The organism is Pseudomonas protegens (assembly GCF_013407925.2).
Classification (GTDB): Bacteria; Pseudomonadota; Gammaproteobacteria; order Pseudomonadales; family Pseudomonadaceae; genus Aquipseudomonas; species Aquipseudomonas fluorescens_AP.
This window is the reverse complement of the sequence record NZ_CP060201.1, coordinates 57,672-115,342: the sequence shown is the minus strand read 5'-3', so window position 1 is coordinate 115,342 and position 57,671 is coordinate 57,672. Positions and strand designations below refer to the sequence as shown.

The 57,671-nt window shown below is 60.9% G+C and carries 45 protein-coding genes and 1 pseudogene (2 of these 46 cut by a window edge); 29 read left to right on the top strand and 17 right to left on the bottom strand.

Annotated elements, in window-relative coordinates:
• The 5 genes from GGI48_RS00460 to GGI48_RS00440 all read left to right on the top strand — a co-directional run.
• Positions 1-585: the end of a response regulator gene (locus GGI48_RS00460; RefSeq protein WP_179596238.1), read on the top strand. The gene continues 2,910 nt to the left of window position 1, outside the view; the window shows 585 of its 3,495 coding nt (coding positions 2,911-3,495); its start codon lies off the left edge, out of view; the stop codon is at positions 583-585.
• Entirely contained in the window at positions 585-1,400 is an 816-nt protein-coding gene (locus GGI48_RS00455; protein WP_016964143.1) for a CheR family methyltransferase, read from the top strand. Before GGI48_RS00460 ends, GGI48_RS00455 begins: the two co-directional genes overlap by 1 nt.
• Positions 1,397-2,002: a chemotaxis protein CheB gene (locus GGI48_RS00450; protein ID WP_016964142.1), complete on the top strand. Its 606-nt coding sequence runs from the start codon at positions 1,397-1,399 to the stop codon at positions 2,000-2,002. Before GGI48_RS00455 ends, GGI48_RS00450 begins: the two co-directional genes overlap by 4 nt.
• Entirely contained in the window at positions 1,996-3,204 is a 1,209-nt protein-coding gene (locus tag GGI48_RS00445) for a hybrid sensor histidine kinase/response regulator (RefSeq protein WP_016964141.1), read from the top strand. Before GGI48_RS00450 ends, GGI48_RS00445 begins: the two co-directional genes overlap by 7 nt.
• 74 nt (positions 3,205-3,278) lie before the next feature.
• Positions 3,279-3,656, top strand: a complete 378-nt coding sequence (locus GGI48_RS00440; protein ID WP_016964140.1) for a response regulator — start codon at positions 3,279-3,281, stop codon at positions 3,654-3,656.
• An 8-nt stretch (positions 3,657-3,664) separates the two neighbouring features.
• On the opposite strand, the gene GGI48_RS00435 is transcribed toward GGI48_RS00440, so the two are convergent.
• The 8 genes from GGI48_RS00435 to GGI48_RS00400 form a co-directional block, all read right to left on the bottom strand.
• Positions 3,665-5,335, bottom strand: a complete 1,671-nt coding sequence (locus GGI48_RS00435) for an ATP-binding protein (RefSeq protein WP_047304707.1) — start codon at positions 5,333-5,335, stop codon at positions 3,665-3,667.
• Positions 5,332-6,834, bottom strand: coding sequence for an ATPase domain-containing protein (locus tag GGI48_RS00430; protein ID WP_047304706.1), 1,503 nt, complete (start codon positions 6,832-6,834; stop codon positions 5,332-5,334). The genes GGI48_RS00435 and GGI48_RS00430 overlap by 4 nt, the downstream gene beginning before the upstream one ends.
• A gap of 246 nt (positions 6,835-7,080) precedes the next feature.
• A complete protein-coding gene (locus GGI48_RS00425; RefSeq protein ID WP_103740233.1) occupies positions 7,081-8,136 on the bottom strand; it encodes a tetratricopeptide repeat protein in 1,056 nt (351 codons plus the stop codon).
• A 74-nt stretch (positions 8,137-8,210) separates the two neighbouring features.
• Positions 8,211-9,110 (bottom strand): bestrophin family protein, encoded by a 900-nt coding sequence (locus tag GGI48_RS00420; protein ID WP_047304704.1) that lies wholly within the window; start codon positions 9,108-9,110, stop codon positions 8,211-8,213.
• Positions 9,111-9,471: 361 nt separating this feature from the next.
• The gene (locus GGI48_RS00415; protein WP_179596236.1) at positions 9,472-10,893 is read right to left on the bottom strand and encodes an efflux transporter outer membrane subunit; all 1,422 of its coding nucleotides are present in this window, start codon (positions 10,891-10,893) and stop codon (positions 9,472-9,474) included.
• On the bottom strand, positions 10,890-14,069 hold the full coding sequence (locus GGI48_RS00410; protein ID WP_179596234.1) for an efflux RND transporter permease subunit: 3,180 nt from the start codon (positions 14,067-14,069) through the stop codon (positions 10,890-10,892). The genes GGI48_RS00415 and GGI48_RS00410 overlap by 4 nt, the downstream gene beginning before the upstream one ends.
• A 15-nt stretch (positions 14,070-14,084) precedes the next feature.
• A complete protein-coding gene (gene mexE / locus GGI48_RS00405; RefSeq protein WP_016967581.1) occupies positions 14,085-15,332 on the bottom strand; it encodes a multidrug efflux RND transporter periplasmic adaptor subunit MexE in 1,248 nt (415 codons plus the stop codon).
• 222 nt (positions 15,333-15,554) lie between these two features.
• Entirely contained in the window at positions 15,555-17,168 is a 1,614-nt protein-coding gene (locus GGI48_RS00400; RefSeq protein ID WP_179596232.1) for a carbohydrate porin, read from the bottom strand.
• A 182-nt stretch (positions 17,169-17,350) separates the two neighbouring features.
• Here GGI48_RS00400 and GGI48_RS00395 point away from each other — a divergent pair, with 182 nt between their 5' ends.
• From GGI48_RS00395 to GGI48_RS00375, 5 genes are all read left to right on the top strand, one after another.
• Positions 17,351-18,640 carry an MFS transporter gene (locus GGI48_RS00395; RefSeq protein ID WP_179596230.1) on the top strand — a complete coding sequence of 430 codons (1,290 nt, stop codon included), beginning with the start codon at positions 17,351-17,353 and terminating at the stop codon, positions 18,638-18,640.
• A gap of 13 nt (positions 18,641-18,653) precedes the next feature.
• Positions 18,654-20,129 carry a glycoside hydrolase family 32 protein gene (locus GGI48_RS00390; RefSeq protein WP_179596228.1) on the top strand — a complete coding sequence of 492 codons (1,476 nt, stop codon included), beginning with the start codon at positions 18,654-18,656 and terminating at the stop codon, positions 20,127-20,129.
• A 100-nt stretch (positions 20,130-20,229) separates the two neighbouring features.
• On the top strand, positions 20,230-21,228 hold the full coding sequence (locus GGI48_RS00385; RefSeq protein ID WP_179596226.1) for a LacI family DNA-binding transcriptional regulator: 999 nt from the start codon (positions 20,230-20,232) through the stop codon (positions 21,226-21,228).
• Between the two features lie 235 nt (positions 21,229-21,463).
• On the top strand, positions 21,464-21,835 hold the full coding sequence (locus tag GGI48_RS00380) for a DUF4156 domain-containing protein (RefSeq protein ID WP_016967584.1): 372 nt from the start codon (positions 21,464-21,466) through the stop codon (positions 21,833-21,835).
• Positions 21,836-22,067: 232 nt separating this feature from the next.
• Positions 22,068-22,724 carry a VOC family protein gene (locus GGI48_RS00375; RefSeq protein WP_103740226.1) on the top strand — a complete coding sequence of 219 codons (657 nt, stop codon included), beginning with the start codon at positions 22,068-22,070 and terminating at the stop codon, positions 22,722-22,724.
• A 140-nt stretch (positions 22,725-22,864) separates the two neighbouring features.
• On the opposite strand, the gene GGI48_RS00370 is transcribed toward GGI48_RS00375, so the two are convergent.
• On the bottom strand, positions 22,865-23,758 hold the full coding sequence (locus tag GGI48_RS00370; protein ID WP_016967586.1) for a LysR substrate-binding domain-containing protein: 894 nt from the start codon (positions 23,756-23,758) through the stop codon (positions 22,865-22,867).
• Between the two features lie 159 nt (positions 23,759-23,917).
• Here GGI48_RS00370 and GGI48_RS00365 point away from each other — a divergent pair, with 159 nt between their 5' ends.
• Positions 23,918-26,977 (top strand): FAD-binding and (Fe-S)-binding domain-containing protein, encoded by a 3,060-nt coding sequence (locus tag GGI48_RS00365; protein WP_179596224.1) that lies wholly within the window; start codon positions 23,918-23,920, stop codon positions 26,975-26,977.
• Positions 26,978-27,079: 102 nt separating this feature from the next.
• Here the strand turns inward: GGI48_RS00365 and GGI48_RS00360 are convergent, their stop codons facing one another.
• From GGI48_RS00360 to GGI48_RS00350, 3 genes are all read right to left on the bottom strand, one after another.
• Complete coding sequence (locus GGI48_RS00360; RefSeq protein ID WP_179596222.1) at positions 27,080-28,690, bottom strand: amidohydrolase family protein; 1,611 nt, start codon at positions 28,688-28,690, stop codon at positions 27,080-27,082.
• A 98-nt stretch (positions 28,691-28,788) separates the two neighbouring features.
• Positions 28,789-30,018 (bottom strand): MFS transporter, encoded by a 1,230-nt coding sequence (locus tag GGI48_RS00355; RefSeq protein ID WP_179596220.1) that lies wholly within the window; start codon positions 30,016-30,018, stop codon positions 28,789-28,791.
• Between the two features lie 47 nt (positions 30,019-30,065).
• Positions 30,066-30,956 (bottom strand): amidohydrolase family protein, encoded by an 891-nt coding sequence (locus tag GGI48_RS00350; protein ID WP_179596218.1) that lies wholly within the window; start codon positions 30,954-30,956, stop codon positions 30,066-30,068.
• A 301-nt stretch (positions 30,957-31,257) separates the two neighbouring features.
• Between GGI48_RS00350 and GGI48_RS00345 the strand changes: the two genes are divergently transcribed.
• The 11 genes and pseudogenes from GGI48_RS00345 to GGI48_RS31075 all read left to right on the top strand — a co-directional run bounded on the left by GGI48_RS00345 (position 31,258) and on the right by GGI48_RS31075 (position 44,033).
• Positions 31,258-33,384 (top strand): TonB-dependent siderophore receptor, encoded by a 2,127-nt coding sequence (locus GGI48_RS00345; protein WP_179596216.1) that lies wholly within the window; start codon positions 31,258-31,260, stop codon positions 33,382-33,384.
• A gap of 121 nt (positions 33,385-33,505) precedes the next feature.
• The gene (locus GGI48_RS00340; RefSeq protein WP_179596214.1) at positions 33,506-34,255 is read left to right on the top strand and encodes a hypothetical protein; all 750 of its coding nucleotides are present in this window, start codon (positions 33,506-33,508) and stop codon (positions 34,253-34,255) included.
• A 775-nt stretch (positions 34,256-35,030) separates the two neighbouring features.
• A complete protein-coding gene (locus tag GGI48_RS00335) occupies positions 35,031-35,831 on the top strand; it encodes a hypothetical protein (protein ID WP_179596212.1) in 801 nt (266 codons plus the stop codon).
• A gap of 1 nt (position 35,832) precedes the next feature.
• On the top strand, positions 35,833-38,298 hold the full coding sequence (locus GGI48_RS00330; RefSeq protein ID WP_170045903.1) for a DEAD/DEAH box helicase: 2,466 nt from the start codon (positions 35,833-35,835) through the stop codon (positions 38,296-38,298).
• A gap of 236 nt (positions 38,299-38,534) precedes the next feature.
• Positions 38,535-39,671, top strand: coding sequence for a radical SAM protein (locus tag GGI48_RS00325; protein ID WP_170045904.1), 1,137 nt, complete (start codon positions 38,535-38,537; stop codon positions 39,669-39,671).
• On the top strand, positions 39,671-40,285 hold the full coding sequence (locus GGI48_RS00320; RefSeq protein ID WP_179596210.1) for a 3'-5' exonuclease: 615 nt from the start codon (positions 39,671-39,673) through the stop codon (positions 40,283-40,285). Before GGI48_RS00325 ends, GGI48_RS00320 begins: the two co-directional genes overlap by 1 nt.
• The gene (locus GGI48_RS00315) at positions 40,282-40,863 is read left to right on the top strand and encodes an AAA family ATPase (RefSeq protein WP_179596208.1); all 582 of its coding nucleotides are present in this window, start codon (positions 40,282-40,284) and stop codon (positions 40,861-40,863) included. The genes GGI48_RS00320 and GGI48_RS00315 overlap by 4 nt, the downstream gene beginning before the upstream one ends.
• The gene (locus GGI48_RS00310; RefSeq protein WP_170044894.1) at positions 40,860-41,645 is read left to right on the top strand and encodes an aldo/keto reductase; all 786 of its coding nucleotides are present in this window, start codon (positions 40,860-40,862) and stop codon (positions 41,643-41,645) included. Before GGI48_RS00315 ends, GGI48_RS00310 begins: the two co-directional genes overlap by 4 nt.
• A gap of 95 nt (positions 41,646-41,740) precedes the next feature.
• Positions 41,741-42,031 carry a hypothetical protein gene (locus GGI48_RS00305; RefSeq protein ID WP_260620589.1) on the top strand — a complete coding sequence of 97 codons (291 nt, stop codon included), beginning with the start codon at positions 41,741-41,743 and terminating at the stop codon, positions 42,029-42,031.
• A 169-nt stretch (positions 42,032-42,200) separates the two neighbouring features.
• Positions 42,201-43,619 carry a hypothetical protein gene (locus GGI48_RS00300; protein WP_179596206.1) on the top strand — a complete coding sequence of 473 codons (1,419 nt, stop codon included), beginning with the start codon at positions 42,201-42,203 and terminating at the stop codon, positions 43,617-43,619.
• Between the two features lie 62 nt (positions 43,620-43,681).
• Positions 43,682-44,033 (top strand): annotated as a pseudogene (locus tag GGI48_RS31075) (histone-like nucleoid-structuring protein, MvaT/MvaU family).
• A 174-nt stretch (positions 44,034-44,207) separates the two neighbouring features.
• Here the strand turns inward: GGI48_RS31075 and hxsD are convergent.
• Entirely contained in the window at positions 44,208-44,507 is a 300-nt protein-coding gene (gene hxsD, locus GGI48_RS00295; protein WP_179596204.1) for a His-Xaa-Ser system protein HxsD, read from the bottom strand.
• Between the two features lie 347 nt (positions 44,508-44,854).
• Positions 44,855-45,769, bottom strand: coding sequence for a LysR family transcriptional regulator (locus tag GGI48_RS00290; RefSeq protein ID WP_260620588.1), 915 nt, complete (start codon positions 45,767-45,769; stop codon positions 44,855-44,857).
• Between the two features lie 269 nt (positions 45,770-46,038).
• Between GGI48_RS00290 and GGI48_RS00285 the strand changes: the two genes are divergently transcribed.
• Both GGI48_RS00285 and pgm read left to right on the top strand, forming a co-directional pair.
• Entirely contained in the window at positions 46,039-47,061 is a 1,023-nt protein-coding gene (locus GGI48_RS00285) for a zinc-dependent alcohol dehydrogenase family protein (protein WP_047304667.1), read from the top strand.
• A gap of 226 nt (positions 47,062-47,287) precedes the next feature.
• On the top strand, positions 47,288-48,934 hold the full coding sequence (gene pgm / locus GGI48_RS00280; protein WP_179596202.1) for a phosphoglucomutase (alpha-D-glucose-1,6-bisphosphate-dependent): 1,647 nt from the start codon (positions 47,288-47,290) through the stop codon (positions 48,932-48,934).
• A gap of 76 nt (positions 48,935-49,010) precedes the next feature.
• Here the strand turns inward: pgm and GGI48_RS00275 are convergent, their stop codons facing one another.
• The gene (locus GGI48_RS00275; RefSeq protein WP_179596200.1) at positions 49,011-49,706 is read right to left on the bottom strand and encodes a pirin family protein; all 696 of its coding nucleotides are present in this window, start codon (positions 49,704-49,706) and stop codon (positions 49,011-49,013) included.
• Positions 49,707-49,980: 274 nt separating this feature from the next.
• Here GGI48_RS00275 and GGI48_RS00270 point away from each other — a divergent pair, with 274 nt between their 5' ends.
• Positions 49,981-52,440 (top strand): UvrD-helicase domain-containing protein, encoded by a 2,460-nt coding sequence (locus tag GGI48_RS00270; RefSeq protein ID WP_179596198.1) that lies wholly within the window; start codon positions 49,981-49,983, stop codon positions 52,438-52,440.
• 51 nt (positions 52,441-52,491) lie between these two features.
• Here the strand turns inward: GGI48_RS00270 and GGI48_RS00265 are convergent, their stop codons facing one another.
• Positions 52,492-52,761: a DUF1652 domain-containing protein gene (locus GGI48_RS00265; RefSeq protein WP_042941150.1), complete on the bottom strand. Its 270-nt coding sequence runs from the start codon at positions 52,759-52,761 to the stop codon at positions 52,492-52,494.
• Between the two features lie 278 nt (positions 52,762-53,039).
• Between GGI48_RS00265 and GGI48_RS00260 the strand changes: the two genes are divergently transcribed.
• From GGI48_RS00260 to GGI48_RS00245, 4 genes are read left to right on the top strand one after another with little or no spacing between them, the layout of a single operon-like run.
• Positions 53,040-53,855, top strand: coding sequence for a helix-turn-helix domain-containing protein (locus GGI48_RS00260; RefSeq protein WP_103740235.1), 816 nt, complete (start codon positions 53,040-53,042; stop codon positions 53,853-53,855).
• A gap of 51 nt (positions 53,856-53,906) precedes the next feature.
• Positions 53,907-55,313, top strand: a complete 1,407-nt coding sequence (locus tag GGI48_RS00255; RefSeq protein WP_179596196.1) for an FAD-binding oxidoreductase — start codon at positions 53,907-53,909, stop codon at positions 55,311-55,313.
• A gap of 56 nt (positions 55,314-55,369) precedes the next feature.
• Complete coding sequence (locus GGI48_RS00250) at positions 55,370-55,711, top strand: cupin domain-containing protein (protein WP_179596194.1); 342 nt, start codon at positions 55,370-55,372, stop codon at positions 55,709-55,711.
• 48 nt (positions 55,712-55,759) lie between these two features.
• Positions 55,760-56,854 carry a polyamine ABC transporter substrate-binding protein gene (locus GGI48_RS00245; RefSeq protein WP_047304231.1) on the top strand — a complete coding sequence of 365 codons (1,095 nt, stop codon included), beginning with the start codon at positions 55,760-55,762 and terminating at the stop codon, positions 56,852-56,854.
• An 87-nt stretch (positions 56,855-56,941) separates the two neighbouring features.
• Here the strand turns inward: GGI48_RS00245 and GGI48_RS00240 are convergent, their stop codons facing one another.
• Positions 56,942-57,671, bottom strand: the 3' portion of a protein-coding gene (locus GGI48_RS00240; protein ID WP_179596192.1) for an SDR family oxidoreductase. It continues 32 nt past the right edge of the window; only the last 730 of its 762 coding nucleotides appear in the window; its start codon lies beyond the right edge, outside the window — the gene reads right to left on this strand; the stop codon is at positions 56,942-56,944.

The window sequence follows — 57,671 nt, the reverse complement described above, 5'->3', positions numbered from 1 at the left end:
ATCGTCTACACCGGGCGCAACCTGACCCGGGACGAAGAGGCCGAGCTGCGCAAGTATTCGCGCTCGATCATCATCAAGGGCGCGCGCTCGCCGGAGCGCCTGCTGGATGAAGTGACGCTTTTTCTGCACAAAGTCGAATCCCAGTTGTCCCATGAGCGGCAGAAGATGCTCAAGACCGCCCGCAGCCGCGACAAGGTGTTCGAGGGGCGCAAGATTCTTCTGGTGGATGACGATGTGCGCAACATCTTTGCCCTGACCAGCGCCCTGGAACACAAGGGCGCGGTGGTGGTGATCGGGCGCAATGGCCATGAAGCCATTGCCCGCCTCAATGAAGTGGAGGATATCGACCTGGTGCTGATGGACGTGATGATGCCGGAGATGGACGGGTTCGAAGCCACGGTGCAGATCCGCAAGGACCCGCGCTGGCGCAAGCTGCCGATCATCGCCGTGACCGCCAAGGCCATGAAGGACGATCAGGAGCGCTGCCTGCAGGCCGGTTCCAACGACTACCTGGCCAAGCCCATCGACCTTGACCGGCTGTTTTCCCTTATCCGCGTGTGGCTACCGAAAATGGAAAGAATTTAGTGGAGCGTAATACCGAGATCGAACTGCGTTTGCTGATCGAAGCGATCTACCTCAAATACAGCTACGACTTCCGCGACTATTCCGGCGCTTCGATCAAGCGCCGGGTCAACCATGCCCTGCGTCAGTTCGAATGCAAGACCATTTCCGCGTTGCAGGAAAGGGTGCTGCACGACCCGACCGCGTTCATGCAACTGCTGCAGTTCCTGACCATTCCGGTGAGCGAGATGTTTCGCGATCCTTCGCACTTCCTGGCGATCCGCCAGGAGGTGGTGCCGCTGCTCAAGACCTATCCGTCGATCAAGATCTGGATCGCCGGCTGCAGCACGGGCGAGGAGGTCTACTCCATGGCCATCCTGCTGCGCGAAGAGGGGCTGCTGGAACGCACCATCATCTACGCCACCGACATCAACCCCAGCTCCCTGGAAAAGGCCAAGCAGGGCATCTTCTCCCTGGAGAACGTGCGGGCCTACACCCACAACTACCAGCAGGCCGGCGGCCAGCGCTCGTTTGCCGACTACTACACCGCCGCCTACGACTACGCGATCTTCGACAAGACCCTGCGCGAGAACGTGACCTTTGCCGATCACAGCCTGGCGACCGACAGCGTCTTCTCCGAAACTCAGTTAATTTCGTGTCGTAACGTATTGATTTATTTCAATAAAAAATTGCAGGATCGAGCCTTTGGGCTGTTCCATGAGTCGCTCTGCCACCGAGGCTTCCTGGTGCTGGGCAGCAAGGAAACCCTGGAATTTTCCGCCTATGGCAAGCATTTCGAACCCTTGGTCAAACAAGAACGGATCTACCGCAAGACATGAGCCAGGAACCTGTCGCGCCGCCGCAGCGGCCTCGGGTCGAGGCCATTGTGGTGGGCGCCTCCGCCGGGGGCGTCGAGGCCTTGCTGAGCCTGTTCAATGAGTTGCGCGCCGGTTTCAGCCTGCCGCTGATCGTGGTCCTGCACCTGCCCGACGAGCGTCGTAGCCAATTGGCCGAGGTCTTCGACCGGCGCCTGGCGCTGACGGTGAAGGAGGCCGACGACAAGGAGTCGATCGTTCCGGGCACCCTGTACTTCGCCGCCCCCGGTTATCACCTGTCGGTGGAACAGGACCGTACCTTGTCCCTGAGCCAGGAGGAGCGCCTGCATCACTCGCGGCCGGCCATCGATTACCTGTTCGAGTCCGCCGCCGATGCCTACGGCGAGCGCCTCGCGGCGGTACTGCTGACCGGGGCCAATCAGGACGGCGCCCAAGGCCTGCTCGAAGTCAAGCGCCAGGGCGGCCTGACCATTGTCCAGGACCCCGGCGAAGCCCGTGTCTCCACCATGCCGGAAGCGGCCCTGGCCCTGCAGCAACCGGACTACATCCTCCCTTTGCGCGGCATCAGCCGTCTGCTCGCCGAGCTGGAACGAATCGCATGTTAAGTACTATTCAAGCCAAGCTGCTGATCGTCGACGATCTGCCGGAGAACCTGCTGGCCCTGGAAGCGCTGATCAAGCGCGAGGACCGCACGGTGTACAAGGCACTGTCGGCCGACGAAGCCTTGTCGCTGCTGCTCCAGCACGAATTCGCCATGGCCATCCTCGATGTGCAGATGCCCGGCATGAACGGCTTCGAGCTGGCCGAACTGATGCGCGGCACCGAGAAGACCAAGAACATTCCCATCGTTTTCGTCAGCGCCGCCGGGCGTGAACTCAACTACGCCTTCAAGGGGTACGAGAGCGGGGCGGTGGACTTTCTGTACAAGCCCCTGGACATCCATGCGGTCAAGAGCAAGGTCAATGTGTTCGTCGATCTGTACCGCCAGAGCAAGGCCATGAAGCAGCAGGTCGAGGCCCTGGAGCAGAGCCGGCGCGAGCAACAGGCGCTGCTCAACCAGCTCCAGGCCACCCAGAACGAGCTGGAGCAGGCGGTGCGCATGCGCGATGACTTCATGTCCATCGTCGCCCACGAGGTGCGCACGCCCCTCAATGGCCTGATCCTGGAAACCCAGCTGCGCAAGATGCACCTGGCCCGGGAGAACGCCGCCGCCTTCAGCCTGGACAAGATGCACGCCATGGTCGACCGCGATGAGCGGCAGATCAAAAGCCTGATCCGCCTGATCGAGGACATGCTGGACATTTCGCGGATCCGCACCGGCAAGCTGTCGATCCGCCCGTCGCGCTTCGACCTGGCGCAGCTGGTGCGCGGGCTGGTGGAGAATTTCGCGCCCCAGGTGGAGGCCGCGCAGTCGTCCCTGACGCTGCAGGCCGAGCAACCCCTGGAAGGCCAGTGGGATGAGTTCCGCATCGAGCAGGTGATTTCCAACCTGCTGACCAATGCCCTGCGTTACGGGGCCAAGAGCCCGATCGAGGTGAGGGTCTATGCCGAGGGCGGCGAGGCCCGGGTCGAGGTGCGGGACCATGGCATCGGCATCAGCGAAGAGAACCAGAAACGCATTTTTCAGCAGTTCGAGCGGGTCAGCGCCAGCCACGTGGCGGCGGGCCTCGGGCTTGGGCTGTTTATTTCCGAACAGATCGTCACTGCCCACGGCGGCACCATCAGTGTCGACAGTCGGATCGGCGAGGGCGCGCTGTTTCGCGTGAGCCTGCCCTTGTCGATGACCGTGGGACCGGCGAATGACTAAAAGCGTAATGCGCACGCAACCTCTGCGTGACCCAATGGTCGTAACAGCAGCAATTGACCCAGCAAAGGTTTTCCATGAGTGAAGATGCACAAGACGTCGTACTGATCGTCGAAGATGAACCGGTGATCCTGATGCTTCTGGCCGACTACCTGTCGGGCCTGGGCTACCGGGTGTTGCAGGCCGAGAATGGCGAGCAGGCGTTCGAGATTCTCGCCAGCAAGCCGCACCTGGACGTGATGATCACCGATTACCGGCTGCCCGGCGGGATCACCGGGGTGATGATCGCTGAGCCTGCGGTGAAGCTGCGCCCGGACCTCAAGGTGATTTTCATCAGCGGCTACCCCAACGAAATCCTTGAGTGCGCCAGCCCCATCACCCGCAAGGCGCCGATCCTGGCCAAGCCTTTCGACCTCAGCAGCCTGCAGGAACAGATCCAGCAACTGCTGGCCTGAGTCGGGCCTCAGTCGCGGATCATTTCCCGCACCTTGGCGGTCAGCAGGTCGAAGGTGAAGGGCTTGGTGATCAGTTGCATGCCGGGGTCGAGGAAGCCGCCACGGGCGGCGGCGTGCTCGGCGTAGCCGGTGATGAACAGCACTTTCAATTGCGGGCGGATCTGCCGCCCGATCTCCGCCAGTTGCCGGCCGTTCATGCCCGGCAAGCCCACGTCGCTGATCAACAGGTCGATACGCTGCGCCGAATCGAGAATCGGCATGGCGCTGCGGGCGTCGCCGGCTTCCAGGTAGGCGTAGCCCAGTTCGCCAAGCACCGCGCTGACCAGCACGCGCACCGCCGGATCATCCTCGACGATCAGCACGGTTTCGCCCTGTTGCGCGGCCCCCGATTGTTGCGCCTGGGGCGGTTCATCCTGCTTCAGGTCACCGCGCAGGCGCGGCAGGTACAGGCTGACCTCGGTGCCGCGTCCCAGGGTGCTGTCGAGGGTGACGTGGCCACCGGACTGCTTGCTGAAGCCATAGATCATCGACAGCCCGAGCCCGGTGCCCTGGCCGATGGGCTTGGTGGTGAAGAAGGGGTCGAACACCCGGTTGATGATGGCCTCGGGCATGCCGCAGCCATTGTCGCTGACCCGCAGCAGCACATATTCGCCGGGCGCCAGGTTGTCGTGGGCCTGGGTAAAGTCCGCGTCCAGGCGCTGGTTGAGGGTTTCCACCAGCAGCCGGCCGCCGTTGGGCATGGCGTCGCGGGCATTGAGCACCAGGTTGAGCAGGGCGCTTTCCAGCTGATTGGGATCGGCCTCGGCCACCCACAACTGCGGGTCCAGGCGCATCTCCAGCTGGATGCTTTCGCTCAGGCTGCGGTGCAGCAGTTCGCCCATGGACGTCACCAGGGCGTTCATCTCCACCGGCTTGGAATCCAGCGACTGGCGCCGGGAAAAGGCCAACAGGCGATGGGTCAGGCCGGCCGCGCGGTTGGCCGAAGTCACCCCGAGGTCGATCAGGCTGTCCAGGTCCTCGGTCCGGCCCCGGGCCAGGCGCCGGCGCAGCAGCTCCAGGCTGCCGATGATGCCGGTGAGCATGTTGTTGAAGTCATGGGCGATGCCGCCGGTGAGCTGGCCCACGGCTTCCATCTTTTGTGACTGGCGCAGGGCCTCCTCGTTGTGCCGCAGTTGCGCGGTGCGTTCTTGCACCTGCTGCTCCAGGGTTTCCAGGGTGCGTTGCAGGCGCAGTTCGCTCTGGCTCAGGTCGATCAGCCGGTCCCGGGCTTCGTATTGCCGGCGGCGTCCGCGCAGGGCGGCGCTGACCAGGCTGATCAGGGTCGCCGGATGGAAGGGCCGTTCGAGAAAGCTGACGTTGCCCAGGGGCGCGCCAAAGCGCGAGGCCGGGTTCTGCTCCGGGCCACCGTGCTGGGTCAGCAGCACGATGGGCAGGTCGGACCAGGCCGGTTGCTGCTCCAGATAACGCAACAAGGGCTGCAGATCGGCCCCGCGCAAGGCTTCGGCGGCGATGATCGCCAGCCCGGCGCCCTGTTCCAGCTCGTCGCACAGCGCCGCCAGGTGCGGGGTGATCAGGCTGCTGAAACCGGCTTCATTGAGCATCATCTGCGCCAGCTGGCTGTCGCGGCCGTAGGGCGTCAGCACCAGGGCGCGTTCGGAAAATGCCGAGGGCCGGCTCATGTGCCCTCATCCTGCAGCAGCGGTTTGCTTTCGCCCTGGTAGCTGGGCACGCCGCGCAACACGCCCTGGAAGGCTTCCAGCGGGGCGCCGATGGTCAGGCCGCGGCCACTGATGCGGTATTCGCGGATGGTCGATTCGTGGCGGCCGGTGCGTTTCTTGATGATGGAGATGGCCCGGCGCACCTGGCCCAGGGCCTCGAAGTAGCGCAGCAGGACCACGGTATCGGCCAGGTAGGTGATCTCCACCGGGGTCTGCATGTCGCCCACCAGGCCGTGCTGGGCCACGGTCATGAAGGTCGCCGCGCCCTGGCGGTTGAGGTACAGCAGCAGTTCGTGCATGTGCAGCACCAGGGCGTTTTCCTCGGGCATGGCCGCCTGATAGCCGTTGATGCTGTCGATTACCACGGTCTTGATCCGTTGCTGATCGACGCAGCGCCGGACCCGGTGCGACAGTTCGCCCGGCGACAGCTCGGCGGCGTCCACCTGCTCGATCACCAGGTCGCCACCGGCCTGCAGGGCTTGCAGGTCGATGCCCATCTTGCGCATGCGCTCCAACAGCAGCCCCAGTTCTTCGTCGAAGATGAACAGCGCGGCCTTTTCCCCCCGGGCCACCGCCGCGGCGGCGAAGATCAGCGCGATCAGCGATTTGCCGGTGCCGGCCGGACCGAGGATCAGGGTGCTGGAGCCGGTTTCGATGCCGCCTCCCAACAGTGCGTCCATTTCATCGATGCCGCTGGACAGGGTCCGGCGCTGGTAGCGACCGCGGTGTTCGGCGGCCACCAGGCGCGGGAACACATGCACGCCGTCGCCCATGATGGTGAAGTCGTGGAAGCCGCCGCGGTACTTCTGGCCGCGGTATTTCACCACTCGGATGCGCCGCCGTTCCGCGCCGTAGCTGGGGGTCAGTTCCTCCAGGCGGACCACCCCATGGGCCACGCTGTGCACGGTCTTGTCCAGGGCTTCGGTGGTCAGGTCGTCCAGCAACAGCACGGTGGCGTCGTAGCGCACGAAGTAGTGCTTGATCGCCAGGATCTGCCGCCGGTAGCGCAATGAGCTCTGGGCCAGCAGGCGGATTTCCGAGAGGCTGTCGAGCACCACCCGGGTCGGCTTGACCCGTTCCACCACCTCGAAGATCTGGCGCGTGGCTTCCCCCAGCTCCAGGTCCGAGGCGTACAGCAGGCTTTGCTGGTGCTCGGCATTGAGCAGGCTTTCCGGCGGGATCAGCTCGAAGATGTGGATCTGCTCGTCGAGCTGCCAGCCGTGGGAGGCTGCGCCCTGGCGCAATTCGCGTTCGGTTTCCGAGAGGGTGATGTACAGGCAGCGCTCGCCGGCTTCGGCGCCGGCGCGCAGAAAATGCAAGGCCATGGTGGTCTTGCCGGTGCCGGGTTGGCCTTCCAGGAGAAACACATGGCCGCGGGACAATCCGCCGTTGAGGATGTCATCCAGGCCTTCGATGCCGGTGGCGGCTTTTTCGCTGAGCAACGCAGTTGATGTCGACAAACAATGCCCTCGCACAATGGGTTCAGGTGATGGGCGATGGCGTCGAGCGCCTTGATCTCGCCGATAAATCACTTGACCGCCGGCCATTGGCACGGTTCAACCTTTTGTCGCCGATGAGCGGTAGTGCGCGCCTCCGGGCGCTGGCCGAGCGGGGGTACTGCCGCTGCCACAGGCGGCGAAAGCCTGGCCGGCAAAGCCACGCAGCAGACGCGGCGATTTGCCGGCAAGACCACGGCAGGGAGGGGGTTACAGGCCTTGTTGCAGGGCCGGGTCGTCGGGGTTCTGCTGCTCCAGCTGGGCCAGCAGCACCTGGACGTTCTGCAACTGGCCGCTTTCTTTCCAGTAGTTGATCAGCAGCACCCGCGCCTTGCGGTTGTAGGGCTGGCGCTGGACGATTTCCTCCAGTTGCTTCTGCGCTGCCTCCAGTTCCTGCTGGCCGTGCAGGGTGGTGGCCAGGTCGTAGCGATAGGCGGCGTTGTTGGGCTCCAGCTCCACCGCCCGGGACAGGCCCAGCAGGGCGAATTCGCCCTGGCCGTGGTGCAGCAGCCAGAGGCCCAGGGCGTGCTGCAGGTAGGCCGAGTCCTGCTGGGCCTGCAGTTGCTTGGCCAGCAACTGGCGGGCGGCGTCGCTCTGGCCTTGCTTGTCCAGCACCTCGATCTGCAGCACCACCGCCTGCAGGTTGTCCGGCGCCAGGCGCAGGGCCTGTTCCAGGGTCTGCTGAGCCTTGGGCAGATCGGCGTTGTGCAGGTACAGGCGCGCCAGCTGGTACTGGGCTTCGACATTCTCGCCCTGGGTCTTGAGCACCTGGGTGTATTCGTCGATCACCTGCTGCAACGGACCGAAGTACAGGCCCTGATCATCCGGCGACAGGCCCAGCAGAGCGTCCACCGCGGCAAAGCGCACGCTTTGTTCGTGATCGTCGAGCAGCGGCCCCAGCAGCAGGCTGCGCTGGCCGCTGGGCACCAGGCCCAGCACGCTGTCGATCGCCGCTTTGCGCACAGCCGGCGAGGCGTGGTGCAGATCGGCGTCGGCCAGTTTCAGGGCTTGCGGGCTGGGGTAGTTGGGCAGCACCGCCAGCAGACGGATGCGCTGCGCGTCGCTGAGGTCGGGGCGCGCCAGTTGCTGGTACAGCACCCGTGCCGCGCCGGGCTGGCCGTTGCGGGCTTTTTCCAGGGCCGGGCCATAGCCGTGCTTGATGGCCTCGGGGATCACCGGCGGGCTGCTGCGCAGGAAGTTCCAGGCCAGGGCCAGGGCAATGACGAGCGACAGGCTGATCAGCAGGTAGCGACGGGGCAGGGACATGGGGGAATCCGGAAGCTGGCGACTTTTGCAAGGCGCAAGCTTCGGTCAGGACTCGGCCCGAGTCAAACCCGCAATCAGCTGAGCACGTATTCCACCGGCTGCAGTGGCGGCGGCAGCTCGCGCTGCCCCAGGGCCGCCAGGACTTCACGCTCCAGGCCGCGCAATAGAGCGTTGCAGGGCAGGTCGTTGTCGTCGTAGCCGAAGGGGTCTTCGAGGTCGTTGCCGATCTCGTCGAGGCCCAGGAAGGTGTAGCTGACGATGGCGGTGAAGATCGGTGTCAGCCAGCCCAGGGGCTCGGCCATGGCGAATGGCAGGAGGATGCAGAACAGGTAGATGGTGCGGTGCAGCAGCAGGGTATAGGGGAAGGGCAGCGGGGTGTTCTGGATCCGCTCGCAGGCGGCTTGCACCAGGCTCAGGCTGACCAGCCGGGTTTCCAGCTGGGTGTAGCGCCATTCGCTGATCAATCCCTGTTGCGCCCATTGCGAGCAGCGCTGGCCGATGCGTTGCAACTGCGCGTCGGTGAGGTTCGGATGCCTTGAGTCGATACCCGCTTGGGCCCAGGGGCGCAGGGCGGCGGCCTCGTCTTCATGGCGCAGGCGAGCGATCAGGCTGTGGGCGAAGCCGCACAGATCGCGCAGCAGGCCCTCGCGTTCGGGATGGCCGTCGATGACCAGGCTTTCACGGATCAGCGAGCGCACTTCGATGATCAACTGGCCCAACTGCTTGCGGCCTTCCCACCAGCGGTCGTAGCAGGCGTTGTTGCGAAAGCTCATGAAGATCGACAGCGACAGCCCCAGCAGGGTGAAGGGCGTGGCGTTGACCTTGGAGAAAAAGGTGGGCTGCAGGGTTTCCACCAGCACGATGACCGACGCCAGCAGGGTAATCAGCACACAGCGCAAGGCAATGCGCTTGGCGATCGAGCCCTTGAGGGCGAAGAGGATGCTGATCAGGTTCGGCTTGGGGCGGACAATCATGAGGGCTGAGGCCAGGGCGACTACGCGGCGTAGTGAAGAGTAGGAGCGCGCTGCAAGGCTGTCCAATCGCAACGATCGACCGAATGATCGACTGCCTCTATCGGCCGCCGGCCCTTGCCTGACGATTGCCCGCGGAGCCTTAAGCGGCCCTGCGGTCCTGGCGTCCCTTCGGGCCGTTCGCAGCCTGCGGCAGCGGCTACAGGGAATTGTGTAGCCGCTGTCGAGCCTGCGGCGAGGCTGCGCGAAGGTCCGCAGGACCTTGCTTGGCGATGTCGTGGCGAAAAAAAGCCCCGCGACCGAATGATCCACGGGGCCAAACATTGGTTGGTTGCGGCCAACCAAAGGAGCTCGTTGCAAATCCTTAGTTGCTGGCCACCGTCTCCGGTTGCCAGCCACCGCCCAGCGCCTTGTAGATGGCGACGATGCCGCGATACAGGTCGACTTCGGCCTGGGCCTGGGCGTCTTCGGCGGCCAGGCGTTCACGCTGGGCGTCCAGCAGCACCAGGAAGTCCACGGTGCCTTCGCGGTAGCGGATCTCGGCCAGGTCCGCCGCGGCGCGGCTGGACTCGCTCTGGCGAATCAGCGAGATCAGCCGTTGCTGGCGCTTGCCGTAGTCGCTGAAGGCGTTCTCCGATTCTTCCAGGGCCAGCAGCACCTGTTGCTCGTAGTTGGCCAGGGCGCCGTCGGCGTTGGCGTCGGCGCCGCGCAGGCGGGCGCGCACGCTGCCCAGGTCGAAGGCGGCCCAGGTGATGCTCGGGCCCAGGGCCCAGGCATTGGCCGCCGAGGAGCCGATCTGTGAACCGCGTCCGGCAGTGAAACCGAGGAAGCCGCTGAGGCTGACCCGTGGGAACAGGTCGGCCTTGGCCACGCCGATGCGCGCGGTGGCGGCGGCCAGCTTGCGTTCGGCGCTGAGAATGTCCGGCCGGCGTTGCAGCAGCTGGCCCGGGTCGCCAATCGGCAGGGCCTTGGCAATCGCCGGCAGCTGCGCCGGCGACAGGTCGACGCTGAGCTGGTCCGGACGCTCACCCAGCAGGGTGGCGATGCGGTTGCGCTGGCGGGTCTGCTCGGCCTGCAGTTGCGGCACGCTGGCTTCCACCGAAGCCAGGCGAGCATCGGCGCGGACCACGTCGAGTTGGTCGCCGACGCCGGCGTCGCGCAGGCTTTCGGTGATCTTGCGCGAGGCCTGCTGGTTGTCCAGGTTGGCCAGGGCGATCTTTTCCCGCAGCTGTGCGCCGCGCAACTGGCCGTAGGCGTCCACCAGCTCGGCGATCATGGTCACCTGCAGTTGGTAGAGGTCGGCCTCGGCGGCCTGCTGGTCGGCGTCGGTGGCTTCCAGGTTGCGCTGGATGCGCCCGAACAGGTCCAGCTCCCAGGCCATGTCCAGGCCCAGGTCGTAGCGCTCGCTGTTGACCCGCTTGCTGGTCTGGCCGGGGATCTGCCCCTTGGCCAGGTCGCTGCTGGCGCGGCTGGTGATGGTCGGCATGGCGTCATTGCTGGCGTCATCGCGAATCGCTCGGGCGGCCCGCAGGCGGGCGAAGGCCACCCGCAGCTCACGGTTGCCCTGCAAGGATTTGCTCACCAGTTGGTTGAGGGTCGGGTCATCGAACTGCTGCCACCAGATGCCTTCGAAGCGTGCGCGGTCGAAGTTCTTCTGGCCCGCGGCGCCATCGGTGGCGGCGCTGATGTGCGCCGCCTCGGTGGTTGGGCTCTGGTAGTCCGGGCCGACGGCGCAGGCACTGAGGGCCAGCACCAGCAGGCTCGGCAGGAAGACTTTGGCACTCATTGTTGCGTCTCCAGTTGCAGGGCGCGGGCGGCCTTACGGGCCTCGCCGCGCTCCACATAATTGCGGATCAGGACATAGAACACTGGGGTCAGCAGCAGGCCGAAGAAGGTCACCCCGAGCATCCCGGAGAACACCGCGACCCCCATGGCATGACGCATTTCCGCACCGGCGCCGCTGGAGATCACCAGGGGCACCACGCCCATGATGAAGGCGAAGGAGGTCATCAGGATCGGCCGCAGACGCAGGCGGCAGGCTTCCAGTACCGCGGCCAGCGGGTCGAGGCCTTCCTCTTGCTTGTCCTTGGCGAACTCGACGATCAGGATCGCGTTCTTGCAGGCCAGGCCCACCAGTACGATCAGGCCGATCTGGGTGAAGATGTTGTTGTCGCCCCCGGAGACGATCACCCCGGTAATCGCCGACAGCAGGGTCATCGGCACGATCAGGATCACCGCCAGCGGCAGGCTCCAGCTCTCGTATTGCGCAGCCAGTACCAGGAAGGCCAGCAGCACGCAGAGCGGGAAGACGAACAGGGCAGTGTTACCGGCCAGGATCTGCTGGTAGGTCAGCTCGGTCCATTCGTAGGTCATGCCGTTGGGCAGTTCTTCCTTGAGCAGTTTCTCGATCGCCGCTTGCGCTTGCCCGGAGCTGTAGCCCGGGGCGGCCGCGCCGTTGATTTCCGCGGTGACGAAGCCGTTGTAGTGCATCACGCGGTCGGGACCTGCGGTGTCGCTGACCTTGATGAAGGTCGCCAGGGGAATCATCTCGCCCTTGTTGTTGCGCACTTTCAGCTGGCCGATCTGCTCGGGTTCGAGACGGAACTGCTGCTCGGCCTGGACGTTGACCTGATAGGTGCGGCCAAAGCGGTTGAAGTCGTTGGCATACAGCGAACCCAGGTAGATCTGCAGGGTGTCGAAGATGTCGGAAATCGCCACGCCGTGGGTCTTGGCCTTTTCCCGGTCGATGGCGGCATCGACCTGGGGCACGTTGACCTGGTAGCTGGTGAACAGCCCGGCCAGTTCCGGCACGCTGCGACTCTTGGTGATGACGTTCTGCACTTCCTTATACAGCTCGTCGTAGCCCAGGCCGCTGCGGTCCTCCACCTGCAGGCGGAAGCCACCAATGGTGCCCAGGCCCTGTACCGGCGGCGGTGGGAAGATCGCCATGTAGGCGTCCTGGATGTCCGCGTACTTGCCGTTCAGGGCACCGGCGATGGCACCGGCGGACATGCTCGGGTCCTTGCGCTCATCGAAGGGCTTCAAGGTGACGAAGACGATGCCGTTGTTCGGGCTGTTGGTGAAGCCGTTGATCGACAGGCCAGGGAAGGCCACCGCGCTTTCCACGCCGGGTTGCTTGAGGGCGATGTCGGACATGCGCTTGATCACGTCTTCGGTGCGGTCCAGGCTGGCGGCGTCCGGCAGTTGGGCGAAGGCCACCAGGTACTGCTTGTCCTGGGCCGGAACGAAGCCGGTCGGGGTGTGGGCGAAGCCGAACCAGGTCAGCACCATCAGGCCGGCATAGAGGAACAGGGCGATGCCGCTGCCGCGGATGACCCGGCGCACGGTGCCGACGTAGCCATGGCTGGCGCGATCGAAGAAGCGGTTGAAGGGTTTGAACAGCCAGCCCCCCAGCAGCTTGTCGAGGATCTTCGAGAAGCGGTCCTTGGGCGCATGGTGTTCCTTGAGCAGTACCGCGGCCAGGGCCGGCGACAGGGTCAGGGAGTTGAAGGCCGAGATCACGGTGGAGATGGCGATGGTCAGGGCGAACTGCTTGTAGAACTGCCCGGTCAGGCCACTGATGAAGGCCGCCGGTACGAACACCGCGCACAGCACCAGGGCGGTGGCGATGATCGGGCCGGTCACTTCACGCATGGCGCGCTTGGTGGCTTCCACCGGGCTCAGGCCCAGGCCGATGTTACGTTCGACGTTCTCCACCACCACGATGGCGTCGTCCACCACGATGCCGATGGCCAGCACCAGGCCGAACAGCGACAGGGCGTTGAGCGAGAAACCGAACAGGTGCATCACCGCGAAGGTGCCGATCAGCGACACCGGTACGGCCACCAGCGGGATGATCGAGGCGCGCCAGGTCTGCAGGAACAGGATCACCACCAGTACCACCAGGATCAGCGCTTCGAACAGGGTGTGCACCACGGCCTCGATGGAGCCGCGGACGAAGATGGTCGGGTCGTAGACGATGCTGAAGTCCATGCCCTGCGGGAAGCTCTGCTTGAGCTCGGCCATCTTGGCCCGCACTTCGTTGGAGATCTCGATGGCGTTGGAACCCGGGCGCTGGAAGATCGGGATCGCCACCGCCGGCTGGTTGTTGAGCAGCGAACGCAGGGCGTACTGGCTCGACCCCAGCTCGATGCGGGCGATGTCCTTCAGGCGGGTGATTTCACCGTCCTCGCCGGAACGGATGATGATGTTCTCGAACTCTTCTTCGGTGACCAGGCGGCCCTGGGTGTTGACCGACAGCTGGAAGCTGGTGGCGCTGGGCGCAGGCGGCGCGCCCAGGGCACCGGCGGCGACCTGGCGGTTCTGTTCACGGATCGCGGTGACCACGTCGGTGGCGGTCAGGTTGCGCGAGGCGGTCTTGTTCGGATCCAGCCACACCCGCAGCGAGTAGTCGCCCATGCCGAACAACTGCACATCGCCCACGCCGCCCAGGCGCGCCAGCTCATCCTTGATGTTGAGCAGGGCGTAGTTGGACAGGTAGAGCATGTCGTAGCGTTTGTCCGGCGAGGTCAGGTGGACCACCATGGTCAGGTCCGGAGAGGCCTTGTCCACGGTGATGCCGATGCGCGTCACTTCTTCCGGCAGCTTGGGCTGGGTGCGGGTCACGCGGTTCTGCACCTGGACCTGGGCGTTGTCCAGGTCGGTGCCCAGGGCGAAGGTGATGGTCAGGGTGATCTTGCCGTCGGCGGTGGATTGCGAGGACATGTAGAGCATGTTCTCGACCCCGGTGATCGCCTGTTCCAGCGGCGCGGCCACGGTTTCACCGATGACTTTCGGGTTGGCCCCGGGGAAGTTGGCGCGCACCACCACGGTGGGCGGCACCACTTCCGGGTATTCGCTGATGGGCAGCTGGAACAGCGAGATGGCGCCGGCGATCAGGATCAGCAGCGACAGCACCGCGGCGAAGATCGGCCTTGAAATGAAGAACTGGGAAAAATTCATCTTGAGAGTCGTCCCTTAACCGCGCGGAGTCGCAGCGGCGAGTTTCACAGCCGGAGCCGCCTTGGCAGGGGTGACCTGCGGCAGGTTGCTGGCTTCCAGTGCTTGGCGTTGTTGGGCCAGGGCGGCGAGGGTTTCCTGGCTGGCCATGGGGATCACTTCAGGCGTCACCGGGGCGCCCGGGCGTGCCCGCTGCAAGCCCTTGACGATGATGGTGTCGTCCTTGCTCAGGCCGCTGCGCACGATGCGCAGGCCTTCGATCTTCGGCCCCAGTTCCACGGCGCGGTAGGCCGGCTTGTTGTCGGCGTCCATCACCAGCACGAACTTCTTGCCCAGGTCGGTGCCCACGGCTTCGTCGTTGATCAGCATCGCCGAGTAGGTGCCGCTGCCCACCAGTTTCAGGCGCGCATACAGGCCCGGGGTGTAGCTGCCGTCGCGGTTGTCGAACACCGCGCGGCCCCGGATGGTGCCGGTCTTGGGGTTGACTTGGTTGTCGACGAAGTTCATCTGGCCCAGGTGTGGGTGGCCTTCTTCGTTGGACAGGCCCAGGTACACCGGGGTGGTCTGGCCGCGCTGGCCCTGGCGGGCAAGCTGGGTGTACTTGAGGTACACGCGCTCGTCGGCGTCGAAGTAGGCGTAGACCTTGTCGGTGGACACCAGGCTGGTGAGCGGGGTGACATCGGCGGTCACCAGGTTGCCGGCGGTGATCTGCGCGCGGCTGACCCGGCCGCTGATGGGCGCCACCACCCGGGTGAAGCTCAGGTTGAGCTTGGCCAGGTCCAGCTGGGCCTGGATCGCATCGACCCCGGCCCGGGCTTCCTGGGCGGCGCTGCTGCGGGTGTCGGCCAGCTCGGCGGAAATCGCGTTGCTGGTCAGCAGGCGCTGGCCGCGCTGGGCTTCGTTGGCGCTGCGGGTGGCGGTGGCCCGGGCTTGTTGCAGCTGGGCTTCGAGGCGACGCACTTCAGCCTGGAACGGACGCGGGTCGATCTGGAACAGCAGGTCGCCTTTCTTCACCAGGGCGCCCTCGGTGAAGGCCACCTGGTCGATCTGGCCCGAGACTCGTGGACGGATCTCCACGGTTTCCGGGGCTTCCAGGCGTCCGGTGAACTCGTCCCATTCGTTGACCGGTTGCTCCAGCACCTTGGCCACGCTGACTTTGGCGGCGGGTGGCGCGGAGGCGGTTTCCGGGGCTTTGCCGCAGGCACTCATGACCAGAACGGCGAGGGCGGCTAAGGGGTAACGCAAGAATTTGACTGACTGGTCCATGGTTCATCCGCCAAGGTAATTTGAGATGGGCGGATGATGCTCGGCAGGCTGGTATCTCACGAATCGAATGAAGCGAAGGTAACTATCATTCGGAATGATATAAGCCGCGAGCCAGCCCTCTAGCCTGCGCCTTTGGTTAGGCGGCTATCAATCCCCGGGCGCGCAATTGATTGTTGCTCGCCACGCAATATTGGGCGCTGTGGCAGGGGCCGGCGGCAGTCCTCAGAACCAGGTTTCCATCTGTACCCCCAGCTGCCAGTCGCCGCCGGACTTGAAGCCCTTTTGACCGAAGTCGTCTGTTGCACTGAAGTTATCCAGATCTCTGGACCAGTTCATGTAGGTGGCGAACAGGCGCAGTTCGGGGCGAACCAAGAAGTCGCCGGTCTGGGCCTTGAAGGTCGGGGCGAACGTCAGCTTCCAATAGTCGCCCTTGGCGGCCTGGCGGCCATCGTAGCCCCGGGCATCGAGGTCCATGGTCTGCCAGCTCAGTTCATATTGCATTTCGAAGTTGCTGCTCAGTTCATTGGCCAGGCGCAGGTTGAGGGTCAGGTAGCGATAGGCGTCGTCGGGAACGTAACGATGCTTGCTCTGCTCGGCGATCAGGGCCGGGGCGATGCGCCAGTCCTGAGTGAGGCGGGTATGGCCATAGAAGGCCAGGCGCAAGGTCCTGGCCTGGTCCAGCAGGCCGCCATCGGCACCGATGTTGTTGACCTCCGCCCCCAGGCCCTGGCCATACAGCAGCACCGCCTTGGCGTAGCCCTCACGGCCGAAGAAGTCGGGTCGATGGTAGGCGAACAGGCCATGGGCGCCGCCGGTGGCGGGGCTGAAGCCTGAGGTGTTGACTCGGCGCTTGTGCTCGGGGTCCGTTCGGTTGCCGGTGTCCAGGTCGGCATCGTTCTGGCCGGACGAGATGCCATTGAGCATGACCTGCCAGCGGCCCTGGTCGAAGAATTGATTCAGGGTCGCGACATAGCTGCGGATGTCCTTTTTCTCCTCGGTGCCGAAGTCTCCGTAGGAGCGACTCAGCAGCGACGCGTTGACGCGCCAGTCTGGCGTCAGTTGCAGGTCGTAGATGCCGCCGCCTGTGCCGGCCAGGAACACGATCCCTCTGTCGAGCCAATGCAGGTCGAAGTTGTCCCGATCAAAGCGCTTGCCCGCCCATAGCGTGGTGTCGCGCAGCAGGGGACTGTCCTTGAACGAGGCCAGGTGGCTGAGCTCGCTGTAGGCCTGGCGCACATTCAGCCGGCTCTGCGCGGCGGTCCAGTCGTTGGGCGTCTCCAGGCCGTCGGCGAGCATCAGCAGGTACTTGGAGCGTGTGCCGTTGTCGGCCTGGCTTTCCTTGGACAACTTGGCCTCCATGTAGGTGTCGACTTCATTGCCCAAGCGGCCGACCGCGCCTCCCACCGAACCGGCGGGGGTCAGGTAGGGGCCGCCACGGCCGGCGCCGGATCCGTTGCTCATGATGCCGGAGCGGGCATAGCCGCCGAAGGTGAAGCCGTCGCTCAAGTGTTCGCTGGCCTTGGCTGATGACGCGGTCGCCGGGGCGGCGCTGGCGAGGGCCTGTGGGTGGCCCTCTGTCCGCGCCACGGGTGGGTCGAGGGGGCTTGCCGCGGGCGTTGGCGGACGGCCGAGGATTTGCTGATTGAGCTGCTGGACTTCCCGGCGCAACCGCGCGGCGTCGGCTTCTGCCGCTGAGGCACGAGCTTCGGCGGATGTGGTTCGGGCTTCGAGCCTGGCCAGCCGCTCCTCGATGCTTGGCGCCGGCGCGGCGAACAGTTGAGTGGACAGCAGCAACAGAGAAAAGCCGGCCCAAGGCCGGCACCGCGCGGAACCCATAGATAACCCTCTTGTTTTTGTATTCGGGCATTGCCGGCGTCTTTTCAGCGGCTCGCGGGCGGCTCATGCAGGGCGCGCCGGGCACTTTTCGCAGCGCACTCCACTTGACAGCGAAGCGTTGGAAGACGCGTAATGTGTTGCGATGTTAACGTTAACCTAAATAAAAACAAGAGGGTCGTCACATGCAGCTTGCCGCCAAACGCGAGTACTGGCTTATCAGTGGTCTGTTGTTTTTCTTCTTCTTTTCGTGGTCATCCAGCTATTCGCTGTTCTCTATCTGGCTGCATCGGGTCATTGGCCTGAATGGCACGGAAACCGGCTTCATCTTCGCCGCCAACGCCATTGCGGCGTTGCTGGTTCAGCCTTTTTACGGCGCACTGCAAGACCGCCTCGGGCTGTCCAAGAAGCTCCTGGTGTGGATCGGCATCTTGCTGTGTGCCGCGGCGCCCTTTGCAATCTATGTCTATGCCGGTCTGCTGGCGCAGAACGTGGTGCTGGGCGCGCTGCTCGGTGCGGCGTTCCTGGCCCTGGCGATGCTCGCCGGTGTGGGGGTGATCGAGTCCTATACCGAGCGCCTGTCTCGCCATGCCGGTTTCGAGTTCGGGATCACCCGGATGTGGGGATCCCTGGGCTGGGCCAGTGCGACCGGCGCGGTCGGGGTGGTGTTCAATATCGATCCGAATATCGCGTTTTACATGAGCAGCGCCGCCGGTGCCCTGTTTCTGCTGACGCTGTCCCGCCTGGATCTGGACCGGCTGAGCAGGTCGACTGCCGGGGTCGGCGCGGTTGCCAGTCCCGCGCGTCTGCACGATCTGTGGCGGTTGCTGACACTGCCGCGATTCTGGGCCTTCAGCCTCTACCTGACCGGGGTGTGCGGGATCTACATGATCTACGAGCAACAGTTTCCGGTGTACTTCTCCTCGTTTTTCCCGACCCCGGAGCAGGGCACCCGCGCCTACGGCTACCTGAATTCGTCTCAGGTGCTGGTCGAGGCGGTACTGATGCTGTTTGCCCCCTGGGTGGTCAGTCGCACAGGCGCCAAATACGGGCTGATCCTGGCGGGCAGCATCATGTTCGTGCGGATCCTCGGCTCCGGGTTGGCGACCCAGGCCTGGGCCATCGCCGCCTGCAAGATGTTGCACGCGTTGGAAGTGCCCATCCTGCTGATCTCGGTATTCAAATACATCTCGCTCAACTTCGACTCTCGGTTGTCTGCCTCGATCTATCTGGTGGGATTCCAGTTCGCCCAGCAACTGACCGCCATGCTGCTGTCGCCGTTGGTGGGCTACGGCTACGACCATCTCGGGTTTGCCAGCGTGTACGTGCTGATGGCCGGGCTGGTCGGTGCCTGCCTGCTGCTGTCATGGACCTTGTTGCGCAAGGACCCGGCACGCCACACCTGTGAGGTCGCGCCTGGCGATTCGCCGCCGCTCCCCGCCATTGCTCAATCCGCCCCTCGTTATGAACCCTAGACAGGAACCAGCCATGCACGCTGCACTGTTGGACCAAGCGCATCGCGCTATTGAAAAGACCTTGGCTGAGCGGGGCGATGACTTTCGCCCCGCCTACCATCTTGCGCCGCCGGCGGGATGGATGAACGACCCCAACGGCCTGGTGTTTTTTCGCGGCGAGTATCACGTGTTCTACCAGCATCATCCCTATTCGGCGCACTGGGGGCCGATGCACTGGGGGCATGCCAGGAGCCGTGACCTGGTGCACTGGGAACATCTGCCCATAGCGCTGGCGCCCGGCGCTGCCTATGACCGCGACGGCTGCTTCTCGGGGTCTGCGGTGGTCGCGGACGACAGGCTGTACCTGATCTATACCGGGCATGTGTGGCTGGGCGCTCCGGGCGACGACCGGCACATCCGTCAGGTCCAGTGCCTGGCCAGCAGCACCGATGGCGTGTCGTTTGACAAGCACGGGGTGGTGATCGAGGCGGCGCCGGAGCCGGGCATCATGCATTTTCGCGATCCCAAGGTCTGGCGGCGAGCAGGGCAGTGGTGGATGGCCCTCGGCGCCCGTCGCGGCGACGACCCGCAGCTCCTGCTCTATCGTTCCGACGATCTGCGGCACTGGGAGTACCTGAGCTGCGCGCTGCAAGGGCAACGTCAGGCGGACGGCTACATGTGGGAGTGTCCGGACCTGTTCGAGCTCGATGGCAGCGATGTGTTTCTCTATTCGCCCCAGGGCCTCGCCCCCAGCGGCTATGACAACTGGAACAAGTTCCAGAACAGCTACCGAATGGGCCTGCTGGACGACCGGGGCTTTTTCAGCGAGTGCGGCAAGTTGCGCGAGCTGGATCACGGGCATGACTTTTATGCCGCGCAGACCCTGCTGGCGCCGGACGGGCGACGCTTGCTGTGGGCCTGGATGGACATGTGGGACAGCCCGATGCCGAGTCAGGCCCATCACTGGTGTGGTGCGCTGTCGCTGCCTCGGGAGTTGAGCCGCGACGGCGAACGGCTGCGCATGCGGCCGGCTCGCGAATTGACGGGGTTGCGCCAGTCGCTGCGGAGCTTGCCGATCGGCGCGGTGGAATCCGCCGATTGCCTGATCGATGAGCGAGGCACGTTGCTGGAGTTCGAGCTGACCCTGGACCTGGCTGGCAGCAGCGCCGAGCGCTTCGGCCTGGCCCTGCGTTGCAGTGAGGATCAGCAGGAGCGGACCCTGGTGTATTTCGATGCGATGGCGCGCCGTCTGGTGCTTGACCGGCAACACTCGGGAGTCGGTGTGAGCGGGGTGCGCAGCGTGCCGATAGCCTGGGGGCAAACGCAGGTCGCCCTGCGGATTTTCCTGGATCGCTCCTCTATCGAGGTGTTTGTCGATGATGGCGCCTACAGCTTGAGCAGCCGGATCTATCCTCGTCCCGACAGCCAGGCGCTCAGGGCTTTTGCCATCAATGGACGCGGTGCTTTCGGCGACGTTTCGCTCTGGCGCCTGGCCGATCTGCGCCTCTGATGCGTGGGTGGGCCGTGTCTGGCACGGCTCCGGCGCTGTGTTGTCATGCTTTTGCCAGGCATGACATGATGCCCGGCCATACAAGCATTGGCACCTGCGAATGGCCTCAGTTAAAGATGTCGCGCGCCTGGCAGGGGTTTCCTTCATGACGGTGTCCAGGGCGCTCAATACCCCGGAAAAAGTCAATCAGGAAACCCTGGCGAAAGTTCTGCAAGCGGTAGAGACCCTGGGGTATGTCCCCAGTCTTTCGGCGCGCAAGATCCGCGGCGGCTCCTCGCGCGGCAAGACCATCGGGGTCTTCGCCCTGGATACCGCCACCACGCCCTTCGCTGTGGAAATGCTCCTGTCCATGGAGCGCACCGCCCGTGAGAACGGCTGGAACCTGTTCATCCTCAACGTCTTCGAAGTGCCGCCGAACCAGCAGACCATCGATCTGATGTTGTCCCATCAGCCTGACGGGATCATCTTCAGCGCCATGCAACTGCGCACCGTCGAGATTCCCCCGGTGCTGCGCGGCCTGCCGCTGGTCCTGAGCAACTGCGTGAGCCTGGAGCCCGGCGTGGCCTGTTACGTGCCGGATGACGCAGACGGTCAGTATCAGGCGGTGCGATACGCCCTCAAGCGCGGCTACCGCAATCCGCTGTGCATCAACTTGCCGCAGACCAGTCTGGCCTGGGAGCAGCGTCAACTGGGCTTGGCCCGCGCCCTCGCCGAAGCCGGGATCCCCGCGGCCGATGTGGCGCAGTACAACCTGTCCCGGGATGACGCCTATCAGGAAACGATTGCCGTGCTGGAGAGCCGACTGCGCGACTTGCAGGGCAGGCCGGCGTTCGATCTTCTGGTGTGCGGTAACGATCGGATCGCCTTGGTCGCCTACCAGTACCTGCTCAGTCGCGGCTTGCGCATTCCGGATCAGGTAGCGGTTCTGGGGTACGACAATATGATCGGCGTGGCCGAGCTGTTCTATCCGCCGCTCAGTACCGTGCAATTGCCGTATTACGAGATGGGGCGGCGCTCTGCTCAGTACCTCATTGAACGCAGGGAACAACCGACGATTCACCGAGTTGCATGCCCGCTGGTGGAACGCCAATCCTGTTGAACACAAGGGCTGACGGGGCAAGCAACCACTCGGCGCGAGTGCATGAGGCTGGCGCTGGCCAATCATCGGCCACGCCCTGAGGTGGCGTTCGCGGGCCTCTCTTTACATTTTTTGACGGTAAATCAACGGATTAATACAACGGCGGCTCTGCCAACGTTTGATACTGCGCGCTCTACCGCCCCGCAGGATTATCCGCTTGGGGTATCGCTGCAAATGTACGAAAGGAATCATCCGGATGCATCGTTCTCATCGACTCACGGGAATCGGCCTGTGTGCCGTGTTGTCTGTCCTGGCGGGTTGCGCGCCCACTTCAATCGCCGGACCCGGGGCCAACAAGGTACGCATCACCCACAATGAACCGGGACGTGAATGCCAGTTTCTTGGCGATGTCACCGGCAGTCAGGGCGACTTTTTATTGGGCAGTATCACGGGCAACGCCAATCTCGAAACCGGCGCCCGCAACGACCTGAAAAACAAGGCCGCGGCGCTGGGGGGCAACCGGGTTTACCTGCTCACCCAGCGCGCAGGGCAGACCGGTTCGGACAATCGCCTGGAGCAAACCAACGTGACGCTTTCGGGCAATGTCTATCGCTGTCCTGACTCCTGAGCCGGCGGCCTGTCGCTGAGCGCCGAGCATCCTTCCCCCGCCAATGGCAGAGCTGTCAGCGCTATGGGTGCGGGCATCGATCGGGGAGCCAGCCCTGTACCTGATCGTCAGCAAAAACCCGTTCGAGCATTGTTCTGGATGGCCGCAATGGGCCATGTCAGACTGCTCGCCGGCTTTTTTGTCCCATGGCAAAAGTGCCGCTGCTCACGATCAGGATTAAAGGGAATTAACGATGGAAACAGACCACATTTTTATTGGCGTGAATGATCACGGGCAAGGCGCTGATGCATTGAAAGCCCTCGGGCTGGTTGAAGGGACGCCAAACACCCACCCGGGTCAAGGCACGGCCAACCGACGGTTCTTCTTGCGCAATGCCTTCATCGAGCTTTTGTACCTCACCGATGAGGCCGAGGCGCAAAGTCAGTTGACCGCGCCAACACGGCTCTATGAGCGCCTCAAGGGCAGCGATGGCGTCGCCGCGCCCTTCGGCGTTTGCTTCCGGCCTTCCAGCGTGGGCGAGGCGCCGCCGTTTCCGGTCTGGGAATATCGACCCGTTTATTTGCCCGCGGCCCTGAAAGTCGATGTGGGGCACGGGCCTGTCGGCGAACCGATGTGGTTTTTTCTTGGCTTTGCCAAACGACCCGATGAGGCTCCGATTGAGCGAGCCCAGCCGTTTGAACATCCCAACGGCTTTCGCGAGATGACCGCCGTGCGCATCACCACGCCCGGCCGCCAGGCTTTGTCAGCCGCTGCCGACTGCGCAAACCAGCTGCAGGGCTTTGCGATGGTCCAGGGGGATGAGCACCTGATCGAGGTGGAAATCGATCATGGAGCCAGCGGTCAGCGCCGGGATTTGCGTCCGCTGCTGCCGCTGATCATGCGCTGGTGAGGGGTTGAACGGAGCGCTCGGTCATTGATGCTGCAGAGCCCGCAGCCGTGGCATTGCGGCTGGGAAGGCAAAGGCGCTTTGCTTGCCAGCTGGACGCCGACCGCTGGATGAGTGGCGGCGGGCGCTTCAGCAGAGTCGCTTCAGGAGGGGAGGGACAGCAACCAGGCGCTGAAGGTCTTGAACGCCGGAAAGTGCTGATAGCGCGCGGCGCAGGTCAGGTAATAGTTGCGACCGCTTTGCATGGGGTCGAACAGCTTGACCACGGCGCCAGACTCGATTTCCTCCTGCACCAGGATATCGGGAACCAGCCCGATACCTATGCCTGCGGCCACCGCCTGGATCAGGTGGGCGGTGAGCTCGAAGCTGGGGCCCGTGCGCATTTTCTGGTGATCCAGGTTGTTGAAGTCGAACCAATCGGACCAGCCGTTGGGGCGAGACACCACATTGAGCAGCAAATGATGGGGGAGGTCGTCCAGCGCTAGCTCGGGGTTGTCTGCCAGGGCCTTGGGGCTGGCGATGACGATCAGTTTTTCCCGCAGCAGCAGGTGCGACACGTAGCCCGGCCAATCCCCTTTCCCCGCGCAGATGATGGCCTGCATGTCGCCCACGCTGGAGGGGTTGTCGGCGTGAATGATCCTTGAATGGATATGCACCAGGTTCCTGGGATGACGGGCATAGAACTCATGCATTTTCGGCAGCAGCCATTTTGAGCCGAACGTCGGAAGCACCGCCAGGTTCAACGGGCCATCTTCTTCCTTGAAGGCAATGGTCTGCAGGGTGGCGCTGCGAATGCGCCCCAATGCGGCGCTGAGCTCATGCTGGTACAGGGCGCCGGCGGCGGTGAGTTCGATTTTTCTGCCCTCGCGCTTGAACAGCGAGATCTCCAGCTGCGATTCCAGGGCCTGTACTTGCCGGCTGACCGCGCTTTGGGTCAGGGCCAGTTCGTCCGCGGCTTTGGTGAAGCTGCAATGGCGGGCGGCGGCCTCGAAGGCGACCAGCAGGGACATCGAAGGGGTCAGTCGGCGTGGGTTCATTCATAAAGCTCATGCAAAAGCTGCAGGTTTTACGTTTGTGTGAAACGTCTTGGCCCCACAAAATCGTGGGTGCGCCCCTTGCCATGCAGCAGCTGGCGGGGGGTAAGCATACATAACGAGAATGCTCAGATTAGCGGTATCGCCAGTAGGAATTCCAGCATGATTGCCCGGTTGTCTCCCCATGAAGTCAAAAACCCAGCCTGCGAGTTGTTCCTGGCGCGCCTGGAACAGGAAGGTTTCCAGGGAGAAATCGCTCGCGATCATGGGCTCAGGACCGTGCTGGCGACCGACAACTCGATCTATCAGCGCCTGCCGCAAGCCGCGGTGTTTCCGCGCAATGTGCAGGATGTTCAGCTGTTGGCCCGCCTCGTGGCGCTGGCGCCATTCAGCTCGGTGGTACTCACGCCGCGGGGCGGAGGAACCGGCACCAATGGTCAATCGTTGACCAGCGGGATCGTGGTCGACTTGTCGCGCCACATGAACGGCATCCTTGAGATCAACGTCGAGGAGCGCTGGGTGCGGGTGCAAAGCGGCGTGGTCAAAGACCAGCTCAACGCGGCGTTGAAAGCCCATGGCCTGTTTTTCGCGCCGGAGCTGTCGACGTCGAACCGCGCCACCATCGGCGGCATGATCAATACCGACGCAAGCGGCCAGGGCAGCTGCACCTATGGCAAGACCCGTGATCATGTCCTGGCGCTGTCGACCATTCTCATCGGTGGCGAGCGGCTCGACAGTGCGCCCCTGGAGCCTGAGCAGTGGCAGGCACAGGCCCGTCGCGAAGACAAGGTGGGCGCGATCCATCGCTGTGCATCGCAGATCGTGGAGCAATACGCCGAGCTGATCGAACACACCTTTCCCAAGCTGAACCGTTGCCTGACGGGCTACGACCTGGCGCATCTGCAGGAGCCCAACGCGCGACTCAATCTGAACAGTGTCCTGTGCGGCTCCGAAGGCTCGCTGGGTTTCATCGTGGAAGCCACGCTCAATGTGCTGCCGGTCCCCCGGTACTCGATCCTGGTCAATGTGCGGTATGCAGGCTTCATGGATGCGTTGCGCGACGCCAAGGCGTTGATGCAGCTCAAGCCGCTGTCCATCGAGACGGTGGACTCCAAGGTCCTCGGGCTGGCGATGAACGACATCGTCTGGCACGGCGTCGCCGAGTACTTTCCCCAAGACCCCGAGGTGCCGACCCTGGGCATCAACCTGGTTGAGTTCAGCGGCGACGACGAGGCGGCTTTGCTGCAACGCGTGGATGAATTTGTCCTGCACCTGCAGCGTGACACCCGCGTGGTGCGATTGGGGCACACCCTGGCCGTCGGCGCCCAGGCCGTGCAGCGGGTCTACGCGATGCGCAAGCGGGCCGTGGGGCTGCTGGGCAATGTCAAAGGCTCCGCCCGGCCCCAGCCGTTTGTGGAAGATACTGCCGTTCCTCCCGAGCACCTGGCTGATTTCATTGCGCAGTTCCGCGAGTTGCTCGATAGCCATGGCCTGGAATATGGCATGTTCGGTCACGTGGACGCCGGGGTCCTGCATGTGCGGCCGATCCTGGACATGAAAGACCCCGCCCAGGCGGCCCTGATCCGGCCCATTTCCGACGCCGTCGCCGAGCTCACGTACAAGCACGGCGGCTTGCTCTGGGGCGAGCACGGCAAAGGCTTGCGCTCGCAATACGTGCCCGATTACTTCGGCGAACTCTATCCGGCCCTGCAGGAACTCAAGGCGGCTTTTGACCCGCACAACCAACTCAACCCGGGCAAGATCGCCACGCCCAAGACGCTGCCCGAGGCCCGCTTGACCCGGGTGGATGAGGTCTTGTTGCGCGGCGAGCTTGATCGCACCATCGATGAGCGGGTCTGGTCGCACTACGACGCCGCCGTGCATTGCAACGGCAACGGCGCCTGCTACAACTTCGACCCCGATGACGCCATGTGTCCGTCCTGGAAAGGCACCCGCAATAGACTGCACTCGCCCAAGGGGCGCGCGTCGCTGGTGCGTGAGTGGCTGCGCTTGCAGGGCCAGCAAGGTATCGATGTACTGGAAGTGGCTCTCTCGTCCAGGTCCGCGCTGCTTGGCCTGCCCAGGCGTGCGGTCAATACGCTGGCACGGAAGCTGGGCCAGAAAGACTTTTCCCACGAGGTCTACGAGGCGATGGCCGGGTGCCTCGCCTGCAAATCCTGTGCGGGGCAGTGCCCGGTGAAAGTCAATGTGCCGGACTTTCGCTCGCGGTTCTTGCAGCTGTACCACAGCCGCTATCTGCGCCCGCTGAAGGATTACCTCATCGGTTCCCTGGAGTACACCATTCCCCATTTCGCCCGCGTGCCGCGCTTGTACAACGGGATCATCGGCTCGCGGATGGTGGGGGCGTTGCTGCGGCGAGTGGCCGGAATGATCGACAGCCCGCGGCTGAGCCTGCTGGATTTTGATGAGGTTTGCCGTCGGTGGAACGTGCGCGTGGCCTCGCCGGCGCTGCTTGAGGGGATGGACGAGGTGCAACGGGCTCGCAGCGTGATTCTGGTGCAGGACGCCTTTACCCGTTACTTCGAAACACCGCTGCTGGCCGATTGGATCGAATTGATTGCCAGGCTGGGATTTGAGGTGTACATCGCGCCGTTCGCGGCCAATGGCAAGCCGCTGCAGGTCCAGGGCTTTTTGAACGCCTTCGAAAAGGCTGCGCATTACAACGGCCGAACGCTGCGCGAGCTGCACCGCTATCAGATTCCATTGGTGGGGCTTGATCCGGCGATGACCCTGGTTTATCGGCAGGAGTACGCCAAGACCCTGGGGCAGGATCAGGCCCCGAGCGTGCTGCTGCCGCAGGAATGGCTGGCCCAGGTACTGGCGCCGTCAGCGCTGGGCGCGGGCCAGGAGACTTACCACTTTGTGCCGCACTGCACCGAGAGAACCAACGAGCCGGGCAGCGTGGCGCTGTGGCAGACGATTTTTGCGCGAGTCGGCCTGAAGTTGCAGGTGCCAGCCAGCGGCTGCTGTGGGATGTCTGGAACCTACGGCCACGAAGCCCAGAACGCCGGGACCTCGGAGGTTATTTATCGCCAGTCCTGGGGCCCCTTGGTGGCCCGTCTCAATGGAGACGGGCGCCTGCTGGCGGATGGCTACTCGTGCCGCAGCCAGGTCAAGCGCAAGGACGGACAGACCGTCCAGCACCCGCTCCAGGCCTTGCTGAAGTTGCTGCGCGGCGCCGACCAAGCCTCAGGCGCTTGAGCGGCGCGGATGTGGGGCGGTTTGACCGTCGCGGCTGGGGTCGGTGTGGACGGGTGCTGGCGGTTTCGTTGAGCACTGGCGCGGCCAGCTCGCCGGGCGTCTTCAGAAGCCGTAGAGCTGTGCCGGGTTGTCCACCAGGATCTGCTTGATCAGCGCGTCGTCGTTATCAACCCAGTCGAACAACATCTCCAGCAGGCTGGCGTCGTTGGGCATCGGCACCGGTATGCACGGATGTGGCCAATCGCTTGCCCACAGCAGCCGGTTCGGATTGGCCTCGATCAACGCCCGGGCGTAGGGCGTTACGTCGTCGTAAGGAAAGTCCTTCGACGCGGTAAAGCGATAGGCGCCGGAAAGCTTGACCCACACCCGGCCTTCTTGCAGCAGGCGCAGCAGGTCGGTGAATCCCGGGTGGTTCAGCCCGCAACTGGTGGGCATGTGCCCCATGTGGTCGATGACGACTGGCACCGGCAGGCTGGCCACGGTTTCGTACAAATCGGCGAATTCGGTGATATCGATCAGCAACTGAAGGTGCCAGCCAAGCGGTGCGACTTTTTCCGCCAGGGCCGCAACATCCGACACCTCGACGCCACTCTTGAAGATCAGGTTGACCCGCACGCCGCGAACCCCGAGGCGATGCATCGCCTGCAGGGTTTGGCTATCGGTGTCGGTATCGATCACCACAACCCCGCGCAATGCGCTGCCCCCTTGCTTCAGCGCCGCCAGGGTGGTGCTGTTGTCCGCCCCATAGACACTGGGTTGGACGATGACTGCGCGACTCAGCCCCAGGGTTTTCTGGACGTGCTCAAAGGCCTCCAGGGGAGCGGGGGGCGGGGTGTAGGAACGGTGAGGGGAGAACGGTTGCCCATGTTCGTCACCAAAGACGTGGAAGTGGCAGTCGCATGCCCCGTCCGGCAAGCTGCGTTGCAGTTTGCGCGGCTCGGGATCCGGGCCTGCGCATTGCGGGGCATAGGTTTCGCCCAGCGAACTCATGCGAGTGATTTCCCAGCCTTGCAATCCCCGCAACCCATTGCGCTCGGCGGAGTTGATGATCTGTTGCCAGGTGGCGCGCCTGGCGAGGTCGGGGTCGCCGAGCTTGATCGCGTCAAAGATCGCCTGATGTTCGGCCAGCAGGGTTTCGCCGAGGTCGCTCGAACGTACCAGGCGGTTCTCCAGCAAGGCCGCTTCGTAGACGTGGCTGCAGAGAAAGATGATGAAGTTGCGAAAGTAGTCATTGCCTGTGGCATCGGCAATGGCGCGCTTGAACTGCAGGCTGTGCTCCAGCATGTCCTCAGGGTTTTGCAGGCCGTCGCGCAGGGTGTCCAGCGCCGCCGCGATCTTGTTCAACTGATTGAGTGAGCGACGGCGGGCGGCCATGGCGGCGGCGGCGACTTCGAGGTCCAGGCGCAGTTCGTAGAGCTGGCGCAGCTTGGTGCTGTCTGTCAGTTCCTCTTGAGTGATGCGGAAGCTGCTCTGGTTGGCTTCAGTGGCAACAAACACCCCGAGCCCTTGGCGACTGATGACGAGGCCGGCGGAATTGAGCCGCGCCACGGCTTCACGCACGACATTTCGGCTGACGGCGAAGGCTTCGGCCAAGCGGCTTTCGGTGGGGATGCGATCACCGGGACGGAGTCGACCTTCACGTATCTCACTTTCCAGATAACGAAAGATCTCGACCGAGAAGTGATCACGTCGGCCAATTGCTTTTATAGTCATTTTTCTCAGTCATCGAATGTCGGTTTCAAAAGCTTGAAACGTAGAACGCCCGCGTAACGAACGATACGCGGGCGTTACTCTAACAAATGATGTCTGGTTCAGTGCAATTGCTTGCCCCTGGTTTCCGGAAGGAAGCAGGTCACCACCAGGACCAGGCAGTAGGCACCTCCGGCGAACATCGCAATCGCGGTGCCCAGGCTGTATTGGGCACTGATGAAACCGACGAGTCCCGGGAACAGTGCGCCCACCGCGCGCCCGAAGTTATAGGAGAACGCCTGGCCGTTGGCCCTCACTGCCGAAGGATAGAGTTCCGTCAGAAAGGCCCCCATGCCGCTGTAGATACCGGATGCGGCGAACCCCAGGGGGAAACCGAGAATCAGCATCTGGGTATTGGTCAGGTTCAGTTGCATGTAGCAGATCACGCTGATGGCCGACAGGACGGCGAAGAGGATGAAGTTGGCGCGGCGCCCCAGCCGGTCAGACAGGTAGGCACCGCAGACATAGCCGAAGAATGACCCCAGGATGACCACCAGCAGGTAGCTGCCGGTGCCGAACACTGACAGGCCCTTCTCCAGCTTCAGGTAGGCCGGCAACCAGGTGGTGATCGCGTAGTAGCCACCTTGTACCCCCATGCACAGCAGCGCGGACAACAGGGTGGTGCGCAGCAGCGAAGGGGAGAAGATGTGCCAGAAGGCCACCCTGTTGCCAGTTTCGCTCTGGTGCTTCTTGCTCTGCAGGAACACCTCGGGTTCTGGCACGTATTTGCGAATGTAGAGCACCAGCATTGCAGGTGCGATGCCGATCCAGAACAGTGAGCGCCAGGCAAGGTCTTCGGGAAGGTAGCTGAAGGCCACTGTGTAGAGCAGCGCGGCCGCGCCCCAGCCAATGGCCCATCCGCTCTGCACGATGCCCACGGCCTTGCCGCGATGTTCCGCTCGGACCATTTCGCCGATCAGCACCGAGCCCACCGCCCACTCGCCGCCGAACCCCAGGCCCTGCAGCGCGCGAAGCACAAACAGCTGCTCGAAGTTTTGCGCGAAGCCGATCAGTACGGTGCAGATCGAGAACCACAGAATGCTGATCTGCAGCAGCCGCACCCGACCGTAGCGGTCAGCCAGGATCCCCGCTCCCCATCCGCCAATGGACGAAAACAGCAAGGTCACGGTGCTCAGCAGTCCCACGGATCCCTTGTCGATGTGCCAGAGGGTCATCAAGGAGGCGATGACAAAGGTGAACACCATGAAGTCCAGGGCGTCCAGCGCCCAGCCACCCAATGCGGAATAGAAGGTGCGTTTTTCAACGGTATTAAGTTCGCTAAACCAGCTCATTATTGTTCTCCGTGCAGCACCTTGGCGCCGCTGGGTTATTGTTTTTGTTATTTGAAGTCGTACAGAACGGCGGGGTTATCGACCAGGATGCTCTGTCGCTGGCGCTGATCGGGCGCCCATGAGCGCAAGCGATCCAGTAATGAACCGGTGTCGGGCGTGCTTTCGAGCGCTACGTGGGGCCAGTCGCTGCCCCAAACCATTCGTTCGGGGGCGGCGCCCAGCAAGGCATGGGCCAGCGCATCCGTATCGGCATAGTCCGGATGCCGCTCACTCAGGCGATAAGCGCCCGACAATTTGACCCACCAACCGTGTTCCGCCACGTTTCTCAGCAGCAACTCGAACCCCGGCTCCTTGACGCCCAGGCGGGCCGGGAAGTGTCCGAAGTGATCGATCACCACGGGGCAGGGCAGCCTGGCTATCCGTGCCTGCAGCTCGCTTAACAGCCGGACATCAATCAAGAACTGCAGATGCCAGCCAAGGTCGGCAACCCGATGGGCAAGGCGCTCCATCAAGTCCAGATTCACGCCGCCGCGAAACAGCACGTTGATGCGAACGCCGCGCACACCCAAGGCGTGCATGTGCGCCAGTTCGTCATCGCTGATTCGTTCGTCGACTACCGCCACCCCCCTCAGTCGATCACGGTGACGTTGCAACACCTCGAGCATGTAGCGGTTATCGGTGCCGTAGACGCTCGGCTGCACCAGAACCCCGCGCTGCATCCCCGTGGCCCGCAACATGTCCAGATACAGCGCCTCAGGTGCCGGAGGCGGGGTGTAACTGCGCTCGGGTACCAGGGGATAACGCTCAAAATCAGCGCAGATCACATGGGCATGGGTGTCGCATGCACCTGGCGGCGGCACGAAGCTCGGGGCTTGGATCCTTTCTCTCGGGGCGGCACAGGAGGGCGGCCACGCTGTGGCGGATTTGGGGTGAGGCATGGATTTCATCTCCTCGACAGCTCTTCGCACGCCTTGGCGGTTGCAGAGCGGTACTTGTTGGTTGTTGGTTGTTGGTTGTCCAACAAGTGCTGGCATGTTGAATTTTTGCCTTGGCCTTGTCAATGGATGCAGGTGGGGATTTCACGTGGCGCGCTTCGGCGATGGCTAAGGCGGAGCAATAGCGGCTTCGGGTGCTAATGGGAATTTGTATTAATTGCGAATGGTTTTGTATAGCATGCGCCGCAGTTTTCTGGCGGTTTCACCCCTTGTATTGGCCTATTCGCAAAGGTTTTTTCTCTCCATGCGCCGAACCCTGCTTTCCATTTGTGTGCTGCAAGCGTTGTCGTCCACCTCATGGGCTGAACAAGCGCAGGTAAAGCCCTCAACCCTTGAGTTGGACACCGCCGATGTCATCGGCACCGCGACTTACGAAAGGGCGGATGGTCCGGTGCAGGGTTATCGCGCAACGCGCTCGGCCAGCGCCACGCGGACTGACACTTCGATCCATGAAACCCCGCAGTCGATCAGTGTGGTCGCCAAGGATGCGGTGGAGGATCTTGGAGCCACGCGTTTGCAGGACGCGCTGGACTACGCCGGGGGCGTGGGGCGGGCGAACAATTTTGGTGGGCAGGGGCTGACCACGTTTACCGTCCGTGGCTTCACCACCGGCGAGTTTTACCGCAACGGTTTTCCCATCAACCGCGGCTATCCGAACATGCCGGATGCCAACACCATCGAACGCCTTGAAGTGCTGCGCGGCCCGGCAACCATGCTTTATGGCCGGGGTGATCCTGGCGGTACTTTCAACGTGGTTTCCAAGCAGCCGTTGCCCGAGCGCACGGTCACCCTGGGCAGTCAATTGAACGACCAGGGCATGAAGCGCGGCACGCTGGACGCTTCCGGGCCGCTGGACGAAGACGGGCGCCTGGCCTATCGACTGAACGTCGTGGGCGAGGGCGGCGACACCTTCCGCGATCATGTCGACACCGAGCGCTACGGTGTCACGCCGGTGCTCAGCTGGCAGGTCAGCGACGCGACCCGGCTGATTTTCGAAGGCGATTTCATGCGTAACAACGCGCCTCTGGATCGAGGCGTTACCCGCTACGCGAAGCAGATTGGCAGCGCTTCTCGCGACAGTTTTTTCGGTGAAAAAGACGTTGGCAAACTGCACAACGACAACAACATGGCGCAACTGCGCTTCGAACACCTGCTCAACGACGACTGGACCCTTGGGGGTGGTGTGCAGTGGCTCGATGGTTCGCTCAAGGGCAACGCGGTCGAGGCCAACGGTATTGCCGCTGACGGCCGCACCTTGGGGCGCAATTTCAACTATCGCAAGCTGGAATGGACCGACCGGGATGCCCAGCTCAATCTGACCGGCCATTTCGATACCGCCGGTTTGCAGCACACTTTGCTCACCGGCATCGAGTATGAAGACTACGACTACCAGTCGATCATTCAACGCTCCAGTGGCGCTGTCGGTGCGTACCCCATCGACCTCTTCGATCCAGTGTACGGCCAGCCGCGTCCGGCCCTGACCCGCACGCCGACTCATGACAAGGAAAACCTCAAGACCTATGCCGCGTTCGTGCAGGATCAAGTGGCCCTGACCGACAAACTGAAAGTGCTGGCAGGGGCGCGTTTCGAACGCTTCGAACATGACTACGAAACCTATGTACCCGGCGGCAAGAGTTGGCAGGCCAGTGACAACGCGGTCACACCGCGCATTGGCGTGAGCTACGACTTGACCGAGACCTTGGCGCTCTACGCCGACACCGCGCGCTCGTTCAAGCCCAACACCGGCGCCAGCCGCCTCGGCGGCGGGTTTGCGCCAGAGAAGGGCAAGTCTTATGAAATGGGTATCAAGTGGGAAGCACTGGATCAGCAGTTGAGTGTCGACGCGGCGATCTATCAGATCGAAAAGCGCAACGTCTTGACCGCCGACCCGGTTGACTCGACCTTCAGCGTGGCCGCCGGTGAAGTGCGAAGCCGTGGTTTGGATGTCAACGTTGCCGGCAACCTGACGCCCGAGTGGCGGGTGATCGGCGGCTACGCCTATGTCGATGCCGAAGTCACCAAGGACAACGTGCTGCGCTCTGGCACGCGGCTGCTGAACATCCCGAAAAACAGCTTCAGCCTGCTGAATATGTACGAGTTCCAGGACGGCATGCTCAAGGGCCTGGGCCTGGGGGGCGGACTCAAGTACGTCGACGAGCGCGCCGGGCAAACCGCCAATACCGGGTTTTCGATGGGCAGCTACACCGTTGTCAACCTGCTCGGTTTCTACAAGGTCAATGACAAGGTGCGGCTCAATCTGGATCTGAAAAACCTGTTTGACCGTGATTATGAAGAGGGCGCGTTCGGCAACGTTTACGCCTATCCTGGGGCTCCGCGAACGCTGCAGGTCGGCATTGCCTACACCTTATAGTGAGTGTGTTTTGCTGGTACGGGCCGAGCTTGTTCCGCTGACACGATGGTCATCGTGCCTGTTTGCAATGGGACCTTGTGCCGGTGATACACAGCAACTCCAAAACCAAGAGAGCCTCGAAATGAGTCGACCGTACAATTTCCTTGTCGCCCATTTGAAAAAGGAGGGTTTGGCACAATTGCCTGCCGTCAGCGTCTCTTTAAGGGAATGGTTTGGGCAGTTGGGAGTGGCCATTGAACGCTTCGGTAACAATGCCGGGAAAGTCGTCAAGTTCTCTGAGAAAAATCATGAAAAGAACTTGCTGGCTCCCGATTCCGCAGGAGTAACGCTTTATTCCGAGCGAATCTGGTCAAAGGATGAATGCGACGAATCGATGAACTGTCATGTCAGTGCCGTTTTCCTGCACGACAATGGCTTGCTCTTGAGCGTCGCAGACGAGGTCATGAGTCTCGAGCAACTGATCGAATCGTTCTGGCGTCTGGAGGACTTTACCGAGCTCTTTGAATATCTGTATGCCTATCAGGAAAGCCAGGGTTACGGAACCGGGTTCGGCTTGGGCTTTTACACCCCGGACGAGTTGCACCCTTTGATGTGGGAGGGGCGTAACCAGGTCGGCAAATGGGCAGCGGCCACTCGAAATGCAGTCGATGCTCACTACATCAGGGATGTTTTTGACTTCAATGGGTTCAGTGAGGAAAAGCTGAATGCCTTGCCAGTGCAAAAGCAAAGCGCACTGGAGTCGGTGATGAATCGGTTCGGTGAGCGTCAGCTGCAAAACGGCTGGAATGTCTGGCGCATGACTGGCGACGATCAGTGCAACGCCAGAAAAGAGCTGATTGCCAGCGATGTGCTCGCCGCCTTCTCTGCATGAGGGCCGAGTGTTGGCATTGATGCGCAATTGCCCCGCCTGCTGAGGGCAAGACTGCCCCAACATGGATAGGTAGATACCCCGCACAGACGGCCTTAGCCTTGAAGGCTGCCTGGGTCAGCGGTTTGTCGGCAGATGGGTCAATTCTTCATCAGCGCCTACAACCAAGGCGCCACGACCTTGGACTGCGACACACATCCAATAATCGATGGATGTTGAAGGCGACACTGGTCGATCTCAAAGGCTATCCGGATCGCCAAAAAACATTTTGACTGGGCTCTAGGACAATATTTTCAGGCGGAAAAAATTCAAATGTGCCCCCAGTTTTGCCCCCAGTGCATCAGGTTCGCGAGTGGCGATCTCCGGCAGAGCCAGATGGATTCAGATGGCTTTCAGTAGTTCATAAGTGAGGAGAGGGGGGCTCACATTGCCTACCTCTCAGTCGGGAATTACCAGCGACGTCGGATAGAGCTGTCTACGGTGCTGCGAATCTTTCAGTCCGACGCTGATTGATCTGCGAACATCTGGATACTTATACAGCCATTACGCAACCTCCGACGATTTGCACCAAAAATTGTCTCCGTTGTTGTTTACCGCTCCCGTCAATCACGCTAACTTGCGGTAATGCTGACAGAGTGCCACTATCGGTCATCCCTGACCAGATCTCACTCGCGCGCACAGCTGCTCAGCTGGTGCCTACCCTTAATCAGGGCGGGATCATTGATCGCGCGCAGCAACCGCAAGAGGATTCTGCGGTTTAGTGTTTGTAGGAAGTGTTATGGATGGCGTGAGCTTCAAGCAGGTAGATCAGTATGCCCTGTGTTGTGTCGAGAATTTTTCTGATGAGCTTAAGCTCGCGCTGAGGGAAAACCTCACCCGTATCTGCCATGGTGCTGATCAGGCCAGCAAGGACAGGGCGATCTACAAATACCCTGCGACGATTAAGCACTTCTGGAACGAGCGCTATTCCAAGAAAACTTGGGAAACCCGGATTGGTATGCTGGGTGAGCTCCTGTCTCACGTCATCATTCTGAAGCTCTTCCCCAACTTCGATGTGGTCTCCCCGTTCTTCAATATGGAAGAGAAGAGTATCCGGAAGGGCTTCGATCTCCTCCTATACGAGACCTCAACCAACAACGTCTGGATCACCGAGGTCAAGTCGGGCGGCAGAGGGGCGGACAAGACTTCTTGCTCGGCCACAAGTGCTCAATTGCGTTTGGCTCGGGATGACCTTAAGAGGCGTTTGGCTGAGCCGGAGCTCAATCACTGGCTCAATGCGATAAATGCCGCGAAAAATGCGATCCACAACAAAGCTAATTACCGGGACTCGGTTATTGAGATCTTGGAGATGGAAGGTGATTTGGCTGAAGAAGACGGGGCGATTGCTTCGGACAACAATGTGTTTCTGGTCTCTGCCCTGTTCAGCGAAGTGTCCCAGGCTATCGCCGAAAATACCGTGTCAAATTTCACCACCAAGCTGGTAGCTGAAGCTGTGTTCAAAACGGTGTGGGTGCTGTCCCTCCACAAAGGCACCATGGAAAAGCTGGAAGAGTTTTTGAGGCAGGAGGCGGAGCAGTAGCATGGAAGAGCTGACTATCAGGAAACTGGGCAACACCAAGTTCAAGGATCTGTATTTCCAACTCCTCAAGGGAGACGAACTGGGTAACACAGAGATTGTGAAACTTTTGGCGATCGCCGTGCTGCTCCTTAACCACAAGACCCTCGAAATTCGACGTCTCGGCTACCGCATTATCCTGTTTTACGGTAACGCTTCGGGTCAGTACCAGGCGCTGTACGATGTAGCACTCAACAGTGGTCTTCACCCTGTCTCAGCAGTAATCAGCAGCTACTTTTCCGAGGATGATCACCGCAGCGAGTCGTTCATCCGAAACATCGTGGGCAGCTACATCGATACCTTCCGTGATCAAGGCATCGTGCTGACTGAGCAACAGGATGCCCTGCGGACATTTGTTCAGTCGGAGTACCGTAAGTCGTCAGTCGTGGTTGCTCCGACCAGTTACGGTAAATCTGAGCTCATCATTCAATCGGTGAGGGAAAATCCAGGGCAGCGGATCCTGATCCTTGTGCCTTCTAAGGCTCTGCTGGCCCAGACGAAAAAGCGGTTGATCTACGCGGACATTGAGGGGTTGGGCAAGGTGGTGACCCATCCCGAGATGTATTCGGTTGAGCGAAAGAACAGGGCATTTGTCCTGACCCAGGAGCGGCTCAACAGGCTCTTGAACGAGAACGCCGGGCTGAGCTTCGATATGGTCTTCGTCGACGAGGCCCACAACCTGCTGCAGAGCGACCGCAGAAATGAGTTACTGGCCGCCATGCTGTGCATCCTGGGGGCTCGTAATCCGGAAACATCATTCAAGTTCCTGACTCCCTTCCTATGCGATGAACTCAACGTCCGTGTGCGCTTCCTGGACATGATCCCGAGCGGATTCAAGATCGACGAGTACATCAAGTCTGAGCGCTTCTATATCAGGGATTTTAGGGGAGGGAGGGGCCAGACGAAGCTCAAGCTCTATGACCATTTCCTGAATGACTGGATGGAGTTCGATCGGAGGTATGCAAACTGCTTCGAGCTCATCAAAGGCGAAGCACTGTCCAAAAACATTGTTTACGGCAACAGGAAGAAAAGCATTGAGTCATTTGCGGTTGAACTGGCAGCCGTGCTGCCGCCCGTAGATTGTCCGCTGATCCAGACGGCCTGTGCCGAGCTAGGAGAGCTTTTTGACCGACGCTACAAACTGATCGGCTGCCTGCGCAAAGGGGTTATGTACCACCATGGTTCGATCCCTGACACCATCCGTCTTTACTTGGAGAACCTCTTCAGTAGCTCCAAGCAGATGAGGTTTCTGGTCTGCAACTCCACGCTTCTGGAAGGGGTGAACCTGCCGATCGAACGACTCTTCGTTTTTGATTTTTTCAAAGGGAAGCAAAAGCTGACGCCATCTCAATTCAAGAACCTGGTCGGACGCGTCAATCGGTTCAGTGAGGTCTTTGCGCCTGGAGCTAAGGCTGCGTTGAGAAAGCTGGAGTCCAGCATCTACCTGTTGGGCGTAAATGGCTACACACGCGAAAATGCAGCGCTTGAGACCTTCTACGATAAATCCGTCAACGTCTCAAAGGTGGTCAAGGACACTGTCAGCAACGTTCTGCTTGAAGCCACCAAGATCATCGATGGGAAGGTGTCGGTTCTCTACGACGACGCCGTGGCTCGTCTAGAGAATCTGCATCCTGGCGTGGTTAAAGATCGAGAGTGTCGTTACGTTACCACTCAGGTGGGCAAGCTCCTCATCGCGAATAGTGTCAGTGAAATTGACGTGTTTTCAGAGGAGCAGGCTATTGAACGGAAGATCAGGCGAGGCATCGAGGCGAACGGCGTCATCAATACCGTTGACAGGCTGATGCTTGCGATCTCCAAATCGTTCGTCGATCACTTCGACGACAGCCGAGAGTACAGCGACCTGGTGCGTCTCAAGCAAGAGCCTGCCCGGAATTTCTACGCCATGATCCTGGATTGGAAGCTGAAGAAACTCAGCGTCAAGCAGACGATCCGACAGACGCTCGCGTACTGGAAAAAGCTGGTCGAGACTAGCCATAGTGATCACGTATTCGTGGGTAAATGGGGTGATACCAAATATCGCGACAGCAAGTACGAGAACTGGGTAAGAATCTCCCAAAAGGATGACGGCGAGCGTATTAACCTGGCAATCGTCCGTCTCAAGGACGAGGACGATTTCTTCGACAACAAGATTTTCAAGTTCGTCGAGGTGCTGAATGGGGTAGGAGCCCTGGATCCAGGGTTCTACAAACTCATCAAATACGGTACCGCGGATGACACCAAGATCAAGCTCATCCGCGATGGCTACAGCCATGGCTTGGCGGATCTGATGCTCGAACGGTACCCCGAAACCGTGCGTGCGACGCTCGGCGGCGAGATCGAAGTAAGCCCTCGCCTAGTCAACATGATGATCAACAACGAGGAAAGCGATCTGCTGATTTTTGAAGCCAAGATGAACCTCAAACCCATCTGATTGAGGATCTTAGAAGCGCCTACGAAGTCGATCAGGATAAACGATAAATTCTCCGTATGCCGGAAGCTGCGGACAGCGAAACTATTGGCCCTACCATACGAACTTGGCTCCCCCGCGAGCTCAGAAATCAAGCTGTCATCTGGCCATTATTGTTACCTACCAAGGATGGGAGGGTAGGCACCCTAAATGGGCGCTCACTCCATCTGATGATCCGATGGCAAGCAAGGAGCATCGCAGTGAGATCCCAGGTCAGAATCATCAACTCGACGCAGTTACAAAACGCGAACCCGAGTCTTGTAGATCCAGTCGGGTACCGCAAAAGCGGGCTCAGTTTGAATCACATCATTGGCTGTCCACTCGACTGCAGCTACTGCGTTCGTCACCTTTATGGAAATTTCGATCAGCGCACGCCGCAGGCGCTGATGAGCGATGAAGAAGCCTTCCAGCGATTTATCAATCACAGGTATTTCCAGCCTCATATCACACCTATTCAGCTGTTCAACCGGGCCACCGACCCGATGCTCCCCGAGGTCAAGAGTCATACCCACAATCTGCTGCGTATGCTTAATGAGGCTGGGCTAACCAACAATGTGCTTGTTATCACTCGATGGCGTGTATCTCAGGACGATTGCGAGCGCTTCAATACGCTCAGAAATATCAAGCTGACAGTGCTGGTTACGTACTCAGGAATTGATGATCCGAAGATCGAACCCATCAAGTCTTCGATTGCTGCCAATAGCCTGAAGATGCTGTTCCGCCATGCCAGGCACTACAAAGTGGTGTTGTATTGGCGCCCGATCGTTCCAGGGCTAAACGACTCGTCAGAGCACATTGCAAAGGCCGCGGCGCTCGCTAACTATGCCCACGCGACCGTATTTAGCGGGCTGTTCTATCGAAAGGAGATAGCCGAGTTTTACCAGAGCCAAGGAATCCCTGAGCCATACAAAATGACGGCCAGGCGAAAGCTCCTCCCACTGGAAGATGAGCAGAGGCTATTGAGGTTGTACGGGGAGCAGAATCAGGTGACACCGATCTTCCACAAAACCTCTTGCGGAGTCGCCTATGCGCATCTGCAACCCGATTACAACGGACACTTCGGCATCACCGAACTGTGCGATACCTGCCCTAGCTCGCAATTCTCCATCTGCAAGGCGGCATGGAAGAAGCCAGATCAGCAGATTCTCAATCGAATGTGCCACGAGCTGGGTGCTGTGGAAGACCCGCAGGTGAACGACCGTGCGATTGTCGTTCGTGGTCTGGACGAACAGCGTCGTTACTATTTACAGCACTCCCTAGGCTATCAGGTGCACGACGCTGACAAGCCCCACCACTACGCGCGCCATGGCCGCGCCGAGGCAACAAGGAATCTCTGATGCTGAAAACAGACTTCGTCTGGCCCTCTGAACCAATCATCATCGTAGACGTTGAGGGCAATGGACATACGCCACCCGACTTGGTCGAAGTGGGAATCGCCTCATTTCCACCGATGGAAAACCGCGAACTTTTGTCTTGGTTAATCAAACCCGTCAACCGGATCACTTGGCTGGCCCAGCGAATCCACGGTATTAAAAATGCGGAGCTGGAAAGTTGCCAATCCTGGGCTGAGATCATGGACGACGTCGAACAGCACCTGCAGAACCGATGGTTCGTCGCGCACAATGCGTCGGTCGACTATGGCGTGATGAAGCGTCACCTGCCCGAATGGTCGCCGGTGGGAGTCATCGACACGTTGAAACTTGCTCGTCACGTTTACCCTAACGCCAAAAGCCATCGGCTTGAATCATTGCTCATTGACACAGGGCTGCGCGATAAGGTCGCCGACCAGCTCCACCGAGCAGCTGATGATGCTTATGCAACGGCGTTATTGCTTGATCATCTCATCGAAAAGTCATCTGCCAGCACTTGGCAGGAAATCTGCAAAATTGCGCAGCTCAAAACGCAACCTTACGAGCAGTCGCCTCCCCCGGAGCAAGGAAGCCTGTGGTGAAATCTGTTTTTTTAGGTGTCACTGGAACGCACTCCACGGGAAAGTCCACCTTCTGTGAAGCGCTCAAAGCTTCACTTGAGTGCAAAGGCATCTGCATTGCGACCATTCCATCTTTCGGGAAGCTGGCGGTACAGCAAGGTATCCCGCTGCTCACTCAGCATACCTACGACTCCACGATGTGGTTTATCGACCGTACGCTCGAGGCGCAACGAGCAGCGGCTGACGCTGCCGAGGTGATATTGGTTGATCGACCGATCATCGATGCCGTGGCGTATTGGAATGCCGCAGTCGAGCATCGGGGTACACCTGCACCGATGCATCAGGTAGATGCGGTCAGGTCATTAATCACCAGCCAGCTTCCTGGCTACACGACGATCGTTGCGACCAGGCTTGATAGCTCCATTGCTCTTGGCCCAGGACGTGATACCAACTTGCCTTTCAGGGCGTCCGTCGACAGCCATTTGCACCAGATTTTGAGCGACTTCGGGATCCAGCATCAGATGCTTGTTCCTGACGTACGGGATGCTCTTCTCGATAGCTTACACACTCAAATCCTTCAAAAATTGGAGCACTTATGACCGCCGCCCGTACGGGACTCTTGGCAGGAAAGCAGGTTAGGCGCCTCGGGCTTGGTACCATGAGGCTCACGGGGCCGGGCATCTGGGGCCCACCAGCTTCAGAAGCTGATGCTGTTCAGCTCCTGCGTAAAGCGGTGGAGTTGGGCGTGCAGCACATCGATACCGCTGACGCGTATGGGCCAAATGTGGCCGAGGAGCTAATTCGTAAAGCGTTATTTCCCTATGCCGACGACCTGATCATTGCGACTAAAGGTGGCTTCACCCGCCAAGGCCCTGGCAAGTGGACGCCATGTGGCGTTCCAGCGTATTTGCGTCAGTGCGTTGAGATGAGCCTCAGGCAGCTCAACGTCGAAGCGATAGATCTGTATTACTTGCACCGTGTCGATCCAAATGTCCCTTTGGCTGACCAGGTTGGGGAGCTTGAGAAGATGCGTCAAGAAGGGAAGATCAAATGCCTAGGCTTGTCGAAAGTCGATATTCTTCAACTCACGCAGGCGATTACGATTGCACCCATCGTCGCGGTTCAGAATCAATTTAGTATCCTGGATTACCAGTCCGAGGATGTGATCCGCTGGTGTGAGCAGAACGAAATAGCGTTCATTCCCTACGCGCCTCTGAGCGCCGGAAGGTATTTTTCATCCGGTGAGGTTCGAAACCAATCCGCTTCGGCAGCCCATGCCTTGAAATGGCTTCTGAATTACTCGACGGTCATGTTCCCAATCCCGGGCACATCCAGAGTTGAGCATCTGGAGGAAAACCTCAGATCGGATATTGAGGGTTAGCACCTCGTGCGCTCTCTCATTCGACACATTGGCCTATGGGCTATTTTTCCCAGCTGCTCGAGTGGCACTCTAGTGTTTACCGATGGAGATTGGCTTTGAGTACCCGCATCCCACCTTTTAGTTCGCAACACCTAGAAGCTGCATGTCGTGTTCTGGCTGATACGGAACGTGGCTTGAGGGGCACTCAAATTGGATATCTCCTCCAAGACATTCGCGTTCCGGACGCCGACGCCAACTACACCAAGTGGAAGCGCTTGTTTCAACGCTTTGGCACAAATGCAAAAGCAGCATCCAGTCGGGAACCATCTCATCCTTTTCATCAACAGAGCTATGAATCCAAGACCATCATTTTTCGAGAGCTCGGAGGGATCAATGAATTCTGGTAGCCGGGTTCAAAATCGGATCGGCACCAAAAGGTCGTTAGCTCTTGCTTTGGAATGTGTAGGTTTAGAACTTGGAAGTGTTGGTGTTAGGGTGGTGGCGGTTTCGAAGTTTAATTCGGTTATTATATTAAATGCTTTGAGCAGATCATGATCTTGAATCAAGGAGGTTCGAGTGAGCAAGGATAATTTGTCAATCTCCAATCACTACTTGGAGCATGTTTTTACTGCTGAGAATATTATTGAGTATGGCCGAGCGGCTAAGGACCTTGCTTATTATTTGAGGGTGCTTTTTTTGGATGGGTATGACTCAATTGTAATCCCAAGTCGTGGAGCAGTTCCTCTATTTCGCGCTGCTCAACATGCCTGGCATTACGAAATAAGAAATCTTCAATCATCAGAGGACCGGTTTCTATCTAAAATAGAAATGCTAGGGTCTCCTATGCATGCGGTAACGATGCTGCCATTTTCGGCTGATCCTGACGAGGAGAAGCAGACCTCAAAGGGTATTCGTACGTTCTGGGTAAAGGTGCTTTCAGCTCTTGTTCGACGTGACGGAAGAGATCCGCATCTCATTTTTTATCAAAAAATTGTTGAGCACTTACAGAAGAAAGAGTTGACGTCTGTTTTGCCTAGAAATCTTCCGTCTAGCAAGTTTATTTTTATTGATACCGTGATCTCTGGTCGAGCTGTGGTTGAAATTCTCGATGCGCTTGAAGCTGAAGGATTGAATGAATGTCATCTAATATTGCTAATAGATGAGGGCGGAAAAAGGATTCAGGGAGAATATAAGCGAAAAATTGATGCTTTAGTAGCAAGTCAAAGATGTACCACCATTCCTTTGAGTAATTTATGGACGGAAGATAGAGGCCCGTCAGTTAGCGGTGTGTGGAGTACGGTCTACCCACAAGTGCTAGCTAAGCTACAAGGACGATACAGTTGGTCTCAGGATGTTTATGGGGCAGGCTCATATTATCATAAAGTGTCGAGCTCTCAAGTTTCACCCGAAAAAGGTATTGGTAGCTCTCAATACAACATGCCAATTACTATATTGTATGGTTCTGTTTCATCCATGATTTCACAGGTCGTTGGGGTATTGCAGACTATTGAATCATTGTTACGATATCGAAAGGAGTTTGCGAGCGGCACGGAAGGTGAAAATCTGCCTTTAGTTACTTCGGAAGAAATTGAGAGTAAACATCTATCGCATTTGGTGCGTTCGTTGGAGTGGTCGCTTTCAATTCTTAAGGAAGATTTGAATGAATTAATCAAACTTTCGCCTCTTGAACAGGAAACTACAATAGCTCTCTCGAGGCCTAGAATTGAGGAATTGTTCAGTGATGCCAAAGTAACTGCGACCAGCTCTCATCTGGTTAGAGTTGAACTGCCATTGAATGTCGTCGATGATCTGTTCTCTGATTTCGATAGGGCTATGCGGAATCTCACTCATAGTGCGCTCTCGGATGATTGGTTCTTGCATAAAAATGACTGGGGGGCGGAAAGTAAGAAATTCATAGATAAATATAAGGAAAGTAAAACGCCTAACTCTAATGAATGCGACGGCTCGTCGGGTAAATGTAGCGAAGCAGAGTAGCTCTCGACGACCCGATGCGTTTCGGTTGTTTTTGCCAGAGTAGCCTTATTGTTAGGGTGTCTATGTCGAAACTTGCAGAGTTTAAAGTGCTGGAAGCGCAGCTGCGACAACTGGATGCGATGAAGAACGACTCCGGCTTGGAGTAGGAAATAGAGATTGAACAAAAACTCAAGGCGAACCGGAGGAGTACGGTATGAGCTTGCGTCAAGTGAGCACCATCTTGGATCCGTCCAAAGGTCTGACCGTGACCTCCACCAGCGCGCCCCTCAACACCCAGAGCAAGCCTCGCGAGGTGAAGCGTTACAAGAACACGCACAGCGGTGAAGTCGCGGAACCCAGGCTGCCAACCACAAGATCCTTAAGCACTGGAATCAGGAGCACGGATCGGACACCTTTGAGAGCAGGGTGCAGTAATCGATGGCTTGGCGACTGCGTCGAATTGTCCGTGTTGCATGTAGTCTTCAGCCTTGTCACGCCGAATAAAACTCGATGAAACGACCAACGCCCCTCCAAGATCTGGTGAAGGTTGTAGGCCACATGATCGAAAAGGCAACAAGCGGCAGTGCTTGGCGTCTGTCGCAATTAGTGTCACTGGGAAATCCCACATCCAGCGAGCGCGGTTCGGGCCAAGACTTTGCGCAGCCCTGCTGTTTCGCGGTTGATATGGTCGCATAGGGCGAAGTCGTTCAGATGCTGAAGGATCAGCGAGTGAGCCTGTTCCGGGGAAAGCGTTAGCCTCGCTTCAGCGGGGTGGGCCGTGAGGCTTATCTGATTGGTTACAATACCGACCTGGATCGCGACAGTGTCGGCCAAGGAATAAGCGGCGCGTTGCACCACGCTCAGCGGGTAGGCTGAGCTGTCGAGTTTCAGCGTGACTGGCCATGTCATCGGAACCGGTCCTTCAAATCCGTTGGGAACGTATGGATTTTGCCGGTTGCCAAGGCATTGTGCCATCATATTTTTTTTACATTCGCACGCATTTGTCGAGCGTGGTGGGTGGTGCGCTCACTACGGCTCGGTCATTGATACGGGGTAGGGTCGAGGATTCATAGCTCCCTCAGTGCACCCATCCTCATCAATAGCCTGCTTGGCCTCAGGCTGGGGGCATCCTTTTCAAACCATCCAAAGCATGCCCTCAAATATGCCCCCAATGTAGCAATCCACTGGAAGTGAATGGAGCTCCATGGTTTGTGGAAAGGCAAAAATGATCAGCCGAACAGCCTGCCAGCCGACGCCTAAAGACTCTCAGGGTCGCCGAAGAACATCTGAATCCGCGAACGCAACCAGCGCTCTCCCGGGTCGTTGTCCTGGGAGCCGCGCCAGGCCATGTGCAACTCGAAGCTGCGCACCGGCAGGGGCGGGTCTTCGGCGCGTACTCCGCCGGCGGCGGTCAGGGCCTCGGCGGTGTAGTCGGGGACGGTGGCGAGGATGTCGGTGCCGGCCAGCAGGGTGCTCAGGCCGTTGAATTGCGGCACGGCCAGTACCACATGGCGCTTGCGTCCGAGCTTCTCCAGTTCTTCATCGATAAAGCCGCTCAGGTCCCCGGCGAACGACACCAGGGCATGGGGGCGGGCGCAGAAGTCGTCCAGGCTCAGGGCGCCCGGAACGGTGTCGGCACGCAGCAGTTTCGGCAGGCTGCGGCGCAATACCTTGCGCTTGGCATTGGCCGGCAGGTCGGCGGTGTAGCTGACGCCGATGGAGATTTCACCGGAGGCCAGCAGCGACGGCATCAGCAGGTAGTTGGCCCGACGCACCACCAGCACGATACCCGGGGCCTCGGCCCGCAGGCGTTTGAGCAGCATGGGCAGCAGGGCGAATTCCACATCGTCGGACAGGCCGATCCGGAACACCGCGGTGCTGGTGGCGGGATCGAATTCGGCGGCGCGACTGACGGCGGTGGAAATCGAGTCCAGGGCCGGCGAGAGCAGGGCGAAGATCTCTACCGCCCGGGCCGAAGGCTCCATGCTGCGGCCAGTACGCACGAACAGGGGGTCGTCGAACAGATTGCGCAGGCGCGACAAGGCGGCGCTGATGGCCGGCTGGCCAAGAAACAGCTTCTCGGCGGCGCGGGTCACGCTGCGTTCGTGCATCAGGGTTTCGAACACGATCAACAGGTTCAGGTCGACACGACGCAGGTCATTACGATTCATCTGGAGTCCTGGCAGAGTCAGCGAACTTGACGGGAGCGACCCTTTGGGTAAAAAGGTCGGCGTGAATCTTACGGGTAAAGGCTGGTACTCTGCACCGGCTAAATGTTTTTGTTTGTAGTCAGGCCGCGCACGGGAAGTGCTGTCCGCCCCGCTGATCAAGGGCACGGAATCAATGACAGACATGTCGACTATTAATAGGCACTGATAGTCTTGCTTTCAAAGCCCGGATAAAGTTCGCGGCATTAGAGGTTAATTTGACGAGGTTTGCGATGTCCCGCACGATTCGTTTTCACAAGTTTGGACCGGCCGAGGTGCTCAAATGCGAAGAGCATGCGGCCTCGTTGCCTGCGCCAGGCGAAGTGCAGGTACGAGTCGAAGCCATTGGTATCAGTTGGTACGATGTGCTCTGGCGGCAGAACCTGGCGTCGTCCCATGCCCGCCTGCCATCTGGGCTGGGGCATGAAATGGCCGGCGTGGTCACCGCAGTGGGCGAGGGCGTCGACGACCTTGCGGTCGGTGACAAGGTCGCCAGCTTTCCCGCCGAAAGTCCCAATGATTATCCGGTCTACGGCGAACTGATCGTCCTGCCGCGCTCGGCCCTGACCCGCTACCCGGAGGTGCTGAGCCCCATCGAGGCGGCCGTGCATTACACGCCGCTGTTGATCGCCTATTTCGCCTATGTCGATCTGGCGCGGGTCAAGCCCGGGCAATTCGCTTTGGTGACCGACGCCAGCCACTGTGCCGGTCCGTCCTTTGTGCAGTTGGGCAAAGCCCTGGGTGTGCGGGTGATTGCCGCCACCAAGACCGCGGAAGAACGTGAGTACCTGCTGTCCCTGGGTGCCGAGAAAGTCATAGTCACCGAGGAGCAGGACCTGCTGATGCAGATCAACAAGCTCACCGACAATCGCGGGGTCGACGTGGTGTTCGATGGCCTGGGCGGTCCGCAGATGTCGATGCTTGGCGATGTCCTGGCGCCCCGTGGCAGCCTGGTGCTGTATGGCTTGCAAGGTGGCAACCAGACGCCGTTCCCGGCCTGTGCCGCGTTCCAGAAGAACATTCAGTTCTTCGTCCACTGCATCGGCAATTTCACCGGCAAGCCCGAGTTGGGGATCATTCAGGATCAGGTGGCGTTACAGCGCGCGCTGCGCGACATCAACCAGTTGACCGCCGACCGCGTGCTGCTGCCCTTGAAGACCCGGGTCTTCCCCTTCAGCGAATTTGTCGAGGCGCACCGTTACATGGACGAGTGTCCATGCCGCGAACGGGTGGCTCTGCAGGTCGAACCGGCCTGATGACTCCAACGCCAGGCCTAGCCTGGCGTTTTTGTATCTGTGCCCCTGGCTATCGGCCGGTTGGCGAAGACCCTCTTCAAATCTGCACGGGGTTCCCGGAGCCTTTTGCCGGCCGGCCGACGCCTACAGAAAAGCGCGGCGGGGCGGGATAGATTCCATCGCGCTGCGGTCAAACTGCCAGTAAACTGCGCTCCATTCCCGAACCATCCTTTTCCAGAGGTTTTGCATGACTCTCAGTCCTTTTGCGGGTAAACCGGCACCGGTTGAATTGCTGGTCGACATCCCGCGACTGGTTACGGCGTATTACACCGGTCAACCCGATGCCTCGGTGCCTACCCAGCGCGTGGCTTTCGGCACCTCCGGACATCGCGGCAGTTCGTTCGATCTGAGTTTCAATGAATGGCACGTCCTGGCCATCAGTCAGGCCATTTGCCTGTACCGTGAAGCCCAGGGCATCACCGGGCCGCTGTTTGTCGGCATCGATACCCACGCCCTGTCGACCCCGGCCGGGGCCAGCGCCCTGGAAGTCCTGGCGGCCAACGGCGTGACGGTGATGATCGCTGCCGGTGACGAGTACACCCCGACCCCGGCGGTGTCCCATGCCATTCTCTGCTACAACCGCGGCCGCACCTCGGGCCTGGCGGACGGGATCGTCATCACTCCGTCCCACAACCCGCCACAAAGCGGCGGCTACAAGTACAACCCCACCAATGGCGGCCCGGCCGATACCCACATCACCAAGTGGATCGAAGCCAAGGCCAACGAACTGCTGGCGGCCAAGCTGGCCGGAGTCAAGCGCATCAGCTACGAGCAGGCGCTGAAGGCCGATACCACCCATCGCCATGACTACCTCAATACCTACGTCGCCGACCTGATCAACGTCATCGACCTGGATGCCATCCGCAACGCCAAGCTGCGCCTTGGCGTGGATCCGCTGGGTGGAGCAGGGGTGCGCTACTGGTCGGCCATCGCCGAGCACTACCGCCTTGATCTGGAGGTGGTGAACAAGCAGGTGGACGCCACCTTCCGTTTCATGTCGGTGGACTGGGACGGACAGATTCGCATGGACCCATCCTCCAGCTACGCCATGCAAGGATTGATCGGCCTGAAGGAGCGCTTCGACGTGGCCTTCGCCTGCGACCCCGATCACGACCGCCACGGCATCGTCACCCCCAGCGGCGGCCTGCTGGCGCCGAACAACTACCTGGCGGTGTCCATCGACTACCTGTTCCAGAACCGTCCGCAATGGCGCGCCGACGCCGCCGTGGGCAAGACCGTGGTCAGCAGCGGCCTGATCGATCGGGTGGCCGCGCGTCTGGGCCGCCGCCTGTACGAAGTGCCCGTGGGCTTCAAGTGGTTTGCCGACGGCCTGTTCGACGGATCCCTGGGCTTTGGCGGTGAAGAAAGCGCCGGTGCCTCGTTCCTGCGCAAGGACGGTGGTGTCTGGTGCACCGACAAGGACGGCCTGATCCCGTCGCTGCTGGCCGCTGAAATGACCGCGCGCACCGGTCGCGATCCGAGTCAGGCTTATCGCGCCCTGTGCGATGAGTTGGGCGAACCTTTCTCGGTGCGGGTCGATGCCAAGGCCAACCCGCAGCAGAAGGCCTTGCTCAGCAAGCTCTCGCCGCAACAAGTGACCTCGACCCAGCTGGCCGGCGAGCCGATCCAGCAAATCCTCAGCCAGGCCCCGGGCAACGATCAGGCCATTGGCGGCCTGAAAGTCATGACCGAGAACGGCTGGTTCGCCGCACGCCCGTCCGGCACCGAGGACATCTACAAGATCTACGCCGAAAGCTTCATCGGTGACGATCACCTCAAGCAACTGGTGCAGGAAGCCCAGACCCTGGTGGACACCGCCATCAGCGGCAACTGATTCACGTAGGAGCCGGCTTGCTGGCGAAAAAAAGGGGCGACCATCACGGTCGCCCCTTTTTAGTTGCCGCTGCGCTTCACGCCAAATCCACCAGGACGATTTCACTGTCCTGCAGCGCGCTCACTCGCAGCACCCGTTCATCCTCGACGGCAACCCCGTCTCGAGCTTCGGCGCGCAAGCCGTTGATCTCGATCACTCCGGTAGCGGGCACCAGATAGGCCCGGCGTCCAGCGTCCAGATGGTACTCGGCGGTTTCCCCAGCCTTCAGATTGGCCGCCACCAGTCGGGCATCGGCTCGAATGCGCAGGCTTTCCTCGTCGCCGTCCTTGCCGCTGGCCAGGGTCACAAAACCCTCGCGCTGGCCCTTGGGAAAAGGCTTGGCGCCCCAGGACGGCGCGGAGCCGGCCTGGTTGGGAATGATCCAGATCTGGAAGATCTTGGTCGGCGTGGCTTCCAGGTTGTATTCGCTGTGGGCGATCCCGGTCCCGGCGCTCATGACCTGTACGTCGCCGGCCTCGGTGCGGCCCTTGTTGCCCAGGTTGTCCTGATGGCTGATGGCGCCTTCGCGGACGTAGGTAATGATTTCCATGTCCCGGTGCGGGTGCTGGGGAAAGCCGGTGCCGGGGGCGATCACGTCATCGTTCCAGACCCGCAGGTTGCCCCAGTGCATGCGCTTGGGGTCATGGTATTGGGCGAAGGAAAAATGGTGATGAGCATCCAGCCAGCCGTGGTGTGCGCCGCCCAGGGAGCTGAAGGGTCTGAGTTCAAGCATGATCGTCTCCTCATGAGGCTTCGCCATGGCGCCTTTTACTCGGGCCAAAAACGATAACCGTTGGTTGATGGCGTGCATCTTCTATCAGTCATTGATCGATAAAAAGCGCAAAAAATGCCGTAATCCAATCGTAAAATTAGATGATTATTTTGTCGGAATCTTGGTGTTAAACCTTCGGTTCATCGCTTAAGTTAATGACCTGCAAGCAATTCGCTGGATACCAGGAATAAATCCGGCGACCATTACCGCTCAGCCTCACCCCCTTGGAGTCCGCGTGTCGCAACACAATTCCGATCTGCCCCCCGAGCTTTTGCCCCTGGCCCAGATGCCCTTGTTGAAGCGCCTGGCCGCGCGTTTCTTCGGTCATGGCCTGAACCGCCTGCGGGCCCAGCATCGGGCCTCCTGGCTGCACGGTCAGGCCGACGGCTTTCGCAGCGGTCACACGGCGGGAGTGGAATACGGCTACAAGGAGGGCCGTCTTGAGGGGTTGGAAGAAGGCCGCCAGGTGCTGTTGATCCGTGACAGCCGCAACACCGAGCACCGCCCGCCAGGGGTGGATGACCGGTTGTTCGACGACTGGCGCCTGCCGTTGACTGCAGAACTGAAGAAGCGCTTCAAGGCCGATGTCGCCCGCTTGTTGCCGGCCCAGGCCCAGCCCAGCGCCGCGCAGTGGAAGATGATCTTCAGCGACACACCGGCCACGGCGGTGATTGCCGGGGCCGGGGCCGGCAAGTCGACGTCGCTGGTGTTGCGTCTGTTGCTGCTCAGCCATTACCTGGGATTCGAGCTGGACTCCATGACCGTGGTGACCTTCACCCGCGAGTCGCGCAAGGACTTCATCAGCAAGCTGGTGGAGGTCTTCGCCCTGTGGGGACGGGTACTGGCGCCCCGGGAGGCCCGGGATCTGGTGCGCACCTTCCATTCGCGGATCCTGCCCATGGTGCGCAGCCTGCCGGGGTTCGAGCGCTTGCAGGCCTTCGAGAACCTCAGCGAGCGCCCGCAAGGTGCCGAGGAGGACGTGGACAGCAATCCCTTCGACCTGCGCATCAACGATGCCCAGCGCCGGCACCTCAATGCCTGTTATCAGGCGCTGTATCGCAGTGATGAGCGCTTTCGCCTGGCGTTGAAGCCCTTGGCGCGCCACGCCTTGCAGCAGAGGGAGCTGGAACGCGATCACCCGGATGTGCAAAAGCGCATGGCGGTCACCGAATTGGCCGCCAAGCGCGACGAAGAGCTGTGCGACACCGTGGAAGACCTGTGGCTGCGTGCCGGTGCCTGGCCGATTCAGGGGATTGAGCCAAAGCGCCAGAGTTTTGAGATCAACGGTTCGACCTTCTACTGCCATGGTTATGCCGCCGAACTGGATGCCTGGGTCGTGCTGGGTTTCGACCCTCGAGAGAGCCCGCAGATTACCCGGCCCGGGGCCAAGCTGACGCTGCGTGCCGAATGCGCTGTAAAGCGCACCTTGTTTCAAGCTTTCTGTCGTAAGCCATTGATTTGGCTTGATAGTTATGAGGGCGCAAAGCGCGTGTCAGGGGCCTTTTCCGCCCAGGTCAGTGCGGGGCCGGGCTTTGATTACCGGGTCAAGGGCGAGCTGGCTTCGGCGCCCTTGCTGGACTGCTTCGTTGCGGCAGCCGGCTTTATCGAGAACCTGGGGCTGGAGGTCGGGGACGCCGTGGCCGGCATGAGCTTTGCGCAGGACGACCCGGATCGCTTCTTCTTCGAGGCCCTGAGCCTGTTCTGGCGAGCCCTGGAAGACCACCTGTTGGATCAGTCGCCGCCGATCATGAGCTACAACCGGATGTTCGCCCTGTTCAGCGAGCGCTCGCCGGAAAACTTCAAGCTGCTCAGCGATGCCTGCCTGCGGCCGTTGTCGCACCTGATGATCGACGAATTTCAGGATGTTTCGCCGCAGATCGTTTCCTGGATCAAGGCCAGCCTGCGCGAGATCCGCCGCCGTGGCGCGGCCTTGAACCTGGGGCGTGGGGCCCAGCATTCATCCTTGCTCTGTGTCGGCGACGACTGGCAGTCGATCTACGGCTGGCGCGGCAGCTCGCCGAAGTACTTCATCGAGTTCAACAAGGAGTTCCCGTCCCCGGGCACCACGCGGGTGATGCTCAGCGAGAACTACCGCAGTCATCAGCACGTGATCGACGCCGCCGAGCACATTGTCCGTGCAGCCCCGGCCATTGCCGGCAAGAAGGCCAAGGCGGCCGGCGAGGAGCGGGAGTTGTGGCCGGTGCAGGTGCTGGATCGGAACGATCAGGACCTGGCCCAGCGCCTGGCAGAGCATTACCGCCAGGGTGATTCGATCTTGATGTTGTTTCGAAAAACTAGCGATAAGTTATTGATTGAAGAGCATATTTCACAAATAGTTAATGTTGATTCTAGCTTGCCGCCGTCGGCCCGCCGGCTTAAGCAATTGACTTACCACAGCGCCAAGGGCCTGCAGGCGGACGCCGTGTTCCTGCTGGGCGATTGCCAGCACCTGAGCAGTTCGCCCTACAAGAATCAGGTCTACCGCCAGGCCGGGCTGGGCAAGGATGGCGACGCCGAGCCTTACGACAATGCGCAGAAAGACGAGATCCTGCGCCTGGCCTATGTGGGCATCACCCGCGCGGTCAAGCATTGCTACTGGTACGTCGATCCCCAGGAATCGGCGGCGGGCAATGCGCCCAAGGCTTCGGACCGGGTGCCCCGCGACAAGCCATATTTCCGCGACCTGCGGCAGTGACCATGAAAAAAGCCCGCCGGTCAGGCGGGCTTCAGTCGCGGAGGCCGCGTTTCAGGCCTTGAGCGCCAGAGAGGGAGCAAAGGCTTCCAGTTCGTCCTCCACGGCTTCGATTATTCGTTCGACATCCGCCGCGCTCATCACCGTGGCACAGGGAATGCCGGCGATGGCAATCATGGTTTCGCCGCTGGCACGGTCGAAGAGCCTGGCGATCATGCTGCCGGGCGCATCCATGCTGGCTTCGAAGCCCAGGGGATGGAAATGCCAGCGCATCAGCTGGCAGGCGTTGGGAAAGGTGACTTTACTGGCCCAGACTCTGTTCATCGGTGGCCCACCCTGGTTCATTGAGCGCTTCCTTGTGCTCGCGGTAGGGACGAGCCGATCGTCATTGATCCGCTCGCTTGAGGCTATAAAAGTAGCACCGGCTGATGACAGCCCGGCGTTTTTTTGCCCGCCGTCCGGCAGTTGTCTGTCGGATTCATGATGCAGGTCATGTCTTGGCGCGCAGTGCCATTGTCGTGCCACGATCCGCGGCGTGCGGGTGGTCGTTGAAGCCGCTGCGCAAGTTGGGCAAGCTGCGCCTTTTGCTGTTCGAGAAACCTATGTCTGCCCCTGATGACGGGCCGCTGCAAACCCAGGCCACCGGTGAAACCGTGATGCGTTATCACCTGTGCTGGAAGCACCGCGACCTTGATGGCGTGATGGCGCTGTATCACCCCGAGATTCAGTACAACGATTTTTTCCAGAATCGCACCTTGGGCCTCGACGAGCTGCGCGAGTATGTGCAGGCCAGCATGCCCCGGGCCCCCGACGAGGCCCTGGAGCATTGCGATCGGATTCGCCTGGATGGCGACACCGCCTTTATCCAGTACCAGGTGACCTTGCGCGGCGGCCAGGGGCTGGTGTCGTTCCGCGCCAGCGAGGCCATCACCGTGCGCGATGGGCTGATCTGGCGAGTCAATGAGTACGCGTCCCTGGTGCGAGCACCCGGGGCGGGCAAGGCTTCCGGCAGCCAGCGCCCGGCCGCCAGCCGCCTGGGCCTGTCGCCGCGCCAGCTGGGGTTCATGGCCGAGGACCTGCAGCAGTATTTCCAGCGTCAGCAACCGTACCTCGACCCGGAACTGGACCTGCAGCGGGTGGCCCGCGAATGCGGCTACAGCCGCAATCAGATTTCCTATCTGCTCAATCAGGTGCTGGGGCAGAGCTTCTACCGCTATGTCAATCAGGCACGCCTGCAGCATGTGCTAAGCGCCCTCGACCAGGCCGTGCCGCCACTGCGGGTCGATGAACTGGCCTTTGCCGCCGGGTTCAATTCACTGTCGGCGTTCTACAGCTGTTTCCGCCAGCACACCGGGCAGTCGCCCAAGGCCTACGCCAAGCAAATTTCTTTGCGTGCCCGCGCGCAAGACAACCCCTGAACACAGGCACTAGGATCGCCGCATTCGAAATTCGGGTTGCGGAGTGCTTGCATGCCAGCGTGGCGCAGTATCAGTTTGTGGATGGACCAGCTCGACGAGCCGCTGCTGCCGCGGCCGGCGCTGGAGCAGGACCTGGACCTGGACGTGGCGATCATCGGCGCCGGTTACACCGGCCTGTGGACCGCCTATTACCTCAAGCGCCAGGCACCGCAGCTCAAGGTGGCGGTGATCGAGGCCCAGACCGCCGGTTTTGGCGCCTCGGGCCGCAATGGCGGCTGGTTGATGGGCAATCTGCTGGGGGAGGACCGGCTGCTGGCCGGGCTGTCGCCGCAGGAGCGCCGGGCTTCCTACGATCTGCTGCACGGCATTCCCGATGAAGTAGCCAATGTCCTCGAACGTGAAGGCATCGACTGCGATTACCGCAAAGGCGGGGTGCTGTACTGCGCGGCGCGCTATCCCGAGCAGGAAACCAGCCTGCGCCAGTACCTGGACAAGCTTTACGCCCAGGGTCTGGGCCCGGACGACTACCACTGGCTGAACCCGCAACAACTGGCCCAGCAGATCCGCGTGGCCAAGCCCTATGGCGGCATCTATGCCAAGCACTGCGCGACCATTCAGCCGGCCCGGCTGGTGCGTGGCCTGGCCCGGGCGGTGGAACGCCTGGGGGTGAGCATCTACGAGAACAGTCCGGTGAGTCATTGGCAGTCCGGCAGCCTCAAGACCGCCAGGGCCGCCGTGCGCAGTCACTGGATAGTGCCGGCGGTGGAGGGCTATTCGGTGACCCTGCCGCCCCTGGGCCGTTATCAACTGCCGGTGCAAAGCCTGCTGGTGGCCACCGAGCCGCTGGCGGAGTCGATCTGGGACGAGATCGGCTTGAGCCAGGGCCAGGCCTTCAGCGAGAGCAGCCGCCAGGTCACCTACGGCCAGCGCTCCCGGGACAACCGCCTGGTGTTCGGCGCCCGCGGCGGCTATCAGTTCGCCGGCAAGCTGCGCCATGACTTCGACCTGACCCGGGACGAAGTGGAACTGCGCCGCTACCTGTTCGGTGAACTGTTCCCGCAACTCAAGAACGTGCGCATCACCCATTCCTGGGGCGGCAACCTGGGCATGTCCCGGCACTTCAAGCCGCACATGCTGTGCGACCGGCACAAGGGCATCGCCCTGTCCGGCGGCTACGGCGGAGAGGGCGTCGGTGCCAGCAACCTGGGGGGCCGGACCTTGGCCGACCTGATCCTCGAGCGCGACACGGCGCTGGTGCGCCAACCCTGGGTGCTGCCGCAAAGCCGCCTGGAGGCCCTGCGGGCCTGGGAGCCGGAACCGTGCCGCTGGCTGGGTTACAACGCAATCATTCGCAGTTTCGTCCATGAAGACCAGACCCTGGCCAACCCGGCGTCGGCCCCATGGCGGCGGCGCATGGCCAGTCGGGTCGCCGGATTCATGGAAGGCTTCATGCACTGAACCGGTCTTTTGTTCCGAACGCCGTCCGTTCGGATTTTCCAGTGAAAGGTAGAGCCATGAGCATCACGCAATTCAAGAACACCGCCAGTGTCACCCTGGACCCATCGACGCCGGTCGCCGTGCCCCTGGGCACCCCGGTGGCGGTGACGTCGGTGACTGCCGTCGAGCGCAACGACGGGGTCGAAACCGGGATCTGGGAATGCACTCCGGGGCGCTGGCGGCGCCAGATCGTCGCCCAGGAGTTCTGTCACTTCATCCAGGGGCGTTGCACCTTCACCCCCGACGATGGCGAACCCCTGCACATAGAAGCCGGCGATGCACTGATGTTGCCGGCCAACAGCACCGGGATCTGGGATATCCAGGAAACGGTGCGCAAGACCTACGTCTTGATTTTCTGATCCCCTTGATTGCCTGCCAATAACAAAACCAGCCACAGGTAACGATTCATGATTCGCAAAAACCGCGCTTTGCTGTTATTCAATGCACTGTTGTTCGGCGCTTCCCTGGCCCAGGCCGCCGACACGGTGAAGATCTACAACTGGTCGGACTACATCGCCCCGGACACCACCAAGGCGTTCCAGAAGGAAACCGGGATCGGCTTCACTTACGACGTCTACGACAGCAACGAAACCCTGGATGGCAAGTTGATGACCGGCAAATCCGGTTACGACGTGGTGTTTCCCTCCAACCACTTCATGGCCCGGCAGATCCAGGGCGGCGCCCTGAAGAAGCTCGACAAGAGCCAGTTGCCCAACTGGAAGAACCTCAACCCGGTGCTGCTCAAGGCACTGGAGGTCAACGACCCGGGCAACCAGCACGGCTTCCCTTACCTGTGGGGCAGTACCGGGATCGGCTACAACGTAGCCAAGATCAAGGAAGTGCTGGGCGATGATGCCCCGCTGGACTCCTGGGACCTGATTTTCAAGCCCGAGTACATGCAGAAGCTGCAGAAGTGCGGGGTGGCGATCCTCGACAATGGCCCGGAACTGATTCCCACGGCCCTGAACTACCTGGGGTTGGCGCACCACAGCAAGAATCCCGCTGACTACAAACAGGCCGAAGCCCTGCTGATGAAGGTCCGGCCTTATGTCAGCTACTTCCATTCGTCGAAGTACACCAGTGATCTGGCCAACGGCAACATCTGCGTGGCGGTGGGTTTTTCCGGGGACATTCTGCAAGCGGAAAGTCGCGCGCGGGAGGCGAAGAACGGCGTGGAGATCGGCTACTCGATTCCCAAGGAAGGCTCGCCGATCTGGTTCGACATGGTGGCCATGCCGGTGGACGCGCCGAACGAACAGGCCGGTTACGCCTTCATGAACTACCTGCTGCGTCCCGACGTGATGGCTGCCGTCAGCAACTACGTGCACTACGCCAACGGCAACCAGCAAGCCGACAGCCTGATCGACCCCTCGATCAAGAATGACACCAAGGTCTACCCGAGCCCGGCGATGATGGACAAGCTGTTTGCCCTGGAGGCCATGCCCCTGAACATCGACCGCATCCGCACCCGGCTGTGGAACAAGATCCGCAGCGGCAGTTGATCCCCAGCGCTCCTAAGCGCATGGCAACCGGCTTGCCGGCGAACAGGCCTAGTACCCCTGAGGGCGTCTTCGCTGGCAAGCCAGCTTCTACAACTGGCTGTTTTCCGGCAGCAGGGCACCGCCGTCCACCACCAGGGTCTGGCCGGTGATGTAGCCCGCGTGCCGGGACGCCAGGAACAGCGTGGCCCAGGCGATGTCCTGCGGTGTACCCAGGCGTTGCAGGGGAATGCCCCGGGACAGCGTCGAGCCATGCCCCAGGTTGTTCGTGGCCTGGGTGGCGATCAGCCCCGGCTCTACGCCGTTGACGGTGATTCCATACTCCGCCAGTTCCAGTGCCGCGGCGCGAATGAAGCCATTGACCCCAGCCTTGGAGGCGGCGTAATGGGCCAGCCCGGGAATCGCCGTGCGGGGACCGGTCACCGAGGAGGTCACGACAATCCGCGCCTGTTGGGCCCGGCGCAATGCCGGCAGGGCGGCTTGGGTCAGCCAGAAGCAGCTTTTCAGATTCACCGCCAGGGTGTGCTCCAGGGTCTGTTCCTCAAGCTCGGCCAGTTTCTGCATCGGGAAGACCCCGGCGTTGTGCAGCAGCAGGTCCAGCCCGCCAAAGGTTTCCAGGGTGGCCGCCACGGCCTGTTCGGCCGCTGCGCGGCTGGCCAGGTCCAGGGTCAGCAACTCGGCGGTTCCTCCGGCCTGGCGGATCAGGCGCAGGGTTTCGTTGCCGTTTTCAGCGCTGCGGGTCGCCAGCATGACCTTGGCGCCCTGGGCGGCGAATAGCTGGGCGATGGCCCGGCCAATGCCCTGGCCGGAGCCGGTGACC

Coding starts and splice junctions, on each gene's coding strand:
- GGI48_RS00450 (WP_016964142.1), top strand. CDS start 1,397: ATGAGCCAGGAACCTGTCGCGCCGCCGCAGCGGCCTCGGGTCGAGGCC.
- GGI48_RS00445 (WP_016964141.1), top strand. CDS start 1,996: ATGTTAAGTACTATTCAAGCCAAGCTGCTGATCGTCGACGATCTGCCG.
- GGI48_RS00440 (WP_016964140.1), top strand. CDS start 3,279: ATGAGTGAAGATGCACAAGACGTCGTACTGATCGTCGAAGATGAACCG.
- GGI48_RS00435 (WP_047304707.1), bottom strand. CDS start 5,335: ATGAGCCGGCCCTCGGCATTTTCCGAACGCGCCCTGGTGCTGACGCCC.
- GGI48_RS00425 (WP_103740233.1), bottom strand. CDS start 8,136: ATGTCCCTGCCCCGTCGCTACCTGCTGATCAGCCTGTCGCTCGTCATT.
- GGI48_RS00420 (WP_047304704.1), bottom strand. CDS start 9,110: ATGATTGTCCGCCCCAAGCCGAACCTGATCAGCATCCTCTTCGCCCTC.
- GGI48_RS00415 (WP_179596236.1), bottom strand. CDS start 10,893: ATGAGTGCCAAAGTCTTCCTGCCGAGCCTGCTGGTGCTGGCCCTCAGT.
- GGI48_RS00410 (WP_179596234.1), bottom strand. CDS start 14,069: ATGAATTTTTCCCAGTTCTTCATTTCAAGGCCGATCTTCGCCGCGGTG.
- mexE (WP_016967581.1), bottom strand. CDS start 15,332: ATGGACCAGTCAGTCAAATTCTTGCGTTACCCCTTAGCCGCCCTCGCC.
- GGI48_RS00400 (WP_179596232.1), bottom strand. CDS start 17,168: ATGGGTTCCGCGCGGTGCCGGCCTTGGGCCGGCTTTTCTCTGTTGCTG.
- GGI48_RS00395 (WP_179596230.1), top strand. CDS start 17,351: ATGCAGCTTGCCGCCAAACGCGAGTACTGGCTTATCAGTGGTCTGTTG.
- GGI48_RS00390 (WP_179596228.1), top strand. CDS start 18,654: ATGCACGCTGCACTGTTGGACCAAGCGCATCGCGCTATTGAAAAGACC.
- GGI48_RS00385 (WP_179596226.1), top strand. CDS start 20,230: ATGGCCTCAGTTAAAGATGTCGCGCGCCTGGCAGGGGTTTCCTTCATG.
- GGI48_RS00380 (WP_016967584.1), top strand. CDS start 21,464: ATGCATCGTTCTCATCGACTCACGGGAATCGGCCTGTGTGCCGTGTTG.
- GGI48_RS00375 (WP_103740226.1), top strand. CDS start 22,068: ATGGAAACAGACCACATTTTTATTGGCGTGAATGATCACGGGCAAGGC.
- GGI48_RS00370 (WP_016967586.1), bottom strand. CDS start 23,758: ATGAACCCACGCCGACTGACCCCTTCGATGTCCCTGCTGGTCGCCTTC.
- GGI48_RS00365 (WP_179596224.1), top strand. CDS start 23,918: ATGATTGCCCGGTTGTCTCCCCATGAAGTCAAAAACCCAGCCTGCGAG.
- GGI48_RS00360 (WP_179596222.1), bottom strand. CDS start 28,690: ATGACTATAAAAGCAATTGGCCGACGTGATCACTTCTCGGTCGAGATC.
- GGI48_RS00355 (WP_179596220.1), bottom strand. CDS start 30,018: ATGAGCTGGTTTAGCGAACTTAATACCGTTGAAAAACGCACCTTCTAT.
- GGI48_RS00350 (WP_179596218.1), bottom strand. CDS start 30,956: ATGCCTCACCCCAAATCCGCCACAGCGTGGCCGCCCTCCTGTGCCGCC.
- GGI48_RS00345 (WP_179596216.1), top strand. CDS start 31,258: ATGCGCCGAACCCTGCTTTCCATTTGTGTGCTGCAAGCGTTGTCGTCC.
- GGI48_RS00340 (WP_179596214.1), top strand. CDS start 33,506: ATGAGTCGACCGTACAATTTCCTTGTCGCCCATTTGAAAAAGGAGGGT.
- GGI48_RS00335 (WP_179596212.1), top strand. CDS start 35,031: ATGGATGGCGTGAGCTTCAAGCAGGTAGATCAGTATGCCCTGTGTTGT.
- GGI48_RS00330 (WP_170045903.1), top strand. CDS start 35,833: ATGGAAGAGCTGACTATCAGGAAACTGGGCAACACCAAGTTCAAGGAT.
- GGI48_RS00320 (WP_179596210.1), top strand. CDS start 39,671: ATGCTGAAAACAGACTTCGTCTGGCCCTCTGAACCAATCATCATCGTA.
- GGI48_RS00310 (WP_170044894.1), top strand. CDS start 40,860: ATGACCGCCGCCCGTACGGGACTCTTGGCAGGAAAGCAGGTTAGGCGC.
- hxsD (WP_179596204.1), bottom strand. CDS start 44,507: ATGACATGGCCAGTCACGCTGAAACTCGACAGCTCAGCCTACCCGCTG.
- GGI48_RS00290 (WP_260620588.1), bottom strand. CDS start 45,769: ATGAATCGTAATGACCTGCGTCGTGTCGACCTGAACCTGTTGATCGTG.
- GGI48_RS00285 (WP_047304667.1), top strand. CDS start 46,039: ATGTCCCGCACGATTCGTTTTCACAAGTTTGGACCGGCCGAGGTGCTC.
- pgm (WP_179596202.1), top strand. CDS start 47,288: ATGACTCTCAGTCCTTTTGCGGGTAAACCGGCACCGGTTGAATTGCTG.
- GGI48_RS00275 (WP_179596200.1), bottom strand. CDS start 49,706: ATGCTTGAACTCAGACCCTTCAGCTCCCTGGGCGGCGCACACCACGGC.
- GGI48_RS00265 (WP_042941150.1), bottom strand. CDS start 52,761: ATGAACAGAGTCTGGGCCAGTAAAGTCACCTTTCCCAACGCCTGCCAG.
- GGI48_RS00260 (WP_103740235.1), top strand. CDS start 53,040: ATGTCTGCCCCTGATGACGGGCCGCTGCAAACCCAGGCCACCGGTGAA.
- GGI48_RS00255 (WP_179596196.1), top strand. CDS start 53,907: ATGCCAGCGTGGCGCAGTATCAGTTTGTGGATGGACCAGCTCGACGAG.
- GGI48_RS00250 (WP_179596194.1), top strand. CDS start 55,370: ATGAGCATCACGCAATTCAAGAACACCGCCAGTGTCACCCTGGACCCA.
- GGI48_RS00245 (WP_047304231.1), top strand. CDS start 55,760: ATGATTCGCAAAAACCGCGCTTTGCTGTTATTCAATGCACTGTTGTTC.